Annotated in this window: 46 protein-coding genes (2 of these 46 running past the window's edge); 12 read left to right on the forward strand and 34 right to left on the reverse strand. The window is 40.8% G+C overall.

The window, feature by feature from the left end:
* From LMH66_RS05645 to LMH66_RS05740, 20 genes are all read right to left on the reverse strand, one after another.
* Positions 1-754, reverse strand: partial view of a BamA/TamA family outer membrane protein gene (locus LMH66_RS05645; protein ID WP_229368865.1) — the 5' portion only. The gene continues 431 nt to the left of window position 1, outside the view; only the first 754 of its 1185 coding nucleotides appear in the window; it begins with the start codon at positions 752-754; its stop codon lies beyond the left edge, outside the window.
* Positions 751-2070 (reverse strand): DUF4056 domain-containing protein, encoded by a 1320-nt coding sequence (locus tag LMH66_RS05650; protein WP_229368866.1) that lies wholly within the window; start codon positions 2068-2070, stop codon positions 751-753. Before LMH66_RS05650 ends, LMH66_RS05645 begins: the two co-directional genes overlap by 4 nt.
* The gene (locus tag LMH66_RS05655; protein ID WP_229368867.1) at positions 2067-2984 is read right to left on the reverse strand and encodes an alpha/beta fold hydrolase; all 918 of its coding nucleotides are present in this window, start codon (positions 2982-2984) and stop codon (positions 2067-2069) included. The genes LMH66_RS05650 and LMH66_RS05655 overlap by 4 nt, the downstream gene beginning before the upstream one ends.
* A gap of 2 nt (positions 2985-2986) precedes the next feature.
* A complete protein-coding gene (locus LMH66_RS05660; protein WP_229368868.1) occupies positions 2987-3850 on the reverse strand; it encodes a virulence protein in 864 nt (287 codons plus the stop codon).
* A gap of 524 nt (positions 3851-4374) precedes the next feature.
* Positions 4375-4773 carry a hypothetical protein gene (locus LMH66_RS05665; RefSeq protein ID WP_229368869.1) on the reverse strand — a complete coding sequence of 133 codons (399 nt, stop codon included), beginning with the start codon at positions 4771-4773 and terminating at the stop codon, positions 4375-4377.
* Entirely contained in the window at positions 4773-5549 is a 777-nt protein-coding gene (locus LMH66_RS05670) for a class I SAM-dependent methyltransferase (RefSeq protein ID WP_229368870.1), read from the reverse strand. Before LMH66_RS05670 ends, LMH66_RS05665 begins: the two co-directional genes overlap by 1 nt.
* A 261-nt stretch (positions 5550-5810) precedes the next feature.
* Positions 5811-7805, reverse strand: coding sequence for a methyl-accepting chemotaxis protein (locus LMH66_RS05675; RefSeq protein ID WP_229368871.1), 1995 nt, complete (start codon positions 7803-7805; stop codon positions 5811-5813).
* A gap of 190 nt (positions 7806-7995) precedes the next feature.
* Complete coding sequence (locus LMH66_RS05680) at positions 7996-9591, reverse strand: ABC-F family ATPase (protein ID WP_229368872.1); 1596 nt, start codon at positions 9589-9591, stop codon at positions 7996-7998.
* A 329-nt stretch (positions 9592-9920) separates the two neighbouring features.
* Positions 9921-10133, reverse strand: a complete 213-nt coding sequence (locus LMH66_RS05685; protein WP_229368873.1) for a hypothetical protein — start codon at positions 10131-10133, stop codon at positions 9921-9923.
* A gap of 228 nt (positions 10134-10361) precedes the next feature.
* Positions 10362-11120, reverse strand: coding sequence for an SDR family oxidoreductase (locus LMH66_RS05690; protein WP_102526311.1), 759 nt, complete (start codon positions 11118-11120; stop codon positions 10362-10364).
* A 66-nt stretch (positions 11121-11186) separates the two neighbouring features.
* Positions 11187-12092 carry a 3-hydroxyisobutyrate dehydrogenase gene (gene mmsB, locus LMH66_RS05695; RefSeq protein ID WP_229368874.1) on the reverse strand — a complete coding sequence of 302 codons (906 nt, stop codon included), beginning with the start codon at positions 12090-12092 and terminating at the stop codon, positions 11187-11189.
* Between the two features lie 12 nt (positions 12093-12104).
* Positions 12105-13220: an enoyl-CoA hydratase/isomerase family protein gene (locus LMH66_RS05700; RefSeq protein ID WP_229368875.1), complete on the reverse strand. Its 1116-nt coding sequence runs from the start codon at positions 13218-13220 to the stop codon at positions 12105-12107.
* A complete protein-coding gene (locus LMH66_RS05705) occupies positions 13220-13993 on the reverse strand; it encodes an enoyl-CoA hydratase (protein WP_229368876.1) in 774 nt (257 codons plus the stop codon). Before LMH66_RS05705 ends, LMH66_RS05700 begins: the two co-directional genes overlap by 1 nt.
* A gap of 21 nt (positions 13994-14014) precedes the next feature.
* Positions 14015-15172: an acyl-CoA dehydrogenase family protein gene (locus LMH66_RS05710; RefSeq protein ID WP_102526308.1), complete on the reverse strand. Its 1158-nt coding sequence runs from the start codon at positions 15170-15172 to the stop codon at positions 14015-14017.
* A gap of 253 nt (positions 15173-15425) precedes the next feature.
* Positions 15426-16919 carry a CoA-acylating methylmalonate-semialdehyde dehydrogenase gene (locus tag LMH66_RS05715; protein WP_229368877.1) on the reverse strand — a complete coding sequence of 498 codons (1494 nt, stop codon included), beginning with the start codon at positions 16917-16919 and terminating at the stop codon, positions 15426-15428.
* 162 nt (positions 16920-17081) lie between these two features.
* The gene (locus LMH66_RS05720; RefSeq protein ID WP_229368878.1) at positions 17082-18275 is read right to left on the reverse strand and encodes a thiolase family protein; all 1194 of its coding nucleotides are present in this window, start codon (positions 18273-18275) and stop codon (positions 17082-17084) included.
* Positions 18276-18572: 297 nt separating this feature from the next.
* Entirely contained in the window at positions 18573-20543 is a 1971-nt protein-coding gene (locus LMH66_RS20460; protein WP_229368879.1) for a diguanylate cyclase, read from the reverse strand.
* Between the two features lie 373 nt (positions 20544-20916).
* Positions 20917-23244, reverse strand: coding sequence for an immune inhibitor A domain-containing protein (locus tag LMH66_RS05730; RefSeq protein ID WP_229368880.1), 2328 nt, complete (start codon positions 23242-23244; stop codon positions 20917-20919).
* Between the two features lie 287 nt (positions 23245-23531).
* Positions 23532-24476, reverse strand: a complete 945-nt coding sequence (metA, locus tag LMH66_RS05735) for a homoserine O-acetyltransferase MetA (RefSeq protein ID WP_229368881.1) — start codon at positions 24474-24476, stop codon at positions 23532-23534.
* Between the two features lie 95 nt (positions 24477-24571).
* Positions 24572-24985 carry a YbaY family lipoprotein gene (locus LMH66_RS05740; RefSeq protein WP_229368882.1) on the reverse strand — a complete coding sequence of 138 codons (414 nt, stop codon included), beginning with the start codon at positions 24983-24985 and terminating at the stop codon, positions 24572-24574.
* Between the two features lie 126 nt (positions 24986-25111).
* On the opposite strand from LMH66_RS05740, the gene LMH66_RS05745 reads away from it, so the two are divergent.
* Positions 25112-25852 (forward strand): SDR family NAD(P)-dependent oxidoreductase, encoded by a 741-nt coding sequence (locus tag LMH66_RS05745; protein ID WP_102526372.1) that lies wholly within the window; start codon positions 25112-25114, stop codon positions 25850-25852.
* 99 nt (positions 25853-25951) lie between these two features.
* Here the strand turns inward: LMH66_RS05745 and ompW are convergent, their stop codons facing one another.
* Entirely contained in the window at positions 25952-26626 is a 675-nt protein-coding gene (gene ompW / locus LMH66_RS05750; protein WP_229368883.1) for an outer membrane protein OmpW, read from the reverse strand.
* Between the two features lie 425 nt (positions 26627-27051).
* Here ompW and LMH66_RS05755 point away from each other — a divergent pair, with 425 nt between their 5' ends.
* Positions 27052-28194: a hypothetical protein gene (locus LMH66_RS05755; protein WP_229368884.1), complete on the forward strand. Its 1143-nt coding sequence runs from the start codon at positions 27052-27054 to the stop codon at positions 28192-28194.
* Between the two features lie 23 nt (positions 28195-28217).
* On the opposite strand, the gene LMH66_RS05760 is transcribed toward LMH66_RS05755, so the two are convergent.
* From LMH66_RS05760 to phhA, 6 genes are all read right to left on the reverse strand, one after another.
* Complete coding sequence (locus tag LMH66_RS05760; protein ID WP_229368885.1) at positions 28218-28769, reverse strand: nucleotidyltransferase family protein; 552 nt, start codon at positions 28767-28769, stop codon at positions 28218-28220.
* 219 nt (positions 28770-28988) lie between these two features.
* Entirely contained in the window at positions 28989-29639 is a 651-nt protein-coding gene (gene maiA, locus LMH66_RS05765; protein ID WP_229368886.1) for a maleylacetoacetate isomerase, read from the reverse strand.
* A 103-nt stretch (positions 29640-29742) separates the two neighbouring features.
* Positions 29743-30729: a fumarylacetoacetate hydrolase family protein gene (locus LMH66_RS05770; RefSeq protein WP_229368887.1), complete on the reverse strand. Its 987-nt coding sequence runs from the start codon at positions 30727-30729 to the stop codon at positions 29743-29745.
* 371 nt (positions 30730-31100) lie between these two features.
* Positions 31101-32642 (reverse strand): transcriptional regulator TyrR, encoded by a 1542-nt coding sequence (tyrR, locus tag LMH66_RS05775; RefSeq protein WP_102526297.1) that lies wholly within the window; start codon positions 32640-32642, stop codon positions 31101-31103.
* Between the two features lie 219 nt (positions 32643-32861).
* On the reverse strand, positions 32862-33200 hold the full coding sequence (locus LMH66_RS05780; protein WP_229368888.1) for a 4a-hydroxytetrahydrobiopterin dehydratase: 339 nt from the start codon (positions 33198-33200) through the stop codon (positions 32862-32864).
* Positions 33201-33250: 50 nt separating this feature from the next.
* Complete coding sequence (gene phhA, locus LMH66_RS05785; protein ID WP_229368889.1) at positions 33251-34048, reverse strand: phenylalanine 4-monooxygenase; 798 nt, start codon at positions 34046-34048, stop codon at positions 33251-33253.
* A gap of 361 nt (positions 34049-34409) precedes the next feature.
* Between phhA and galE the strand changes: the two genes are divergently transcribed.
* From galE to LMH66_RS05800, 3 genes are all read left to right on the forward strand, one after another.
* Positions 34410-35423: a UDP-glucose 4-epimerase GalE gene (gene galE / locus LMH66_RS05790; RefSeq protein ID WP_229368890.1), complete on the forward strand. Its 1014-nt coding sequence runs from the start codon at positions 34410-34412 to the stop codon at positions 35421-35423.
* A gap of 35 nt (positions 35424-35458) precedes the next feature.
* A complete protein-coding gene (napF, locus tag LMH66_RS05795; protein WP_229368891.1) occupies positions 35459-35953 on the forward strand; it encodes a ferredoxin-type protein NapF in 495 nt (164 codons plus the stop codon).
* A 159-nt stretch (positions 35954-36112) separates the two neighbouring features.
* On the forward strand, positions 36113-36544 hold the full coding sequence (locus LMH66_RS05800) for a bactofilin family protein (RefSeq protein ID WP_229368892.1): 432 nt from the start codon (positions 36113-36115) through the stop codon (positions 36542-36544).
* Between the two features lie 22 nt (positions 36545-36566).
* Here LMH66_RS05800 and LMH66_RS05805 read toward each other — a convergent pair whose 3' ends face one another.
* From LMH66_RS05805 to LMH66_RS05835, 7 genes are all read right to left on the reverse strand, one after another.
* Positions 36567-37268 carry a DUF2982 domain-containing protein gene (locus LMH66_RS05805; RefSeq protein WP_229368893.1) on the reverse strand — a complete coding sequence of 234 codons (702 nt, stop codon included), beginning with the start codon at positions 37266-37268 and terminating at the stop codon, positions 36567-36569.
* A complete protein-coding gene (locus LMH66_RS05810) occupies positions 37261-38037 on the reverse strand; it encodes an ElyC/SanA/YdcF family protein (RefSeq protein WP_229368894.1) in 777 nt (258 codons plus the stop codon). Before LMH66_RS05810 ends, LMH66_RS05805 begins: the two co-directional genes overlap by 8 nt.
* Before the next feature lie 206 nt (positions 38038-38243).
* Complete coding sequence (mak, locus tag LMH66_RS05815; RefSeq protein WP_229368895.1) at positions 38244-39143, reverse strand: fructokinase; 900 nt, start codon at positions 39141-39143, stop codon at positions 38244-38246.
* Between the two features lie 147 nt (positions 39144-39290).
* Positions 39291-40109 (reverse strand): 3'(2'),5'-bisphosphate nucleotidase CysQ, encoded by an 819-nt coding sequence (cysQ, locus tag LMH66_RS05820; RefSeq protein ID WP_229368896.1) that lies wholly within the window; start codon positions 40107-40109, stop codon positions 39291-39293.
* Positions 40110-40418: 309 nt separating this feature from the next.
* Positions 40419-42485, reverse strand: a complete 2067-nt coding sequence (locus LMH66_RS05825) for a glycoside hydrolase family 16 protein (protein WP_229368897.1) — start codon at positions 42483-42485, stop codon at positions 40419-40421.
* A gap of 133 nt (positions 42486-42618) precedes the next feature.
* Positions 42619-45249, reverse strand: a complete 2631-nt coding sequence (locus LMH66_RS05830) for a glycoside hydrolase family 3 protein (protein ID WP_420709405.1) — start codon at positions 45247-45249, stop codon at positions 42619-42621.
* A 79-nt stretch (positions 45250-45328) separates the two neighbouring features.
* Positions 45329-46621, reverse strand: coding sequence for a sugar MFS transporter (locus LMH66_RS05835; protein ID WP_229368898.1), 1293 nt, complete (start codon positions 46619-46621; stop codon positions 45329-45331).
* Positions 46622-46919: 298 nt separating this feature from the next.
* Here LMH66_RS05835 and LMH66_RS05840 point away from each other — a divergent pair, with 298 nt between their 5' ends.
* From LMH66_RS05840 to LMH66_RS05870, 7 genes are all read left to right on the forward strand, one after another.
* On the forward strand, positions 46920-48254 hold the full coding sequence (locus LMH66_RS05840; protein WP_229368899.1) for a GH1 family beta-glucosidase: 1335 nt from the start codon (positions 46920-46922) through the stop codon (positions 48252-48254).
* Between the two features lie 64 nt (positions 48255-48318).
* Positions 48319-49638: a glycoside-pentoside-hexuronide (GPH):cation symporter gene (locus LMH66_RS05845; RefSeq protein WP_229368900.1), complete on the forward strand. Its 1320-nt coding sequence runs from the start codon at positions 48319-48321 to the stop codon at positions 49636-49638.
* 230 nt (positions 49639-49868) lie between these two features.
* Complete coding sequence (locus tag LMH66_RS05850) at positions 49869-50891, forward strand: LacI family DNA-binding transcriptional regulator (protein WP_102526283.1); 1023 nt, start codon at positions 49869-49871, stop codon at positions 50889-50891.
* Positions 50892-51681: 790 nt separating this feature from the next.
* On the forward strand, positions 51682-54681 hold the full coding sequence (locus LMH66_RS05855; protein WP_102526282.1) for a TonB-dependent receptor: 3000 nt from the start codon (positions 51682-51684) through the stop codon (positions 54679-54681).
* A 275-nt stretch (positions 54682-54956) separates the two neighbouring features.
* Positions 54957-56540 carry a tryptophan halogenase family protein gene (locus tag LMH66_RS05860; protein ID WP_229368901.1) on the forward strand — a complete coding sequence of 528 codons (1584 nt, stop codon included), beginning with the start codon at positions 54957-54959 and terminating at the stop codon, positions 56538-56540.
* Between the two features lie 100 nt (positions 56541-56640).
* Positions 56641-57369 (forward strand): SapC family protein, encoded by a 729-nt coding sequence (locus LMH66_RS05865; RefSeq protein WP_102526280.1) that lies wholly within the window; start codon positions 56641-56643, stop codon positions 57367-57369.
* Positions 57370-57403: 34 nt separating this feature from the next.
* A protein-coding gene (locus LMH66_RS05870) for a cupin-like domain-containing protein (RefSeq protein WP_229368902.1) crosses the window boundary here: on the forward strand, positions 57404-57671 show its 5' portion. 746 nt of this gene lie beyond the right edge of the window; only the first 268 of its 1014 coding nucleotides appear in the window; it begins with the start codon at positions 57404-57406; its stop codon lies off the right edge, out of view.

The raw sequence follows: 57671 nt of genomic DNA on the forward strand, positions 1-57671 counted from the left end.
ATTCTTTGCGATATATCCCCGTATCAATTTGGGCAATTCTCCCTTGTTCAGGATTAAGTACATTATCTCGACTATCGTAGTTGATTAAAAAATTCACCCCGACACTGCGTGATGTCTCTAGCAAAGGGTTGATCTCGACATCTGAATCTAGCTTATCGATACTGCTGGCTTTAGCGTAATTAAAATCAAAGCCTGCACCAATAAAAACGTTGGATGATAATCGGTTCAAGAACATTGGGTTTACACGGACAGTTCGACCATTAAAATCAACTCGGTTATCGTCTTGGTGGTTTTCATCATAGCCAACGCCATAGAACACATCAGGAATATCAAACATCTCTGCAGTTAGATAAAAACGCTGTTGATCTTCATTTAGGAAGGTTTTATTTTCAAGTGAAACACCTAACGCGCCATTAATGGAAGCTAAACCGTTAATCACTAATGACGATAATTGACTGACTTCATCAGTAGGATCCACTTGATATAAACCTACGGCTGAAATGCCTACACCTAAGTCCATTTCGGGATTATAAAAAGGCCCAGGAAGAAAACTAAAATCAATCAATTTATCAGCGTCAAACTCGCCATCTGCACCAAGCTTTTGTAAAAAGCTTTCCATCCAGTTCAACTCTTCATCAGAAGCTAGCGTTTCAGTTGTTTGCTCAACACTCGCTTTTTCTGAAGCAAATGACGCTGCACAAGCCAATAACCCTATCGAGAAAAAGCCGATTCTCATGCCGTTAAATAAGCTCATTTCAACTCACCTTGTGATGTTTGTTCTATCGCTAACGGTAAGTGAGAATGTTGAGATAAATGCTCACTCAATAATGTCTCATCCAATTTTTCGTTATATCGAGTTAACGTTAAAAATGATTGCTGAGTAAAACCATCACGCCATAAAGACTCAGGTACATGTTCAAAATGCGATTCAAATTTTGCATCTACATGTAACCATTGCTTAGCGACATTATCGATAGTAATTCCGTGGACGTGATTGGCTAAACTTAAGTCGTGAGCGACGTTAGGTGTTTCATAAACACTTACAACATCGGACCAAGTATCACTGTTTTTCGCCATATCCATTGGCACTAAATAAGGTGATTGATGTTCGCCCAGATCGTAATGGCGTTTAAGTAACATAAATTTGTTAGGCATAGGTTCATTTGAGTCCCACCAATAGCCATCAATCACATCAAAAAGTGCATCCGTTTCTGCTGCAGTGACAGGCTCTAACCAATCTAATGTTGCGGCAATCCATGACGTCATATGATAATTATATTGCTGTCGAGTCATGGCCAAATTATTGGTCAGTACTGCAAGCGCAATTTTTGCACCTAGCATATTGGAGTAAAGATCTTCTGGTGAGTATGCCGAAACATCTTCGGTCCACGGTCCAAAGCTACGATAACCGTGGTACTGAGCAATTTCATGAGCTTCAGCCATCGAATAGGCAAGGCGCACAGCCATTGCCGCTGCCAACTCCCAACGTTGAGTTGCGGTTAAAAGCTTTACTTCAAAACGATCTATTTCAATCGTTCGAGGACCAATTTCAAATGGCAATGCAATGGATTGCTTTTCACCAAGGTTTGGGTGGATTTGGTAAAACAGCGCCACCGCGTTGTCTGCAGTGTCTCTTACATGAGCTAAATCTATAAAGCCGCCCTTTCTGGTATAAATAATACCGTTGTTCTCGCCACTTCGGCCTTCATCAGGTGCCGACTTTTGATGACTAAAACTGCCTGCTTCATAAGCATGAGCACCTAAATCTTCTAATGAGATAGTATTGGCATGACGATAAAAAGGGATGGTCATAGCACCAAGTTTTACCTTCTGACCATTACCAAATGCACAACATGGTCGAACACTGGTCGGTAAAGTCATAGCCGCTTGTTGAGGTAATGCAATATCACGTAAAAGTGCAGGATCGGGTTGATTATCTAACGCCGCAGATACAGCGGAGTCAGATGGGGTTGCACTCACCTGCCATTCGCTACTTGAGCATGCTGACACTAGCGAAACCATTAAACCTACACTCAATAAGATGACGCGTTTTTGAGAATGAAACATCATTGAATAAAGTCTCTTATCATTTGGCTAATTGAATCAGGAAAATCATTACTTAGGCCATGGGATGCATCAGGGATAACTATGATTGGAGCATTTAAAAACTCAGAAAATTCAATGCCTTTTTCAAGTGGGAACACACTGTCATTTTCGCCCCAAATTAATAATGAAGGCGGAAGCTTACCTTTAAATTCTGCAGGGTTAAGTTGATCTCGATATGCAGGTAAAGTGGTAATCAATGATTTTTTCTGTGCATGAAAATCTGCAAAGTAGCTTTGATAGATTTGCTCATCGATAAAACTTGGGTACCAAGGGTGATCAACAAACGTATGCTCAAGTAAATGTCTTACACCTTGTTTATTCTCAGGCACAAACACAGCTTCTGGCACACTTTGTCCAAAACGTTGACTCATGGCATCCATGTCTTCATCGCCAAACACAATACCTGGGCTTGCCAACATAATAGCTTTATTGACGGTAGGTTCTTTGATCATTAGGTCAAACGTAATAAACCCGCCAAACGAAATACCCACCACATTGACACTTTCAAGTGCGAGCTCTTCAATCAAGTGTTGAATAGCTTGGGTTTCGCTACTGATAGTTGCTGGAGCGTTACTGAAAGATGCACCAAACCAAAGTAAATCAGGTACGATAACGTGATAATCAGACGCAAGCTGTTGCATAATCTCATACCAGCTAGTTAAGCCCGTACCGCCAAAACCATGAAGCAAGATAACAGTGGGAGCACTCGTATCTCCACCTTGCCAGTAGTGCAATTCGCCTTGACTCTCTAGCGACAACTGTTGCCGCTCAAAACCCGCTTTCATTAATTGGTTTTGCTGATAATTATCCACCATAGAAACTGCTGAGCAGCCACCTAGGAAGAAAATAAATACACTAACAATCATTAGTCGCATCATGGTTAGAACCTATAGCCAATGCCAGCCATAAAGCTTGTGCGTGTGCCAAAACCACCTTCAAGTAACAAGTCAAACCCCTTACCTAAGTTGATTTGACCACCAATCAAGCTATTCCACTTATCTTCGAGGTGTTGGGTAACTTCAAATTTACCATTACCTAAAGGAATGCCGATATCTTTAAGGTAGCCACTAAAAGTTTGCTCAACATTTTGATACATAGCACCGACCCAGAACTGGCTTTCATGGCCATAAACAGTGGTGCGGTAACCTACACGCGGTGAAACAACAATTGAACTGATCTCACCATCAAGAATATCAAGATCAGTATTAGTGTAATTAACATCTAATAAAGCAAACCAATTGCCTATGCCACCCACGATTGTGCCGCCCGCACCGTATGTAGTACCTTTAAAATTCAGCTCAAAATCAAATGGGTCAGAAACCATTGGCGGCAAAGGCCATGGCATTTCTACCTCAACTTGAACATTGGCGACACTACTGCCTTTTGTTTGGCCAATCACGCCATAAAGGTTTAGAAATGGTAGTACCCACATATCAGCTCTTAAAGTAATGGTTTCTGAATCTTGCATTGCTTCACTACCATTAATACTCACTCTGTCATCAATAATATCGCCAAGACCTGAAAAGGTGACACCATCAACCACTAACGGTTGTTCCATCGACATATAGTTAACAGTAAGACCATATGGCTTAGGTAATTCATGGCCTAAATCCATCGCTTCTTGTGCCCAAATAGGAAATGCGCGTTGATATTTTTGCGATACTTCTATGGCTTCATCAGCCACTACAAACTGACTGTATAGAGTGAAAATAGATAACAGAATAACGGAGGAATTTCTTAGCATTCGAACAGGTAATCCTTATACAACTCAACAATAAGCTTTAAGTTGCTCTCAATATTAATTGCTCCGCATGTCATCAACTCTGAGGCAGTTCCTGTAACAAGGTTGTAGATAATTTAAACAGCGGAAATCTGGGAGGAAGGATAATAGAGATAGAATATTAATTTAAACTTAAAATAATTGAATATGAATTATTTCTAATGAGGCCCATGTGTTATCTGGTTAACCCGATAACAGTCGTGGTTAAAGACTTAACACTCAACACGTGCGCTCACCTACGAGTAACAGCTGTATCCAAAGTGATACATAAAGTTGATAAAGCTACGAGCAGTTGAATAAACCACTGCACTGTAATAATAAAGGTTTTTACTCTAGCACTTAAACTTTACCAGATTTGATTAGCCAAACATTTCAGTCAAAGTTGTAATCAAGGTGCCAAGATGCAGTGTATTGTATTGGCTTAGCTTTATGATTTAATGACAAGCCAAAAACACCACGCTATTATGATTTAAAGGATAAAGCGAAGATTAAAATTGACAGCTAATTTCACCAATATCATTCAAAACAAGCACTACCCGCTTATTAATTTCAAAATTAGTGATATAACCACAAGTTCCTTCGAGTAAGTCGCCACTATCAAGCAGCAAATGGTACTCATATTGTCCATCTAGCTGAGCTAAATCATAATAAATGGTATTGTCTTGTGATGTATGAATCTCGCCAAAATCAAGTCGACTCAAAGGCAAATTTATAATCGCTGACTCAATAACAAACTCTGAACGATTTTCAACCGTGACACTTGGACTCGCATAAAAATAACTTAAATACATCAACACTATGACTGCTGAGATACCTGCAGCGACTTTGATAAAAATGCTGCCCCAACGATTGGTCACATCCAGTTTTTGTTGTGATTCAAATAGCATTAACACTTAGTTCCTTTGATGGAAAAAACCAACGGAATGGGTTGACCCTTCACAATGGATTGAAATTGTTTAGGCTGTTTTTCTATTAGGTTTTCAAAGCAATTGTAAGGGCTGAATGGAAATTCGTTAACCGCATCAATTCGAATCCCCGCTTGAATTAACGCATTAATCACTTCGCTTAATGAATGCGCCCACGTCACCATAGTCTGCTCATGGTCTGAATTATTACCCGCTTGTGTATAACTCCCCTCAACGACCACATCAGGCTCAGCTTGATGAAAGTATGGGTAACCATCTAGGACGTCCTGAACTGGATGAAACTCAGCCATATAAAATGTACCGCCTTGGTTCAAGCTGTCACTAATGACCTGCGCCCACTTAGTTAAACAAGGTAACCAACAAATTGCGCCAAAAGACGTGAACACAATGTCGAAACTTTTCGAGCGCTTATTTGCAAATTCATAGACATCAGCACAAACGAACTCAGCCTCGATATTACACTGAGTCGCAAGTTCACGTGCCTTATCAATCGCTTCATCAGATAAATCAACACCAGTGACACTCGCGCCCAGCCTTGCCCATGACAAAGTATCTAAACCAAAGTGGCATTGAAGGTGCAGCAAAGACTTACCCGCTACATCGGTGAGTTCCGCGGTTTCAATTTCTGTTAATGAAGAATTACCTGCAAGAAAGCTCGGCACATCATAAAAAGATGAATCAAAATGTACTATTGCTCGTTCATTCCAAGCTTGTTTATTGATGTTGAGGTAATCCATTACTCGTCCTTTATTTATCGGCAATTGTCTATCGGCAATTGTCTATCGGCAATAGTTTATCGACAATTGTGTATCGACAATAGTTAATCGGTTTCTAATTTAGGCGTCATGTTAGCAAAGTATAATTAAGATTCACATTTTGTCGCATAAGTTTACTTTTTCTTGTCCATAAAAAAACCGACGTAAATCACGTCGGCTTTAAAATACTGATTAAAAATACTGATTAAAAATCAATTATTTCTATTTCATTTTTCTCATTGGTTAACGATTGCTCAATGTAAACTTCTGCACTTGCTCAGACATTGCTGCGGCATCTTCTAGTAAGCTGTCATTTAGTAGGCTCAGCGATTCTGCAATTCTTTGAGTTTGGCTATATATTTCACTGATCCTCATCGCGTTTTGATTCACTTCTTCCGCGACTGCAGCTTGCTCATGAGTTGCAGAAGCAATTTGCTGATTCATGTTGTCAATAATATCGACATCGGCAACAATCTGTTGTAACTCTTTACCAGCATGCTCTACTTCATTGACACTTTCTTCAGCACTGACCATGCCTCGTTGCATGGTTTTAACCGCCAACTGCGCACCTGACTTTAATTTCTCGGTCATGCGCTTAATATCATCTGTTGAAGACTGAGTGCGTTGGGCAAGCGTTCTGACTTCATCGGCGACCACAGCAAAGCCTCTACCTTGCTCGCCTGCCCTTGCTGCCTCAATGGCTGCATTTAATGCCAGCAAATTGGTTTGCTCTGAAATGGCACTAATCACATCCAAAATGGTGACAATAGAATGTACGTCTTGATCTAACGTTTCTATGGCATTTGACGCTTCATTAATTTCTGATGCAAGATGCTTGATTGATACGGTGGTTTTTGACACTTCTGTATTACCAATATGCGCTTCTTTATTGGCTGAAGTAGAAGCGTCAGAAGCTTGTACTGCATTGGCTGCAATTTGCGTCACTGTCGCGCTCATTTCTGTCATTGCTGATGCAACTTGCTCAGCTTCAAGGTAACCGGTTTCAACATCTTTTTGCATAGTATGAGCATGACCATTTACTTCTTCTACGACCTTGACCACCTGCGTTGCACTTTGACGAACCTGCAAGATAATGGTTTCAAAGTCATTCATCATGGCATTAAATGCATCAGAAAGTTGCCCAAATTCATCTGCTGATTGATGTTCAATCCGGGTGCTTAAATCAAAGTTATTTCCCGCATGAGTGACCTTACTGAATAAATGACTCAGACTGCGATTAAGGTATTTCGATACAGATAAGCTTAACCAACCTAATAATACAATTGATATGGTTAAGGTTAGCAAAGATAACCACATATGTTGGTTAGCTGAATTTAAACGTGTTTTGGTCAATAGAATTAAATCATCCACAAGAAAGTGCTCGAAATCTGTGAGTACGTTAATTCTCGCAGTCGAAGTTTTAAACCACTCTTCTGGGTTTTGCGCACTGATGTCACTGGCAACTTGCGCTAAAGCTATTTGACGCATCTGCTCTACTTCACTCACTTCCCGTGAGCGAGCCACTTGTGAAAATCGAGACAACCAGTCTGCTGTCGCTAAGGCATTAAAGCGCTCCGCATAGGTATTTTGCTCTGACATTAACGTAACAAAGCGCGCATACACGCCATCTTTAAAGCCTTCTTGTCCAAAGGTGGTACTTAACACTGCTCGCTCAATGCCTGCACGCTCTTTTAACTGTAAAAATGCGCCAAAGGATGCAAGCTTTAAAGATAATTCGCTATCAGGGCTTTGCATGGCTGCTTCATCAACCACAGACAATAAAGCCGTATTCAACCCCGTGTAATACTTCACTTCTTCAGCCACAGAGATGGTTAAGTTATCGACAGAACGTCTAATGGATTGTAATTGCTGTAACTGATTGTGAATTTGCTGCAAGGTTGAGCTGATTTGTACTGGGAAAGCATTGATATCAGGAATATTGTTAAACTGGCTGATTTGTCTATCGGCTGCAACTCTCTGATTAGGTAGCAAACTTGCAAACGATTTACCTTGTGAACCAATAAAGCCTGCACTCATACCACGCTCAATTTGTAATTCATGCACCAAGGCACTATTGATTACGGCCAGCTCGCTTAATGAAAGTACTGTGGTCAATTCCGATTTGGTTTCATATTTATTATGAACAAACATGCCACCATATATGAGGCAAATAACCAAGGGTGGAATAATCAGTAAAAGAAGTTTATGTAGCGTTTTAAGATCGGTAATCCATTTCATTATATCTTTACCCTTAGAGTAAGTGCTCCATGCAATTTTGCGATAAATTGCATGCTTTGATGCAAATAAGGCGACTTAATTCTAGATCAAAAAAAGTTGCTGAGTATCGTTCGTGCAAAAAAAAACCTGTATCAGCTAAATAACTAGCCTTACAGGTTTCTTATCGGCGATTAAAGTAAAAGCTTTAAGCTTATCCTTCAACACCTTTGCTTGCTAAGAACTCATCATAAGTTCCTTTGAAATCGTTAATGCCGTTTGGCGTCACTTCTAAAATACGTGTAGCAAGTGATGATACAAACGCACGGTCGTGAGAAACGAATAACAAAGTACCTTCATACATTTCTAAGGCATTGTTCAATGATTCAATTGATTCCATATCCATGTGGTTTGTTGGTTCATCAAGAAGTAGGATATTTGGCTTTTGCATAATCAGCTTACCAAAGTACATACGACCTTTTTCACCACCAGAAAGGACTTTGACAGATTTTTTAATATCGTCAGAACCGAATAGCATACGCCCTAAAATACCACGAACAGATTGATCATCATCTTCTGGTTTGCGCCACTGGCTCATCCAATCAAATAACGTCATGTCATTAGCAAAATCTGCTTCATGATCCTGAGCATAGTAACCAATGTTTGAATTTTCAGACCATTGGATAGTACCAGCATCTTGAGGCAAGTCATGTACTAAGGTACGTAATAGTGTCGTTTTACCCACACCGTTTTCACCTAAGATAGCAATACGCTCGCCTACTTCAGCCATCATATCGAAGTTACTGAATAATGGTTTTTCATCAAAGCCTTTAGCGAGTTGCTCAACCACTAATGCGTTACGGAACAATTTCTTTTCTTGTTCAAAACGAATGAATGGGTTAACACGGCTAGATGCTTTGATTTCTTCAATTTTAATCTTATCGATTTGCTTAGCACGTGACGTTGCTTGCTTTGCTTTAGACGCGTTAGCAGAGAAACGAGCCACGAAGCCTTGAAGTTCAGCAATTTGTGCTTTCTTCTTAGCATTGTCAGACTGCAGACGCTCACGAGACTGCTGCGCAGCCATCATGTATTCATCGTAGTTACCTGGGTAAACACGTAATTCAGCGTAATCGATATCAGCCATGTGCGTACAAACAGAGTTTAGGAAATATCTATCGTGCGAGATAATAACCATGGTGCTGTTACGCTGGTTCAACATTTCTTGTAACCAACGAATAGTGTCGATGTCCAAGTTGTTGGTTGGTTCATCAAGTAACAAAACATCTGGGTCCGAGAACAATGCTTGTGCAAGTAGTACACGTAACTTGAAACCTGGTGCGATTTCGCTCATCAGACCGAAGTGTTGGTCTACACCAATCCCGACGCCCATCAGTAAGTCACCTGCACGAGATTCGGCAGTGTAACCGTCCATTTCAGCAAATTCCATTTCAAGCTCAGAAACTTTGATACCGTCTTCTTCACTCATTTCTGATAAAGAATAAATACGGTCACGTTCCTGCTTCACTTCCCATAGCTCTTTGTGACCCATGATCACAGTGTCTACGACAGAGAAGGCTTCATAAGCGAACTGATCTTGATTCAGCTTACCCATGCGCTCACCTGGATCAATCGACACATTACCGCTTGTCGGTTCAAGGTCGCCAGTTAAGATTTTCATGAAAGTGGATTTACCACAGCCATTGGCTCCGATAAGACCGTAGCGATTACCGCCACCGAATTTAACTGAGATATTTTCAAACAGTGGCTTTGAACCAAACTGCATGGTGATGTTAGCTGTAGTAATCAAAATGAGATTCCAAAATTCAAGTTATGACAAAAACAAAAAACCAGCGCTGACTTTATTAGCTGCTTTGTTAAACAAGTCAGTATTCATTGACGAGTATAGCGGCTGTACGTAAATAGCACTGGTTTTAAACCACCCTTAAAACAATAAGCATGGTCACAATAATTAGGCGGCGTACTATAGCATTTCAGCTTATTTTTTCAACTTAACTTATCAGAAGTAGAGGAAAATTCGAGGGAGATTTGATGAATTTAATGTGTCTGTTAACACCAAAGACAAAATAGCCAACACACTCGGCCATTTTTACAACAATGAACGGTAAGTACGGGGGGTTACTTTTTAGCTGTGAACTTTTTGAAGGAAAACTTTTTCGTGAACCACGCAAGCGTGTCGATTTGCTGTTGTTGGTTCAAGCCAAAATAAACACAAATCCAAGGTGACAGCAAAAAGTACCAAGGCATAGTCATCCCCAGTTGGTCATTGAATTGCAGATAGAAAAAACCAAAATAGATCACTGCGATGCCTGCAATTCCTACAGTCATCATCGTCATCCTCATTGCCTTTTCTAGCCTATCCATCTGTTATTCCTGTTTATCATGTCTTTTTATTAGTTTTATTGTGACGACTTTTACGAAAATATGCATCTTGGTTAATGCTGCCAAGATGGTAGCAATAAATCCACCAATAAAAAAGCCAACCTTTAACAGGTTGGCTTTCATTTAATAACAGAGAACTGACACTAGCATCAATCCACCATTATCATCGCCAGCAGATTACATGCTTAAGCCGCCATCAATTTCAAATACACGGCCATTAACGTAATCGTTTTCAACGATAAATTTAACTGTCGCAGCCACTTCTTGCGCTTCACCCAAACGGCCTACTGGCACCATTTTTTCTAGACGCTCTAGCGCTTCTGGTTTCATGCCTGCTGTCATTTCAGTAGCAATCACACCTGGCGCTACTGCTGCACTGCGAATATTGTAACGTGCAAGCTCTTTTGCCCAACCCACACTCATTGCTGCGACGCCTGCTTTAGATGCAGAATAATTAGACTGCCCCATGTTACCGGCTTTAGCGATACTAGAGATATTGATAATCACACCCGCTTGTTGTGAGTGGATCATCGCTGCAGCGGCTTCACGACCACAAAGGAATGTGCCGGTTAAGTTAACATTTATCACTGATTGGAATTGGTCATAAGACATGCGGTCAGTGACCTTGCCTTCTTTCGCTTTAACCATTAAACCGTCACGTAAAATACCAGCGTTGTTAATTAGCACGTTAACTTGACCAAAGTCTTCCAAAATGTAGTTAAAGCCAGCAACCACATCTTCTTCGTCAGTAATATCCAGTGCATAGCCTTGTACTTCCGTTGAAGCGCCAAGATCTGCACAAGCACGTTCTAATTTTTCTTGGTCTACATCGATAAGCGCCAAACGAGCACCTTGGGCCGCAAAGTCTTGCGCCATCGCTAAACCTAACCCACCAGCACCGCCAGTAATGACCACAACCTTATCTTTAATTTCCATTAACTGGATCCTTAATACGCTAAATTAACCTGAGGTTTCTTAATCAAACCTCAGTATTCAAATTCTCTATTTTTTATCAGCAGGTGTAAATTGCTCAAATATGCTTGAGAAATCACGGCGACCACTGCCTTGACGAGCATGGTTTACATACATGCTGCGTGCTAACGACCCCATAGGTGTACTTGAATTCGATGCCACTGATGTTTGCTGTGATAATCCTAAATCTTTCACCATCAAGTCAACCATAAAGCCGCCTTGATAATCATTTGAAGAAGGCACATTTTCCATCACATCAGGACAGGGATTATATTTCTCTAAGGTCCAATTGCCGCCACTGCTGACTTTCATGATATCAGATAACACTTTAGGGTCTAAACCATTATCAATACCTAATTGTAATGACTCACTGGTGCCGACCATTAATACTGATAACAGCATATTATTACAAATTTTAGCGATTTGACCTGCACCAGTGGCGCCAGCATGAAAAATATTGGCTCCCATGACAGTTAACACGGTTTGGGCTTTTTGGTACGCCTTATCACTGCCACCACAAATAAAGGTCAATGTACCTGCTGTTGCGCCAGCTGTGCCACCTGATACAGGTGCATCCATAAACTCGATGCCTTTCGCTTGTGCATGCTTACCAACCACTTGTGCAGATTCAGCATCAATGGTGGAGCAATCAATTAACACAGCTTCTTTTGATACAACATCCAACAGGCCTTTTGTATCGTCGTCACCCAAATATAAATGACGTACATGTTTACCTGCAGGCAGCATGGTTATGACAAAATCAGCTGAGGCGGCTGCGCCACAAGCGGTTTTAGCACTCAACGCACCTTGAGCTGTTAACGCTTCAACCGCCGCAGGTAATAGATCAAAAACGGTGACTGTCATTCCCGCTTTAATCAAGTTAGCTGCCATCGGGCCGCCCATATTACCTAAACCAATAAATGCTACTGTGGCCATAATAAATTCCTTTTAGATGTCTTTTAAAGGGTGCTTATCAGCATCCCAAGGTGATGTCAGTAATTGGGTAACGGCTTGTGCAGTGACGTCACTTGCATGACTAAAATGCCATTGAGGCTGACGGTCTTTATCAATTAATAGTGCACGAACACCTTCACAAAAATCACCATGAGAACAACAATTAACGCTTACACCTAATTCCCATTTAAAAGATTCTGCCAGTGTTTTAGTCGTACCAAGATTGGCTTGAGCAAATATCAGGAACCAACTTAATGGACTGCCAGCCAGAGCTGTTTTTTGCGCGCGTTTAAGCCAATCAAGCTCTGTTTCTAAACTGGTAATTTGATGATGAACTTCTTCAATTTCACCTGTCATCAATTGATCAATTTGCGGCTGAAAATCAGACAATGGACTTTGACCTATTTCAGCGTTCGAGCTGGTTTGCATTTTATTAAGCAATAAACTCAATTGCTGATGATTTAATGCAGCGTCGTCACTCCAGCTCACTTCAGCAATGGCATCAAATAATGGTTCTTTATCATCACTTGCCATGAAATGATTACCGACATTGACAAACAATGCATCGGCCGCATTCATGTTATATGCAGTTAGCCCTAAAAATAAGCCGATTTTACCAGGCATTCGATTCAGGAAATAACTGCCACCCACATCAGGATATAACCCAATGGTGATTTCAGGCATAGCAATGCGGCTTCGCTCAGTTAATACCCGGTGACTGCCTCCAGCCATTAAACCTAAACCTCCGCCCATCACGATACCGTCGCCCCAGACTAAGACAGGTTTTTCGTATTGATGCAGCAAATAATCTAATTGATATTCTTGACTGAAAAAGTCGCACGCTTCTGCGGTCATGGTATTAGGGTTAGCAATTGAAGCATGATAAATTGCCCGAACATCGCCACCGGCGCAAAATGCTTTATCACCAGCGCCATCAAGCACCACAAAGGCAATATCATTATCGTCTTTCCAAGCCTGTAATTGCTTGGTCATGGCTTGCACCATATCAAGGTTTAATGCATTTAAGGCTTTTTCAATATTGAGCGTAACCACACCAATTGATTTGCCAGATAATGTCCCTAAGGTTTGAAATATTACATCTTGAGTCATTAGCAATTCTTCCATTTAGCTGCACGTTTATCTAAAAAGGCATTAACCCCTTCAGCTTGATCTTCAGTATCAAATAAGCCGACAAATAATTCACGCTCTAAAGGTAACGCTTGCGTGCGTGGTTGGCTACGGCCTGCTTGAATTAAGGTTTTGCACACACTCACACTGCTTGGAGATTGACGAGCCACTTTCTCAGCTAGCGCCATTGCAGTGACTAATCCTTGACCTTGTTCGACAACTTCTTCGACTAAGCCTATTTGCAGCGCTTTATCAGCTTTGATTCTTTCGCCACACAAAATCATCCGTTTTGCCCAACCTTCGCCAACCAATGCTGTTAAGTTTTGAGTACCACCCGCACAAGGGAGTAGACCAACAGTGGCTTCAGGTAATGCCATTTGAGCATGGGATTCTGCAATGCGTAAGTCACATGCCAGAGCCACTTCTAGCCCGCCCCCCATGGCATAACCGTTAATCGCTGCTATCGACACACCACGAAAAGCACTTAGGGCCTCAAACGCTTCACCAAAATGTTGTGCCATTAATGCTGCATTTTGTTTGTCACCATCAGCAAAAATATTTAAATCCGCGCCCGCTGAAAAAAACTTCTCGCCCGATCCGGTAATCACTAAAGCATAAATGTCTTTATTGTCATTTAGGCGCAGCACTATGCTTTTTAATAATGAAAGGCTTTCTGCCGTCCATGTATGAGCAGGTGGGTTATTGAGGGTTAATACTGCAGTGTTACCCTCAATGGTTTCAATGATAGCTGTCATAATTTTCCCTTTATGAAGTCGTTAAAGAATCGCGTGAGCATTTTCATCTAATAAGCGACGGGCAATAATTAAACGCATGATTTCATTGGTGCCTTCAAGAATTTGATGCACTCTTACATCTCTGAAATGACGCTCAAGTGGGTATTCACGAATATAACCATAGCCACCATGGATTTGCAGCGCGCTATCACACACTTGAAAGCCAATATCTGTGGCAAATCGTTTCGCCATTGCGCAATATGCGGTAGCTTCAGGGTCGTTCTGGTCAAGTTTAAATGCCGCTAAACGCACCATTTGACGGGCAGCGACTAACTCAGTTGCCATATCGGCTAACTTGAACTGTAATCCTTGAAAAGCAGCAATAGGTTTGCCAAATTGCTTACGTTCATTCATGTATTCGGTTGCACGCTCTAAGGCTGCTTGAGCAGTGCCCACTGAACAAGTCGCAATATTGATTCGGCCGCCATCTAGTCCTTTCATAGCAAAAGTAAAGCCTTGGCCTTCTTCACCAAGTAAATTTGCTTGCGGTATACGGACATTTTCAAAACTAATTAAACGGGTCGGCTGCGCGTTCCAGCCCATCTTGTCTTCAGCTTTGCCGTAAGTCACCCCAGCAGCATCGGCAGGAATCGCAATAGCTGAAATACCTTTAGCCCCTGCTTCGCCTGTGCGGCACATTACGACTAGTAACTCAGTTTCACCCGCACCTGAAATAAACATTTTTGAACCATTAATGATGTAATCATCACCATCTTTAACGGCTTTGGTTTGTAATGATGCCGCATCACTGCCCGCTCCTGGCTCGGTTAAACAGTAAGATGCCAATAATTGACCAGTAGTTAACCCCTCAGACCATTGCTGGCGTAAGGTTTCGGTGCCCCATGTTGTGACCATCCATGTGGCCATATTATGAATCGTTAACATCGCAGTTGTAGCCGTACAACCATGAGATAACTCTTCAAAAATGATTGATGCATCAAGGCGAGATAAGCCCATGCCACCTTCAGATTCTGGTGAGTACAATGAGCAGAAACCAAGCTCGCCTGCTTTTTTTAATACGTCTTTTGGAAAATGATGTTCTTCATCCCATTGAGCGGCAAAAGGCGCTAGCTCTTCTGCTGCAAATTGACGAGCAAGATCGGCGAATTGGCGTTGGTCTTCGTTGAAATTAAAATCCATGGTCTGAATCCTTTTTTACTATGACTCTTAGGTCATTTGGTGCGCTTAACATCCCGCGAAATTATTAGGTGGAGCTATACTGCTCGATGTGCGGTGATGCTATACGTGAATGGTTGTTGTCGCAGCGTCTTGCTGACTTGTTATTTACGTTGTAAAAGGCCTTCTCCCAAAAGAAGGCCTTGGTGAAACGATTTACGCTAAGCATGTTAAATCATGACTTAAGCATGATTTAGACATGATTACTTAAGCATGACTATTTAAGATCGATACTCATATTCGGGCCACTGACCACTTCGTCTGCAAACCAGCGTGAAGTAATGGTTTTTGTTTCAGTGTAAAAACGCACAGCTTGCTTACCATAAGCATGCTGATCGCCATAGAAACTGCCTTTCCAGCCAGTGAAAGAGAAAAATGGCAGTGGTACAGGAATAGGTACGTTAATCCCTACTTGCCCTACTTCGATATGATGTTGATACTTACGCGCCGCGCCGCCAGATGCAGTAAAGATTGACGTGCCATTGCCATAAGGGCTGTTATTAACCAGTTCAATTGCTTCATCTAAATCGTCAGCTTCCATACAACACAGTACTGGGCCAAAAATCTCTTCTTTGTAAATCGCCATATCAGTAGTGACATTACTGAACATTGTTGGTCCAATCCAATTACCCGACTCGTAACCTTCAACAGTAAAATCGCTGCCATCAAGTAAGCACTCAGCGCCTTCTTCTTTACCTTGAGCAATCAACTTAAGGACTCGATCTTTAGCTGCAGGGCTTATTACCGGGCCATAAGCTGCATTTTTATCATCCCATAAACCTGGACGTACTTTGGCTAATGCTTCTTTAAGCTCTGGGATCCATTCTTTTGCAGCGCCTACAAATACCGCCACAGAAATAGCCATACAACGTTGACCTGCAGCGCCAACCGATGCACCAACCATGTTGTTGATCACTTGCTGTTTATTGGCATCAGGCATAATCACGCAGTGGTTTTTCGCACCTGCAAAGGCTTGAACGCGTTTTAGGTTATCTGTACCTGTTTTGTAAATGTATTGCCCTACACCGACAGAACCCACGAATGAAATAGCTTTGATGGCAGAATCATTTAATAAAATATCTACCGCAGCTTTGTCACCGTGAACAAGCTGCAACACACCTTTTGGCGCGCCAGCTTCAACAAACAACTCAACTAAGCGTTGCGGAGTCATTGGATCTTGTTCTGACGGCTTGAGAATAAAGGTATTACCGCAAGCAATGGCGAGTGGGAACATCCATAAAGGGATCATTGCAGGGAAGTTAAATGGTGTAATACCCGCACAGACACCTAGTGGTTGAGTGTAGCTGTAGGTATCGATATTACGAGCAACATTTTCAACGGTTTCGCCCATCATCATAGAGGCGATATTACATGCATGCTCAGCCACTTCAATTCCGCGCCAAACATCACCTTTGGCATCTTCAAAGGTTTTACCTGTTTCTTGCGCTAGAATCGTAGCCAGCTCATCATGGTGTTCTTTTAAAAGGTGCTGGTAGCGAAGCATCACGCGCGCACGTTCAGAAACAGGCACTTCTTTCCATGTTGTAAATGCTTCTTTGGCACTATGAATTGCTTGATTCACTTCGTCAGCAGTGGCTGCATTGATGTTAGCAATGACCTGGTTATCTGCTGGATTAGTAACTGATATAACCTGTGAACCTACGCCTTCGGTAAATTCGCCATTAATATAATGTTTAACTTGAACCGTCATGTTGCTTCCTAAATCCCTGTTGAGCCCCAAAGCTCATTTAAAGTTAAGTACTGGCTGCTGTTTTATTGTGGCTATATAAATTGCCAAGCTAGTCCAGTACTTACGTCTTGTTGAATTTCTAATCTTTTACCACTGTACTTTTTGTCATTAAAAACTTTATGGCTAGACTTCAATCGCCATCGCAGTGGCTTCGCCGCCACCGATACATAATGACGCCACACCTTTGGTTAATCCTTTCGCTTTAAGCGCATGGATTAACGTCACTAATACACGTGCACCAGAACAACCAATTGGATGACCTAAAGCGCAGGCACCACCATTAATATTTACTTTTGATTCATCAAGTTGTAGCTCACTGATTGCAAGCATTGTCACCATTGCGAACGCTTCGTTGATTTCAAATAAATCAACGTCAGCCTTAGACCAGTTCACTTTGTCGAATAATTTATTCATTGCGCCTACAGGCGCGGTGGTAAACATTGATGGTTCTTGCGAATGAGTTGTGTGGCCTTTAATTGTGGCCATCACATCAAGCCCTAACAACTCCGCTTTTTCGCGGCTCATTAACATAAGTGCAGCTGCACCATCTGAAATTGAGCTAGAGTTTGCCGCTGTAATCGTGCCGTCTTTAGCAAATGCAGGTCGCAGAGTTGGAATTTTTTCAGGACGGGCGTTACCCGGTTGCTCATCAGTATCGATAGTGATATCACCACGGCGACTTGAAATGGTCACAGGCACAACTTCTTGCTTAAACGCGCCTGAATTAATCGCAGCGTTGGCTTTTTCAAGTGAGTTTAGGGCGAATTGATCCATACCTTCGCGGGTTAAACCAAAGTCATCTGCCGTTTTTTGCGCGAAAGTGCCCATTGCCCCGCCAGTGTAAGCATCTTCGAGTCCATCAAGGAACATATGGTCTAACACTTTGCCGTGCCCCATACGCATACCGCCACGCGCTTTATCAAGTAAGTATGGTGCTTGTGTCATGCTTTCCATGCCACCAGCAATAACCACTTCGCTTGAACCCGCTTTAATTAAATCATGCGCCATCATGACGGTTTTCATACCTGAGCCGCAGACTTTATTGACTGTGGTAGCACCAACACTTAATGGTAAATCAGCCCCTAAGGTTGCTTGACGTGCAGGCGCTTGTCCTAAACCTGCTGGTAACACACAGCCCATTAACACTTCATCAATTTGTTGAGTATCGATATTAGTTTGCGCCACTAAGCCTTTGATTGCTGTCGCGGCTAATGTAGGAGATGTAACGGCTGACAATGCGCCTTGAAAACCACCCATTGGGGTACGTTTTGCTGCAACGATAACGATATCTTGTGGTGATGAAAGTGTTGTACTCATAACTTCTCCGCTGTAAACCGGCTTAACATGGCCGAGATTAATACACAGTAAAATGTGATCTAGTTCAATAATCACACTCTGACGTTTACGCTAACGTAAAGCAAGAGAAATCAGTTAAATAAACATTAAGAATTTTAAATCGCTGTCATTGAAAATTTACAAACAGGATAAGCAATTGAAAAAATTACATTTTAAAGGAGGAGGAATGGCTTAGATCTCGTTTATCAATCTGACTACCAGGTCGTATGACTGCCAGCATTGTAGTTATTTGATCTTTATTTTTGTTTGGTTAGCTCATCATGCAGAAAACACCTGATTACGACCGCTGTTTTTCGCTTTATATAAGCCAGCATCGGCCGCTTTAATCATTTGAGCTAAGTTGTCAGAATCATCATGCTTAATACTCACCCCTAAGCTTATTGTAAACTCAAGGGTAATATCATTAAATTTGAATTGATGTTGTTCAATGCTGATACGTAATCGTTCAGCAACCTCAACGGCTTGGTCTAAGTCAGTGTTAGGCAAAATGAGTAAAAACTCTTCGCCACCGATACGACCCAGAATATCCGATTTTTTAAACCAGTGTCTTGCTTTACTCGCGGTCGCTTTAATGGCTAAATCACCCACTGCATGCCCATACGTGTCATTAATAATTTTGAACTTATCAATATCAAAAATGATAACAGCGAGTGGTTCATTGCGCTTTTTAGCCAGTGAAAATAATTTATTGCCTTGTTCCATGGTATAGCGGCGATTGGAAATACCAGTCATATAATCAGTTTGAGAACGGCGTTTAAAAAAGCGTCGTGACTGCACTAAAAATGCCATCATCACCAATAAAACGGCAATGATTAACGCTGTTACCGTTAAGCTCAACTTAGAGATTTGCTGTTTATCTATTTCAGATTTTAATTTCAACAGATTAATCGACAGCTGGTTCTCGAGAATTTTAACCTCATACTCCGCAACTTTAGCACTGTGCTCTAACGAAGAATAAATCACATCTTTGTCCATAATCGACGCATAAGTTTTGCGTTCATTACCTAAGCTAGTGAGTAAAATATTAAAACTGTTTTGATAATCTTTTTGCGCAAATTTATCTAAAGCTAGGACCGATGTTTGCAAAAATTTGGGGCTTGATTGATAGCTATTGGAATGAATAAATTGTGACGCCATTTCAAATGCTTTATCCACTTCGTTTTGCTGCATATAACTTAAGGAAAGATAGCCGATGGTAATATCGATAAAAAATGTTTCATTGGTCTGCGCTTTAAGCTGCAAAGCACTGTGTAAATGCTCCACTGCTCGTTGAAAATCTTGCTTAAAAAAATAGCTACGCCCCGCGTTATGATGAGCAAAAAACATAAAGTCATCGAATTCAGGGTGCTGCCTCGCCAAATCAAATAATCCAGCAACGGCTATTTCAGCCTGTTCCCAGTCAGACACTTTTATCGATTCACCCACCATATTGTGGAGCATATTAAACACATCTTGGTGATCGTCGACTGAGCGCCATAAATTATATGCTTCACGAAAGTATTCGTAAGCGTATTTATGTAATCCGTTTGCGCGATAAATCGCTCCCGTGGAGTTATAAATCATTGCCTGTCGGTTAGCTGTAAATTGATGCTTCTTGGCTAACATCAAAGCTTCATCTAACCTTGATAAGCCTTCTTCAAAAATATCCACATCGGCATAGCAAAATGCGCTTTGGGTTAACGCTTTTACCAGAGTATCAGGTGAGTTTAATTGGCGAGCAAGCCCCAGCGCATGCTCTCTATCAGGGCAATAATCGGCTCTCACATTTGTTTGTAAATATTTGATAAAAGAACGCTCAATATACGCAATTACCAATAAGTCAGAAATGGGCTCTCTTTCTAGCATACTAACAATATGACTATAGCTATCGTAAGCACTATCAAGTTGACCAACAGCCTCTTGCGCTATTGCTAATAACACATAAAATTCAGCTTGTTGATGGACGTCCCAATAGGCTATTTCGCTCTTTTTCTCCATAAGAAAAGCTAACTTTTCATCAGCCAGCTCAATAGAGGATAAGGTTAATTTTAGTTGGCTAATATCAGTGGCGGATAGCTCAGTAGGTTTAGGTTTTGATATTTCTTTTTTAGAAACTGGACTAGCGACTGGATTATTAGCTTCATTGGCTAATATAGGAAAACTGGATGACATGATGCATAGCAACATGCTCAAGATGACGATAGGTTTATTGCTCGCGTTTAATTTATTCATGAAGGAATGAATTAGCACCGAATTTCCTTTTTATCTGCGACAACCATATGTAACCTACGACAATCATATTTAATCTACGACAACTATTTTTAACCTGCTATAACCATATCAGTATAACAATTTAGCGGCATAATAAGTTAACACTATACCAACATGGCTAGAATGTAATAAATACAACGATAAAACATATAGGTGTATACGCCAGTCTCAGCACCACTATTGAGTCGATAGAACTAAATCGAGGATAGTTAACGTTTGAATTAACTAAAAAGAGTCAATTTTCTGCAGGTATCACCCAAATTGCTGTTTAAATAATTTTCTAAATTAAAATGTAAAAAAGCGCTGAAATCAGCGCTTTTGTTTAATTTAATCCAATTCAATTTGAGTAAATCTACTTGGTAATCATTACTGCACCAACACTTCTGTCTTCACTTTGGTTTATTAACCGAATAGTTAAACCATACTCAGGAATATTACGCCCAGCATCTAACAAGTCACCGCCGGTATAATCTCTTGAGTCTCTGAAGGTACGTTGAGCACGAGTGCGGTTGTCATACATAGTAATGCCGTATTGCTCAGACAAATCGATAAACATTTTCTCTGGTCTATCTATTCTGAACGTTGCGTCGTGAATTTGATAACGAGTCGTCGCAATATTGCCATTACTCCAAGACAAGGTATTTTGATCTGCATCGACCACACCTAAGAAACCATCGCCAGGATGCACTCCAACCCAGTTGTCAGAATATTGATTATCAACATACCAAATCAACATACCTTTCTCATAGGTCATTGGCTGTCCGGCAACATTAATATGCTCTAAGCCGCTATCAACGCCATGATGTGTACGCCACTCAACCAGATAGTAATGCTCTGTTTCCGATGAACCTGAAGACACCTCAAAACCATTTAACATCATCACTTCTGGTGATGAATCTGCATTCGCAGTAAAGGTCTCAACGTCATCAACGACTAGATTAATATCATCAACATACATACCTGGGTTCGTTACCGCGCCATCAGTTTGATACATCACGTAAAGATTAAATGCATTGCCTGCAAGTGAGGTTAAATCAAACTCTGCATTAATCCATCCAGCTGAAACTCCGGTAATACCGTTACCTAGGTTGGTATCATTTGGATTGGTTGTAGAGGTAATATTGCCCTCTAGCATCACTTGTCCAAACTCGCCTACAGCCATGACATAGGCGTAATCCCAGTCTGTTTCGATGTCGTACCAAGCTTGAAATTGCAGTGAAGCCGTCGTTGCATCGCTAAGATCAACAGCAACGCCCATTAGATTTTCCAAGTTATCGCCTGAACCACTGAAGTAAGCATATTCGCCACTCGTAGGCTCGGTAATCACTTGAACTTTATTAGGAAGAGTAATCTTAATGACATCATGATTTGTTCCTTTACTAGATGCTTGATCAAGTAAACCCACCACTCCACGACGAGGAATATCATCGAAATTAACGATTGCACCGTGCTGCCAATTTCCGCCTAAAGTGGCTTGAAGATGCTCTTTAGCAAAGGGACTAAAGCCAACAGGCTCAGTACCACCTAACTCACCAGCCCAGCTTCCTGAAGACATGACTGACCACATGGACACTGGCTCGCCTTCACCAGTGTATTGGGTATCATATTCATCAGGTAATCCTAAATCATGACCGTACTCATGGCTTATCACACCCACTGCACTATCGATGGGTGCAATGGTGTAATCAAATGCTCCCATTAAACCGCCCCAATATGGTACATCAGTATTTGAGTCTGGAATGCCGTATACGCCACCGAGGTTCCAGCGATGTGACCAAATAGCATCTTCGCCTACTTGACCGCCACCAGCCTCTTCACCCACGGCAGAATGGAACACCATTACGTGATCCACTAATCCATCTGGCTCCCAATAATTACCATCACCATCAAGATCATAGCGATCTTCTATATCAAATTGGCTTAAATCTAAACTCGGATCTAATGAGGCTGCTGTCAGTGCTTCTCGAATTAGACTGCGGGCATCACCGTCAACATTGTTGCCGTAAAATGCTGCCGGCATCGTTGCCATGTACCAACCTGCAACATCACCAGTTACTGTATAGCTGTCACCAGATTGTTTTTCATAGAATTGTCTAAATGAATTGGCATGATGACCATTCGGAGCAACCCAACCATCGTCACCAAAGAGAATTTGTCGGTAGTGGTCTTGATTGTAATCCTCATAATACATGCCTGACTCTTCTGGCAAAATTGAGTTATGAACAAAGTCTGGAAACTCCATTAAAATAGCCAAAACCCGTGCTTCTCGAGTTGGTCCATCATATAGCTCTTCTTCTACATTATCTGGACTATTTCGAATAGAGCGCCCTGTTAAACTGCCTTTCGACGCTTCATGGCGGCGTTCCATTTTAGTTTTACTTTTAATTTCACTGGTCATTGAATAATGACTGGTGATATTTGCATCTTGAGCTGCAGCATTCACTATCGCTTCAGCTTGACGCTTTTTTAGATAGGTTTTTAATGCAGACTCCGCTTCTTTCAAGCTAGCTGATTGTGAAATTTTGCCTGACTTTTTAAGCATTTGAATCAGTTTTTGCTCATCAGCAATCACCATATCAAATGCGCCAGTTTGTGGTATGGGAGCATGCTCTGCGGCTTGCAAGCTTCCTGAGAGCCCAGCAATAGCTATGGCTAGTGGGATTAATTTGTTGTTATTCAATTGAATACCCTCATGTAAAATTCAGTTCCGTTTGAAATTTCTACTCAGAAAGACTCAGCTTCGCTAACTAAGTATTCAAAAACCCTAACTGAAGAACTGCTGAGGTGAAATAGACACAAGGACATTTCATTCCCAAGTATGAACCCAAGTTTAATACCTCATTCTTATGGGTATTTTATTAGTTTCAACATATACAAAAAGAGCCATCTAGTAAGACTAAATGGCTCAAATATTAAAGACTGTTTGTATATGATTTTGATTAGGCTACAAGTTAAACCATAACGAAGTTAACTTTTTGACTCCCAAGGCGTTCGGCCACTCATATCTGAAAGGTCATAAGGGGTAAGCTGATATACATAGTAGTTTAACCAGTTACTCACCAACAAACTGCCATGACTATGCCACCTCGCAATGGCCTCTTGACTGGGATCATCATTTCTAAAGTAATGAGTCGGCACTGATGGTTCAAGCCCTTGTTCAAGGTCACGTAGATATTCATCTTGCAAGGTCGATTTTTGATACTCAGGATGCCCCATCACAAACAAATTGCGACTATTACGGCTCAGTACAATGTAAGCGCCCGCTTGTTCTGATTCTGCAAGTACCTCAAGATCTGGATGTTGCTTAATGTCTGCTACATTCATTTCAGCAAAACGAGAATGTGGCGCAAAGAACTCATCATCGAAACCACGTAGCAGCGGGTGTGGCTTTGCGCTGCGGCGGTGACAAAAAACCCCAGAGCGTTTTTCATCTAACAATTTTCGATGTAAATCATAAAGATGAAATAAACCAGCATGTGCAGCCCAACAAAGAAAGAGTACCGAAGTGACATGTTGCTGTGACCAATCAATAATTTCTTTAATGTGCTCCCAGTAAACTACATCTTCAAAATCTAACTGACCGAGCGGTGCCCCTGTAATAATTAAGCCATCGTAGTTTTTACTTTTAACCGCTTCAAAATCACGATAAAAAGTATTCATATGGTCAATAGAGGTGTGTTTAGAAGCTTTATCATGAATGCGCAATAAGTCTACATCCACTTGCAATGGCGTATTTCCTAGTAAGCGAAGTAACTGAGTTTCGGTTTCAATCTTATTAGGCATAAGATTTAAGACAAGTACACGCATAGGACGAATATCTTGATTAGCTGCCCGGGTTTCGGACATCACAAAGATATTCTCTGATTCTAAAATTTCTGCAGCAGGTAAATTATCTGGAATTCTAACCGGCATTAAAAGCACCTTTATTTACTGAATATTCGGTGCCATTAGCCTGACTGCAAATAATCACAAGTATTGGTAATAACCTGTGATTTTTGAAGTTACGCTTATCCACCGACCTTATTAACAACAACATTAACGGGTTGCACCTCGTCAATATTGACAATGTAAGACTGAGTATTGATAAACCACAGCTCGCCATTGACTTCTATTCTTGCGCCGATCGCATAGGTGTGACCCTGCTGAAACTGATCTCTGGCAATTTGGAACTCAAATGAATATGGCGTCATTGCGTTCTCAGACATCATTTCAGCCAACACAATGGCTTTAGTATCTTGTAAAGACACATCTTTAAGCTGCACTTTAATGACAGCATCTGCTGGTAAAGCTATACGTTCTCGGTAAGTGACATCACCAGAAACCGTCACTAAGTCATTACTAGAAGCACAAGCTCCAAGACCGACAATGATAGCTACCGATATCAACATTTTGCTTAAAATTCGCTTCACTGCATTACTCATGTCACTCTCCTTTATCATACATTAAGACTTCTGGAAGTCTATACGTCTCACGTTGAATAATATTCTTGCTTGTTATCGAAAGCAGTTGTTTTTATCATAGGTCATCATTTCGAAGCCATAAAGCGTATGACACAAGCAAACGCAATAATAGTGGGCGCTAGCTCACACCTTAGTAAAGAAATCGCCACTCGATTAGCGCAACAAAACGTTTCATTGGTGTTGTTTGTTCAAAACCCTGAAGATATGCAAGAGTTTGCAGATCAATTACCCACTAAAGTTGAAGTTTTACCTTTAGATATTGAGAACCCAAGCGCAATTATTAGCCAATTAGAAAAGGTTTGGTTAAGCATAGATGGCGCACATTTGGTTTTAGTCAATACTGGGCTTAATGGTTATCATGAATCGCTACCTTGGCAATTAGAGCAAGATATCATTGATGTCAACGTCAGTGGTTTTACTGCGATTTGCAATACCACTTTCCGTTTAATGCGTGAACAAGGTTATGGCCAAATTGCTGCGATCAATTCAATCGCTGGATTACGTGGTGGCCCTAGTGTGGCTTACCATGCATCAAAAGCCTATGCACAAAGCTACCTCGAAGGTTTGAGCATGCATGCGCAGCGATTAAAGCTTCCTATTACCATTACCGATATTCAATTAGGTTTATTGGATAAAGCAGCGATGCAGCAAAGTAAACTGTGGTTACCGCCTTTGCCTAAAGTGGCGGCGCAAATTATCAAAGCTATGCAAAAAGGTAAGCGAAAAGTATATGTCACTAAGCGCTGGCGCCTAATTGCTTGGATGACAATGTGTTTACCAGAATTTATTTACAATACTCGCCATTGGAAAACAAAAAAGAAGAAATAAGTTGATATCTGGCATATACGCTAATGCCCCATCATCTAAAACAAAAAACAGGAGCTTAGGCTCCTGTTTTAATGGTGTCAGCTATCTCATTTAAGATAATTAGAACTTATAACCCACACTCACCATATAAACCCATGGATCGATATCAGTTTCAATCGTCACTGGGACAGAAACATCACCGCCTTCTGGAGCATAATTAAAGCTAGCATCGGTTGAGATCTGTGCGTACCAAACTGACGCATTCACCAACCAGTTATCATTAATGTTGTAATCTAATCCGACTTGAGCAGCCAATCCCCAAGAGTTAGACAAACTTAAATCAGACAAACGATCACCAACGCTATCGGTAATTTCATTATCAAAGAAATTGGTAAAGTTAACACCCACTCCCACATAAGGACGTAATTTAGATTGAGCATTTCCAAAATAGTATTGAGCGACTAAGGTTGGTGGTAAGTGTTTGGTTTCAGCCACTTTCATACCAGCAATTGAGATATCATGAGTAAATGGTGTTGCCGCTAGTAATTCAAGCCCCCAGTTATCAGTCAACATATAGCCAAAATTCAAACCAACTTGCGTATTATCATCAACAGAGAATTGTCCCAAATCACCTAAATCTGGAGTGACAATATTTTCGCTAGAATCGTTTGGTGCAACAGCGACTGCGCCCACTCGAAAGATGAAATCACCTGCTTGATGAGCAAAAGCTGAAGAAGAAATCCCAGCAGATAGTAAGCTAGCGGTAACAAGGCTAAGGGCTAATTTTTTATTCATTATGACGACTCCATGTATGCAACATAATTAGTGCTTTTACGTAAACACATTTAACAATTGGCGCTACACTGCCAGAAATTTCCCGTAACAATATTGATGCAGATCAATAAAAAGCCTTACAACTAAATAGGTAGTCATCAGCGTTGACCAAGATCACAAAAACCAAGCTTACTTTGATAAAGATGCTTTATATTTAGATGTTTAAAGTGATTATTCAGAGGTTTGATCTGCAAATTTCATTGATTATGCTTTTTGTATGTAATGCTTAAAGCCCGCTTAAAAATCACAATTTGTTAACACCAATCCCTGTAATTAATCATACAAACACTTTATTTACAGGAGCAATTGTTACTCTTAATCGATAGAGAAATGATACGATTGCGATACAAATGGAATTTACAGTAATAAGGCAGTGATCATTTTCAATGACATTACGATTGAACAGCCATTTATGGAAGATAATTTGCTCACTAGTGTTAACTGCTAGTCAAGCCGTTTCAGCAGCGCATACAGACCTCAGCCAATCAACAACCCTTGACCAAGCGTTGACAACAAGTACTGATAATAAAGTCAGCACAATTGCACGTGCTACAGATGAAACAGCTCTTGAGGTCAATGAATCTGATGACATTCACACTAATGACATTAGCTCTGATGACATTAGCTCTGATGACATTCACACTAGTGATAATGTGCTTGTTGAGACAGAGCACTCCCCCTGCTACGATCATGCGCAATCAGACACTCGATTAGACAAGACCTTCGCCTACTTAAATACCAAGTTCTGCGAACCCGCCATTTGGTTTGATAGTTTTTTTGTTGACGAGCGAATAACAGATGATGCAAGAGCTGGCACTATTGTTCGTTGGTATAATGACTTTTCCTATTTTGAAAAAGAAGGTTTCAAATACCGCTCTAACGTTAAAGCGCATTTAAACCTGCCAGGTATGAGTAAAAAGCTTAAATTAATACTTGATTCAACAGGTGAGGACGATCCCTTTTCATTCATTAAAAGTCCTGATGATGACAATGAACGTGAAGTCGGTTTACGTTATGATTGGTATGCCAAAGAGCGAACCAGCTTTAATATTAAGGCAAGCTTTAAACCTAAAATTGAAGCGCGTTATCGTTATACCTACCCTATTTCTCAAAATACATTATGGCGATTTACACAAACGCTATATCAAGAAAAAAAAGTGACTGGCGAAACCTCAGAATTTGATTTCGAACATGCTTTTAATGAGTCATTTCTATTGCGATGGAATAGTGCTGCTCAATATGAGAACAAAAATAATGGTTGGGAATTAGGTACAGGATTGCAACTTTATCAATATCTTAGCGATACTAAAGCAATCAGTTATCAAGCGAGGATCAATGGTGTAACTGAGCCTTACCATTATATTGAAACCGCCAGTATCGGCCTAACATATCGTCAAAACTACGCTAGAAAATGGTTATTTTTCGCAGTAACACCTGAATATACATGGACTAAAGAAGACGATACCGCTGAGCGGTTAAACCAAATGGTCATTACATTCACCATAGAAATCCTGTTTCAGAATGTCTAAGATTAATCAATTGAGGCCGGCACCTACAACTCTAACGATAATCTCGGGTAATGATTAAACCAAGGTTTGCTGGCTACACGCTTCATGAATGCTGACTCATCCGCTTTGGGGTTATAGTTAACCGTCAAGTTAAATACGGTTTCTAAACCAAATACAGACTCTACACATAGCTCACCCTCTTCATCTAATTTAACGGCTATAGCGGTTTGCTTTTCAGGCCAATATGACATGGCGTTCATGCAAGATGTATAAGCTGGGTGGTTATTTTTCTTATGCATTCTCGCCTGATTTTTGACAGACCAAGGTAAATTCATTTGCTCTGTTAATGCCAACTCAATCAGTTTGTCTCTATAAATACTGGTTTCTTCATGGCACCAATAAATAACGTCAATATCGTTCAATTTAGACGCAGGAGCATCGTGTAATTTGTCCCAGACTAAATTACGAACAAAGCCTGCGGCAATGAACCAATCTTCTACTTCATTTTCAGCAAAAAACTGCGCAGTTAACTTAAGCGCAGACATTCTCATTGCATCACTTAACAACCAATCTTTCAATTGTGCTTCATAGTCCATAATCAGTACCGACATTATCAAATGAGCAAAATTACCTAAAGTTAATAAAAGATAGTCTTATCAAGACATAGATAATACTCACTGAAAACCTAGATTTAGTCGGTAAAGCTAGCACATTATTTTTGATGGTTCACTGATTTAAATGTAAATATTAACGATTGCTAATGCAAATAATTCAAACTGATTAATAATTACACCTGTGCTCATTATACTTTTAAGTTAACTGACATCATGTTGTTGCTCAGGTGCGGCCTGTGCAAACGCTGGTAACTGATTACATTCGTTCCATATTCTAACAATGTTCGGATATTGTGATAAATCCACATTAAAGCGATAGGCATTATAAACCTGCGGTATTAAGCAAATGTCAGCCATTGTCGGGCTGTCACCAAAACAATATTTTCCTGCCGTTTTAGACAATTGAATTTCGAGCGCTTTAAAACCAAGATGGATCCAATGGTGGTACCATTTCATTTTATCTTCTTCATTTACGCCCATTTCTTTCACTAAAAATTGTAATACTCGCAAATTATCCAAAGGATGAATTTCACATGCAATGGATTGCGACATAGCACGAACAAAGGCTCTGTCTTTAGCTGTGCTAGGCAAAATGGCAGCCTGAGGGTATTGCTCCTCAAGGTATTCAATAATGGCCATTGATTGGGTTAGTGAAAACTCGCCTTGTTCATCTTCATCGATAAAGGCCGGTACTAGGTGCTGCGAGTTAAGCTGACTGAACATCTCACTGTATTGTTCACCACCATTTTTAACTAAATGAACAGATATTTGCTCAGCATTTAGTTGTTTTAAATTAAGCGCTATACGCACTCTATAGGCCGCACTTGAGCGCCAGTAACCGTGTAATTTCATGGTATGTCCCTATGTATTCTTTTTGAGCTTAATAGATATAAAAAAAGCAACAACGCTAAGCGTTATTGCTTTTATTGATTACAACACCCATCTTTATCGGCGTTTAACCTATATATTCAACAACTTTCTGATCAATCGAACCGAATATACTGCTGTCATTGTCATCGAACATTTCGATGCGCACTGTATCACCAAAACGCATAAATGGTGTGCTAGGTTTGCCATCGGCAATGATTTCTAACATGCGCTTTTCAGCTAAACAGCTTGAACCTGCACTGCGGTCATAGTTCGAAATTGTGCCTGAACCAATCACAGCGCCAGCACATAGTGGGCGAGTCTTAGCAACATGAGCCACTAATTGACTGAAATCAAATGTCATATCAACACCAGCATTTGGACGACCAAACAGCTCACCATTTAGATGGGTAACGAGTGGTAAATGGACTTTACTGTCTTGCCATTTTTCACCTAATTCATCAGGGGTAATCGCCACTGGCGAAAATGCGCTTGATGGCTTAGATTGGAAAAAGCCAAACCCTTTAGCAAGTTCACCTGGAATAAGGTTACGCAGTGAAACGTCATTAACCAGCATCAATAATTTTATGTGTTGCTGTGCATTTTCAGCGCCAACGCCCATTTTTACATCATCAGTGATCACTGCTATTTCAGATTCAAAATCAATACCGTATTCTTCACTGGCCATTTCAATATCAGCTTTAGGGCCAATAAAGCAATCAGAACCACCTTGATAAACCAGTGGGTCAGTCCAGAATGTTTCTGGCATTTCAGCGCCACGGGCTTTACGCACTAATTCCACATGGTTTACATAAGCACTGCCATCAGCCCATTGGTATGCGCGTGGTAAAGGCGATAAACAACGTGCTTCGTCAAAATCCACTGCATTATCCATTTGACCCGCATTCAACGCTTCATACAGCTCTTGTAGCTGAGGATTCAGTAAATCCCATGCATCAAGTAATTGTTGCATTGTTTTCGCAATAGCAGGTACTGCAACGGTTTTAGTTAAATCTTTGCTAACCAACATCAGCTGGCCATCGCGGCGACCGTTGTTATAACTTGCAAGTTTCATTCTGACTCCTAAATAGGTACAAATAAGGTTGATATCAAATAAATAAAATTGTCATCACTGCTGAGTGTGTAGCTCAATAAAACATAGCTTATGTTCCACTTTTAACCGATACACATCGCAGGTTAATACCAACAAAAATAGCCTTCTTAAGGCTAGAAATACCTTAAGCTTAGCCAAATTAATATAGCGTGAGGCAAATCACATTTTTGCAAGGTAGCCTAGGTTTTGTAAACCTTTTGATACATTGCTCAAGATAATGCCAATTAAAGCAATAAACGTCTAGAAAACACGACAATGCCAGCGTATTGCTGGCATTAAATCGTTACACAAGATTTGAGTCTCAGTTTCTACACATTGACCTTTACCGCTAATTATCGTTTTTTGGTAATTTTGTAATCTCGTAATTTATTAGCAATTGCGGTGTGGGAAACCCCCAGTTTTTTCGCCAACTGACGCGTACTTGGGTAAGCAGGATATAAGCGCCTTAGTAAGCTTGCTTCATATTCTTTCATGGCTTGATCTAAACTGCCTTCGAACTCTTCGTCAAAGTAACCAAAACCTTCTGCATAAGATGGCAGTTTTAATTGTTCAACGGTTAACTCCGCAGAGCCATCCCACATTGAAACAGCTCTAAATATCGCATTTTTTAATTGGCGTACATTGCCAGGCCAAGCGTAAGTGAACAGATAATCACGACAACTGGCAGAAATACGTCGAAGCGGACTAGAGAGTTGCTGGCTGTAATGCTCTAAGAACATCTCCGTTAACGGTATAACATCGACTTTACGCTCACGCAATGATGGCATGTGATAGCTCAAGACGTGAATGCGATAATATAAATCTTCTCTAAACTCACCTGATTGACATAACTCAGCTAAATTCTTCTGGGTTGAACAAATAATACGTACATCAGCACGCACTTCTTCATCACCGCCAATACGTCTAAATGTACCGTCTTGCAACAGACGCAGTAATTTAACTTGCGCCGCTTTCGACATTTCTGCGATTTCATCTAAAAATACCGTACCGCCCTTTGCTTCTTCAAACAAACCGCGTTTAACAACTTGGCCTTCATTAGAAACAAAGCCAAATAACTCTTCTTCGGCAACACTGTCTGGGAGCGCGGCGCAATTTATTGGGATAAAGGGGTGTTCACGTCGCATGCTGGCATCATGGCTGGCTTTCGCCATTAACTCTTTACCAGTGCCTGTTTCACCGGTGATGAGTAACGGTGCATCAAGTTGCGCCATTCGCTTAGCTTGCTTAAGCACATCTTTCATTTTATCGCTAACAGCCAATACATTATCAAAACCAGTGGTTTGATTCTGTAATGCATTGAATTGCTTACCGACTCTTGCTGGAGATTTAAGTGACACCACTGCGCCCGCAAGAATGCTGGCATTATTTTCATCGGGTAGATAAATCGGCAGCATTTCGGCTAAGTATTCATTGGTACCAATTTGAACCCGTGTAGCTTGTGCAAGCACTGGGGCTTCGGTTAACCAACGCGAAAAGTTAAATCCTTGCACCCAATGATTTAACGACTCATCAATCACTTCATGTTCTTGCATATTTAACGTCAATAAAGCCGACTCGTTTACAATACGAATACGTCCTTTAGCGTTGATGGAGAACACAGAATCAGGTAAGGTTTTTAATAAGGTTTTTAACGCATAATGTTCTTGCTCTGAGGGCATAAACGAGACAGTACGAACATCATGTACGCTTTCTACTTTACGAATAAGAGGCATTAATTCGCTTAAGGTTTCGAAACCGATTTCAGCAAATTGTAAGTATAGAAATCCCCGGTTACTGGCATCAATTGCGATTAAGTTAATGCCATAATTTTCTAGCACTTCGAGAATATCTTTCGCAAGGCCGATGCGATCTAAACAGCTCACTTCCAAACGCATATACAACTATTCCCTATCAGTCATTTTTTCTGGAATATACGAGGATTAATGAAAATCTCATTTAAAAATAATGAGAAATACCATCCTTCTTTATTTGTGAGCGATACGTTAAAAGGTTATGAGGCGTGTGGCAAGTGTTGTTTACAGTGGAATTGTAACAGGGGAAGTATTATAGCAGATTACGTTAACGTAACCTGCTGAAATTCATGATGAAGATAATTAACCAATTAACTGGTCTGTTTTCGCCGCCATGATGAAATCATTCTTATGTAAGCCTTTTATTGAATGTGACCACCACGTTACCGTGACTTTTCCCCATTCAGTTAAAATTCCTGGGTGATGAAATTCTGCTTCAGCAAGCTCGGCTAATTGATTAGTAAATACCATCGCAAGTTTGAAGTTTTTAAACTTATACACGCGTTCTAGTTGATTAATACCATCGCGATTTTCAACACGCCATTCAGGTACCGTTTTACTGAACTCAACCATTTCTTGCTCAGTTACTTTTGGGGCATCAATTTGGCAAGCTTCACATTTCAACTCTGATAAATCAGACATAACAACTCCTGGGTAAAGTAATTTATTCTTATTAAATTTAATTCTGTCGCTTAACTGGCAATGGTTTTGGGTGTAAATTTGGGTTCAAGCAGTCCCAACTTACGTGCTTCAGTCACGGCTGCCATAATATCCATCTTGGCAATTTCATCAAGATAATCAACACTGTCGATAACGTAATAAACAGGCTGCATGATATCGATGCGATATGGCGTTCTTAGCACTTCAATCAGATCAAATGGCTTACGCTCAGGTTCATCGCTTAATGCATATAAGGTCTCACCGGGAGAGCTTAAAATACCGCCGCCATAAATATTCAATTCGCCATCAGCACCTTTTACTAAGCCAAACTCTACAGTGAACCAATAAAGTCTCGCTAAAAAGACTCTCTCTTCTTTTGTCGCAGCTAACCCTAATTGACCATAAATATGCGAAAAACGCGCAAATGAAGGGTTGGTTAATAATGGGCAATGACCAAAGATTTCATGAAAAATATCAGGCTCTTGTAAGTAATCAAACTCTTCCTTAGTGCGAATGAATGTCGCCACTGGGAATTGTTTATTTGCCAGCAGCTCAAAGAACTTTCCGAATGAAATAAGTGCAGGCACGCCAGCCGTTGTCCAGCCAGTTGCCTCAAGTAGCACCTTATCGATTTCTTTTAATTGTGGCACTCGGTTGCTTGGCATAGCCAAAGCATCCAATCCTTGCATGTAGGCATCACAAGCGCGTCCAGGCATATTGATGGCTTGTCGCTGATATAGTTGATGCCATACATCATGTTCTTCATCTGTGTATTGAATATAGCCCTGATTGTCAGGGATCTTAGCGGTATAGTTTGTTGCTTTGCTCATAAGTGTCACTTTACGTAAACTGCTCTCCCTTCATAGTGTGCTAAGGTTTCAAATTTGTTAACAACCTCAGGGTTTATTCTTGGTCCATGTGGTAGCAACAAACGTAAACTATTCACTACAAGTTACCATAATTATAAAATTACTCTTTTAAAATCAATAAACTAAAATGTAGTTAATGTTTGACAAACGAGACACCAACTTCAAAATCACCTTGTTGGCATTTTGCTTTAGCTTCTAGCTGAGACGCTAAAATAGATAAAAGACAACAAATGTTATATTCAGCTCGATAACTTCAGTACAATAAGTTTAATTGTATAATTCAATCGAATAGTTTGTCGTACGACAGCGTTAAGGAAAGACCATGGCAATTTTAGTTACAGGCGGTGCTGGGTACATAGGAAGCCATACTGTTGTTGAACTTTTGAATGCCGATCAGCAAGTCATTATCGTAGATAATCTATCGAACGCCAACGTTAACGCCCTTGAGCGTATCGAAACCATAACTGGTAAATCCTGTGTTTTTTACCAAGGCAGTGTGCTTAATAAAGCCCTACTACATAAGATTTTTACCGATCACCCTATTGAATCAGTGATTCATTTTGCAGGTCTTAAAGCTGTAGGTGAGTCTGTTATTAAGCCTCTGCAGTATTACGAAACCAATGTCACTGGCACCATTATTTTATGCCAAGTGATGGCTGAGCATAACGTAAAACAGCTGGTGTTCAGTTCGTCCGCGACAGTTTATGGCATCCCTGAAGGTTTACCTATTCGTGAAGACTTCAGCACAGGTGCAACCAATCCTTATGGGCAGTCAAAATTAATGGTTGAACAACTGTTACGAGACTTACAGGTGGCCGATAATCAGTGGAATATTGCCGTACTAAGATACTTTAACCCGGTTGGCGCCCATCAAAGTGGTTTAATTGGTGAAGATCCAGCTGATATACCCAATAATTTAATGCCATTTATCTGCCAAGTTGCTGTGGGGAATATCCCTGAGCTAAAAATATTCGGTAATGATTATCTAACCCCAGATGGCACCGGAATTCGCGATTACATTCATGTCGTTGATTTAGCTCAAGGTCATTTAAAAGCGTTACAAAAGTTATCAGACCAACCTGGCATAGTGACCTATAACTTAGGTACAGGAAGGGGCTACAGTGTTATCGAAATCATTAAAGCGTTTGAACTGGTCAGCGGTAAACAGATCCCCTATCGTTTTGCCCCACGTCGTGATGGCGATCTTGCTGCATATTTTGCCGATGCAAGCCTTGCTTATGAAGAATTAGACTGGCAACCATTGCATACGCTTGAATCAATGGTTGAAAGCAGTTGGTTGTGGCAATCTAAGAACCCTAATGGTTATAACGATTAGCCTAACTTAATCTATTTTGTGTTACCGGAAGAAATATGAGCCAATCAATTAATCACAGTCGCAGAAACTTGTTTCGTCGTAAAAAGTTTGATGCGCAAAGACCACCTTGGGTAAAGTCTGATATTGAATTTACCGATGAGTGCACCCGCTGTAATGCCTGCATCGACGCATGCGAGACCAAAGTATTAATTAAAGGCGACGGCGGTTTTCCGGAAATCAAATTTACTGAAGATGAATGCACCTTTTGTCAGCAGTGTGCCACTGTGTGTAAAGAGCCCATTTTTGACCTAGCTCAAGAGCAACCATGGACGATTAAAGCGGCTATTAATGACTCTTGTTTGACCTATAAAGGGGTTTGGTGTCAAAGCTGTAAAGATGCATGCGACCCAGGAGCGATTAGTTTTAAGATGGCGGTTGGCCAGGTACCAAAACCAATTATTGATACTGAAGCTTGTACTGGATGCGGCGCTTGTGTTTCGCCTTGTCCATCAGTGTCAATTAGTATCAATGAGTCAAAAATCGGCGATTAATGGTGATTTCTACTGAGCAGCGTCAGAAAAAGTCAGTGTCGTCAAAATATAATGGTTTTTTTTGATTTTATTTGCCGTTATATTAATGTTAATTTTTATAAAAAAGCCATTTCGGTCGCTTATGTATAGTGGACTAATTTGCGAAAAAAGAGAGCCTCCATGTTTAGTAAAAAAAACCCTACCAGTAACTTAAGTTTCATCGCTAATGATTGTGAATTAACGGGTAATATTAAAGTCGCTGGAGATGTACTCATCGCGGGTAAAATCAATGGTGAAATTCGTGCATCAGGCAATGTAACTGTAGAACCTTCTGGCGTGATTACAGGCGGTGTTGTCTGTGTTGAAGCCACCGTTTCAGGCTTAATAAATGGCAATATTACTTGTGAGAAGCTTTCGATTACTAACACGGGAACCTTTGACGGTGAAGTGTACAGTAAACGTATGGAAATATTAGATAATGGGCAGTTTATTGGCTACCGTAAAGCCTATGACGAAAGCCTAGAACACAAGAGCTTGCTTAATGAAAAGGTGGTTAGCCCAGAAGCTGATAAATCAACTGATAACCCTCAGCTGTCAGCAGTTAACGCGTAACTGACAGTTAAAAACTAATAATTTAGTTATCGTTTGTATTGATAAAATGCACTTGCTGCCACTCGCGAAGTAGCTCAACGAACTCTGCGGGTGGTCTATCAAGACTATCAATCGAAATATACAGATGAAACCCCAAATGACTTTCTAGGGTTTGACAACGATGCCCGAACATCGCTAATACACCTCGATAGCGATCCCCGTTCACCACTAATGGGGTAAATTCAGCCCCAAGATACGTTTCTAGACTCTGTAAATCTTCATCTTGTGTCGCAGCTGTCATTAATAACGGACGTTGTTCCCCTAATAACCCGGTTGCCAACCTCGGTGAAATACAATCTAAAATCGGATTAATTTGCTTTAATTTAAAACCAATATAAGGCAGTTCGATTAACTCAAGGTTTTGTGTCACTCTAGATACATCAACACGTTGAATATTGTCCCAACTAATGTGCACTGTGCCACGTTGATGAAAGTAATCTAGTCCCGTCTCGGTCAGTTTAAAGCTTGCCTTAGGCTGATTAACTTTGGCTATCCCTAATATTAAACTCACACTGCCAAAACCAAATAACACAATGCCGATACCAAAAAGATGTTGGGCATTGATAAACAATACTAGGCTGATAATCAGCGCTATTGCGCCAAAAACACTCAATGTGATGCCATTTCGCTTGCCAAATGGGCTGATTAATAATGTTTTATCATCTAGGTTTGTTTCATTAGACATTGGTGACTAACCCTTTAACTTTTATCCATAGCATGCCGATATACTCGTGAATGGAGCGTTGTGAAATAAATAGGTTTTCAGCACTAAAACGCCACCAGTAACCTGGAGAGCTTAAAAAATTAGTTGGTGCAGCAACCGGTGAGAGCTCATTAGCAGTGAAAATCATCATCGAGCGAGGCATATGGGTCGCTGATGTCACTAAAATAAATGGTTTTTTACCAACAATGCTTTTCATTGAACGTGCTTCTTCGATGGTATCAAGTGCATCAGGGAAAGTGACGATGCTATCTTCGCTAACGCCTAGCTCAATTGCCGCTTGTTTCATGATGATGGCATGTGGTGTTGGGGTTAAGCCGCCACTCCAGCCACTCACCACTAAAGTACACTGTGTATCTGAAAGCGACAGTTGCCTAATGCCTTCAGAAAGTCTTGATAAAGCGGTAGCCGATAATTGCTGAACTGCACTGATAGCGTTATTTTCTCGATGGCCAGATCCCAGTACCATCACAAAACAAGCATCATGATTAATTTGTGTCAACGGTAACTCGTTAACTGGATATCTTGACTCTAAACTGTTCGCGAGGTTGGCAGAAATAAAAGAATTACTTAATAGCATTAAGCTCGATATGCCAACCAATAAACATAACTGGCCGAATGACTTGAATTTTTTAGCCTGAAAACGCCAAATAAAAAGTGCGAACAATAAACAAATTAAAATAAACGGCACCGGCATTACAAATTGCGACAGGCCTTTTTTAAACCAAAACATCAATTTCATCTGCTGTTTATCTGCTCAATTAGAAGGGGCTAAAGTAAATTAGCTGTATTGTATCTTTTGCGACAGCAGATTGCGAAAATTACCGATATTCAATTATATTCTGCAAATAAACCCAATAAAAAAGGTGCTCACGGAGCACCTTAATATTAGCTATTTAAACTGGCAAAGCTTATTAATTGATGAGGACCAATTAAGCGTTACTCTTTGCCCCACAACCATGCAGCGCCACGTACACCTGATGAAGCGCCAAATTCATTCTTAACCACAATTGTGTTGCACTCACGGCCGACTACGTATTTAGGTAACACTTTTGGTAGCTCAGTATAGATTGCATCAATATTTGACACCCCACCGCCTAATACAATCACATCAGGGTCTAACATATTAATCAGATGCGCTAATGAACGTGCTAAACGGTCGATATAGCGAACAAATGCTTGGGTCGCTAACGGATCACCTTCTGCCATCATTTGTGAAATTTGAATACCACTGTCTGCCACGCCGCCTGCTCGGCGAAAATCTCGCACCCACCCCGTGCCCGATATAAAGGTTTCAATACAATCTTTATTGCCACAAAAACATGAAGTGGAGTTGAATTCATCAGATGTCATCCAAGGCAGTGGATTATGTCCCCACTCACCTGCAATACCATTGCCGCCAGCATGCACTCGACCATTTATCGATAAACCGCCGCCACAACCAGTGCCAATAATAACCCCAAAGACCACACCTTTACCTGCAGCTGCGCCATCAACGGCTTCAGATACAGCAAAACAGTTTGCATCATTTGCAATGCGCACTTCTCTATCAAGACGTGCACTTAAATCTTTATCTAATGGATGGCCATTAATCCAAGTAGAATTTGAGTTTTTAACTAACCCTGTAAAGGGTGAAACCACTCCAGGGATCCCAACGCCAACCGAGCCTTTTTGTTGAGTATCAGCTTCAGCCTCATCTACTAAACCAATAATGGCATCTAAGGTATCAGGATAATTTCTCGGGGTAGGAACACGTTTACGAAACAATTCGCTACCATCTTCAGCTAATGCCACTAATTCAATTTTTGTCCCGCCAAGATCAACACCCATGCGCATCATAGCTTTACTCTCCATTTAATTATAATCTGTCATTCGATACGCATTTGATGCTGCAACCCTGATGGCTCATAGGATGTTTAATGACTTAATCTCTGTGTGCTACCACTTTAATACACACAAATATGTTAGCCAATAAACAATACTAAGCTATGTACGCTCAAACCATTTTGGTGATGCTGCTATAAAATACGGATTTAAAATATTTTCTTTTTGGTTGTACTCAAGCGGTGTGAGTTCAGGGTAAATAAGCACCTGACCACCCGCACTTTCTAATACCGCTTGCGCCGCACCGGTATCCCACTCGCTAGTTAAGCCTAAACGTGGATATACATCAGCATTGCCTTCAGCAACTAAGCAAAACTTCAGCGAACTCCCCACACTTTGCATTTGATGGTCGCCGATATTAGCAACGTATTCAGCAAGGCCAGGGCTAATATGTGAACGGCTACCGACCACAATAGGCTTATCATTAATCTGTTGCTGACTGATATCCAACACTTGCTGCTTTGCGTTGCTTTCTAACCATGCACCCTCGCCTAAGAGGCCTGAGTAGCATTTATTTAATACAGGGGCGTACACGACACCCGCCACGGCTTTGCCGTTATGGATAAGCGCAATGTTGACCGTAAACTCGCCATTGCGTTTAATAAATTCTTTGGTGCCATCTAATGGATCAATTAACCAATAGGTTGACCAGTTTCTTCTTACATTCCAATCAATATCAGCAGCTTCTTCACTCATTACTGGTATATCAACAAAATGTTTTTCAAGTTCAGCGACAATCACATTATGGCTGGCGATATCGGCTGCCGTAACTGGGCTGTCATCTTGCTTTTGCTCAATTTGCAAGTCAGGCTTTGAATACACTTGCATAATCGCATCACCTGCCTGCTTGGCAATGGTAATGACGGTATCGAGCTGTGCTTTAGTTAAGCTTGTATGTTGTACTAATTTTTTATTACTCAAAGGGAATTCCTTAGAAAATACCGACATTTAAGCCAGAAAATTATCAACATACATTATGCCACCTTGCTTATTAAAGATTTATAACTATTTTGTTTGTCTTAGACATTTAACATGATTGAAATTAATGCCATTAAATGGCTTGTACCACGGGTTTTCTTTATTCACTCACACTAGATTTCTAACGTGATGTAATCTGATTTCATTCAAGGCTAAAACTTTATTGTTACTTATTTGTAACGCCAGCTTGATAGTAAGCCAAGAGCGATGAGCTTAAAACCCTCATCGCCTTGACTGCATTCGTATTCAAACTTATTTAGTCAACATCACATTATCAACTTGCATCACGACACCACTTTGATTACCCCATGCAGGAAAGATAACTAAAGGTGTATCCACTTGAGTTAAATCTAAACTAGAACCTGTATTGGCTACCACATCAGAAAGCGCTATTTTGTAGTGAGTCCAAACACCAATTTCAGGCGCATCAATCGCAAAGTCGCCTGAACTGCATGGATGACCACAGTCGACTTTAATATTAAATTCTTTTACTTCACGTGGGTCGCTGGTGACATTCAAATCAAACTCGACAAAGTTAAAGCTACTGACGTCTTGCTGAAAATTTGCACTTTGAAAATACACCACGGCTTCATTAGTATTAAAGCTAAATTGGCTCACAAGATTATTGTCACCACCAACATCAACCTGTTCAATTGCAACACTCCCTGTTGCCGCATAATGACCAATTTCAAAAGGCGCTTTAACTGCATCATCATAAACAATTAATTCATCAGATTGAGACACTTCATATTCATAGCGCACATTATCAATTTGCACGCTCATATTGCCTAAAGGCTCTATCACAAAAGGGTTGGCTACCGAGGCTAAATCAACAAAGCTTCCCGGTGAAAATCGATTACCACTGGCAACAAGGTCGGCAATAGGTAAGCGAATTTCACTCCAAGTATTTAACCCGGGTAAAACCACGCTGGTGTCGCTAACATTGGGCCAGCCACTGTCTATTTTAACCAATAGTTCCACGTCATTATCGGTGCTAATGACATTCAAATCGAAAACTAACACGCCATTCGTCGCCCAATGGGATAAATCAGCCGTGGGAGGGTATGCAAAATAAGCGTTCCCCGTTGCGCCAACCTTGTCTAACTGAAGCACTTCGCCGCGCCCTTCAACCTCAACAGCAGCAAGCGTGACAGAACCATCAGGGTTATAGCTGTCTAAGCTTAGCCCTTCGCTGAGCTCGTCATCATATAAAATGAATTCTGGCCCAGCTCCAATATCAGTCGATGGCGTGGTGATTTCAGGTGCTGTATGGCCTTCGACCATTTCAGCACTTTCACTAATAGACGCACAGCCTTGTCCTGTTTCTGGCGAAACACTGCATTCATACACTCGTACATAATCCACTTCTAACGTCTGTGGGAATACGCTTTCATCCACCCCAGTATTATTGACATTCGCCGCCCACGTGCCGCCAACTGCTAGGTTTAAAATCATATGAAATGGCTGATTGTAAGGCGCATCTTCTGGAGCACTTTGAAGGTTCCCATCTGTATCCGTGTATTGGCTATACCAGCCTGCTGAAGTTTGAGTGGCAAAATGAACCTCATCAACGTACCAACGGATCTCATCTTTTTCCCATTCCACTGCGTACACATGAAAATCGTCAGCAGGGTTTGCTCCTTCTGGCAGTGAATATTCTGCGCCAGAATAAACATTTCCAGGCCATGCTTTACCATAATGCAAAGTACCGTGAATACGAGACTCTGGCTCAGAACCTTCGGTAACTACTTTTAAATTCACCGCTTCCATGATGTCGATTTCGCCCGACCCCGCCCAAGGGCCATACACCCAATCCGTCGGTAACATCCAGATTGCAGGCCACGTTCCTTGGCCTTGAGGCATTTTGGCGCGGATCTCAAAACGGCCGTATTTCCAATCCCCTTTATGGGTGGAATCTAATCTTGCCGAGGTATAAGGTTGCTGCTTAGATGTATCGGTTGCATCGTAATTAGGATCGCCTAAAGCCACGGCTGGACCGCTAAAATCTTCTCGCTCAGCCGTTATCACTAACATGCCATCAGCTACTTTGCTGTTTTCATCACGCTGGGTATAACACTGATGTTCTTCATTGCCCCCGCCATAACAGTTATGGGCAAGATTCCATTTTTCTAGATCAATCGCAGTTCCGTCAAACTCATCACTCCAAACTAATGTCCACAGGCTTTCTTGTGGCTGTTCGACGGTGTTATCAACCGGTGTAATATCATTTTCTGTTGAGCTATCTGAACCACAACCAACTAGCAATGCTGCGGCGATACTCATACTGGTGAAGGTTAAAGTTGATGTTAATTTTTTCATTTTCCCCCCAAGGAAATAGTGAAATGACTTGAAAAAAATCCAACAAAATCCCTTACAAAGTTAATTGCAAGTTCACAACAGTGCAGGAGTTATTGCCAGTTGATTGTCTTAACAATCAACTGACAAAGATTAATTAAGGCGCTGGACAGGTAATCGTGGCGTCATTAGCCGCATTAGGCACAATCAGTAAATCACTGAAATTAATTTCGGCTTTACCTTCTGTCGCAATATAGAAAGGTGTATTGATATTGCCAAACTCAACTTGCTGATTTGCAAAACACTTCAAATCAACACTAATAGTTTGCCAAGTTCCAACTGACTCATTTAAGGCTCCTGCAATATCAACATCTGCGCGGCAATCTCTATCGCACGCCACACCTAACATGACCGGTTTTTCAACCTTGTTGGTGGTTTTAATTAATACAGATAAAGCGGAATTACTGTTTGAATAAGCACGTAAGTCACGTGGGAAGTTACTGATTAACCCAACAAAGCCCATGCCTGTTCCGTTAAAGTTCACTAACCTTGCGTCTTCTTGCACTGCTTTATCAAAGGTTCTTAAGGTCAATGCATCATTTTTTTGAATACTGCTACTTACTGTCTCCATTGAGGTTTCTGTACCAATAATCAGTTTCCAAGGTGCTTTTACAGCTCGCTCAAATAAGGCTAACGTTTCAAGCTTAGCGTCAGATGCAAAGTTATCTTCTGAAAGCGTATCTGACACCTGGCTTTTTTCACCGTATTTAAGACCATAACCATAGGCAAATAAGGGTTGGTAGTCTTCATCATTCACATTAACCGACGTTTGCTGTGGCGTTGTTGGCCATGAGAAAGATAGCTTACCGACAAAGTCAGCATTGACTTTTCCATCTATCTCAGTGAAAAGTACTTGAGCTACGCCATCACCTTCTGTGCCAGGTAACCAAGCAGCGACAAAGGCGTCTGATGCGTTTAATTCAGGGTTAACCCACATAGGACGGCCACTGATAAATACTGAAACCACAGGAATACCCTGAGATTTTAATGATTGCAGTAAAGCTAAATCACGCTTATCTCCACGTTGGTATTCAAGGTTATCAATGTCGCCATTACCTTCTGCATACGGCTCTTCACCAAATACCACAATTGCCACATCAGGTTTGTTTGTTGCGTCAAATTGACCATCAACACTTAACCAAGCTTGACCACCCGCAGCATCCACAGTTTGCTCAATACCCGCAAAAATCGAAGTTGCACCTGGGAAATCTTCATTTAAGTTATCTGTACCCTGCCAAGTAATACTCCAACCACCAGATTGCTTACCGATATTATCGGCTGCATCACCCGCCACTAAAACTTTGGAATTTGGCGCTAATGGTAAAATGTTAGCGTTATTTTTAAGCAGTACTAGTGATTCACGCACCGCTTGTCTTGCTACATCTCGATGCGCTTTAGCACCAATTAATTCTGTTTTGCCTGAAATAGCGCGATTAGCAGGACTTGGCTTTTCAAATAATCCTGCGCGAAATTTAACTCTAAGAATACGACGTACTGCATCATCAACACGTGCTTGACTAATTTCGCCATCTTTAACTTGGGCAATAGTGTTTTCGTAAAGAGGTTTCCAAGCACTGGTTGGCACCATGAATACATCTAAGCCTGCATTGGCAGCTTGAGCACATGATTCATTAGTACAGCCGTCAACTTGACCATGACCGTTCCAGTCACCTACCACAAAGCCATCAAAACCCATTTTGTCTTTTAATACATCATTAAGTAGGTATTTTTCGCCGTGGATTTTTTTACCTTGCCAGCTATTAAATGACGCCATGACGGTTTGCGCGCCAGCAGTTAAACCGCCAACATAACCCTGAGCATGGATATCAAATAAGTCTTGCTCTGAGTCTAGGTTTTGCCCCTGATCAATACCCTTTTCTGTTCCACCATCACCCAAGAAATGTTTTACCGTTGAAATGACATGTTGGTCAGATAAAAAGTCATCACCGACTTTTCCTTGCAAACCTTCAACAATCGAGTGCGAGTAAGCTTTAACAATGCGTGGGTCTTCTGAGTAACCTTCATAGGTTCTTCCCCAGCGATCATCCCTTACAACCGCAACCGTTGGAGCAAACACCCAATCAATACCTGTTACCATTACTTCTTTGGCTGTAATGGCTGCAATATCACGGATCAAATCTGGATTATTCGCCGCACCCAAACCAATGTTATGGGGAAACAAGGTAGCACCAATGACATTGTTATGACCATGAACCGCATCGGTTCCCCACATTGTTGGAATAGCGATACCATCAACGCTGTCGTCCATAGATGCTTGGTACATATCTTCAGCTAACTTAATCCAGTCCGCAGGTGTTGCGTGTTTATCATCATTTGGATAAGCTCCGCCGCCATTCAAATAAGAACCAAATCCATACTTACGCATATCTTCAACGGTGATATCACGGATTTCAGGTTGGATCATCTGAGCAATTTTTTGCTCTAAGGTCATCTTTTCCATTAACGATGAAATGCGCTGTTCAAGTTCAGCATCTTTCGCTAATGGAATCGCAAGCTTTGGCCAAATATCAATATTATTTACTGTCGCTACGTCAGTGGTTTTGGCTGCAACTTCTACTTCAACCACAGGCTGTTTATCTGCTTTAACCGGTGCCATTGGCATATCCTTGTTTTCACCTGAACAAGCCGATAGCCCCATCAATACGGTTAATACTTGCAGTGGCAATGCTAATTGCTTCCTTGCGATAACCTTATTTGCCTTTTTCATAAAATTTGCCTTATGTATTCTTGTCATAAATTCTATATTTGTTTTTAAATGTTTCATCATTAAGCGTTTAAGTCGAATATTACGCAGCTTCTGGGCGTTTAGCTTTACTGCCCACTAAACCGTAATAAGCAATAAAGGCGTAACACACTAGCGGTAAAACAAACGCCAATTGAATGCCAAAGGTATCAGCTAGCATGCCTTGCAATAGTGGGACAATCGCACCACCAACAATCGCTAAACACAAGACACCAGAACCTTGACTGGTATGCTGCTTTAAATCTGTTAACGCTAAGCTAAAGATCGTTGGGAACATAATAGAATTGCATAGTCCAACCAATAGCAATGCCCACATTGCTGTTGTGCCTTCAGATAACATCGCTACTGCCACTAATAAAACTGCGCAGGTAGCGTTAAATGCTAGCACTTTGCCTGCAGCAATTTTTTGCATCACCAAAGCACCAATAAAGCGACCAACCATTGCACCACCAAAATAATAAGCAATGTACTTAGCAGCTTGCGATTCAGTAAATCCACCAATGTCAGGCTGAGTCAAAAAGTTAATTAAAAAACTACCTATGCCAACTTCGGCGCCAACATAAACAAAGATACCTACAGCGCCTAATACCAAATGTGGATATTTCCACGCACTACCTGTGCCCTTTTGTTGTTTGGTTTTTTGCTCGCTAATACCAAGAACGGGTAACTTTAAAATGAAGAAAATAATCGCTAGCACACACAAGGCGCCAGCTAACATTAAATAAGGAACTTGCACTGTACTGGCTTGATGTACAGCTGCAATAGATGACTCTGCCGCACTAGAAGCTGCTTCATGGGGTTGATTACTTAAAATCAAGTAACTGCCAAAAAATGGCGCGACTGTGGTACCAAGCGCATTAAATGCTTGAGTCATGGTTAATCTTGAAGACGCGGTTTCTGCAGGGCCTAATGCACTCACATAAGGATTAGCGGCAACTTGTAATATGGTGATACCCGATGCTAATACAAAAAAAGCACTTAAGAACATCCAATAAGAGGCATAGCTCGCTGACGGATAAAAGAGTAAGCAACCTGCGCAGGCAATAGCCAGTCCGGTAACAATCCCTTTTTGATATCCAATTTTACCGACTAAAGAGCCCGCAGGAATTGAGACAATAAAATAGGCACCAAAGAAACAAAACTGAACTAACATGGCTTGGGTATAGCTTAATTCAAACATATTTTTTAAATATGGAATTAAGATGTCATTTAAACAGGTTAAAAAACCCCACATGAAAAATAGTGAGGTTAATGCCATCAAAGCAAACCGAAAACTCCCAGTTTGATGAACACTCCCCATTTCAGCAGCATCTGCATTTAACGGTGCGTTAGCCATGACATTTCCTCTTTAATTATTATGTATTTATGGTTTAAGTCTATCTAAGCACCCTTGTTCTACATCTTTGGTAGTACATGGATAGGCCGTTTCGAGAATTATCTAAATCAATTATTGACGTTTGGTTAATTAATCACTAACCTCGATGTAAGCGCTTTCATTTTTAACATACCGATAACGAAAGTCAACGATTTTTATTAGTAAAAATTGTAACAGCACCTCAGTAACCGCCTGTGTTTAGGCCTTTGAAGCGCTGTAGGCAGAATTACATCAGAAACATATTAAGTGAATAATAAATATGAAAATATCATTACCATCAGATTCTAAAATGCACTCAAAAGAATTTACTTTTGGTGTTGCAACCGCCTCTTTTCAAATTGAAGGAGCGGCTGATTCTCGCTTACCTTGTATCTGGGATACCTTCTGTGCAACACCAGACAAAATCCGTGACGGTTCTGACGGCAAACAAGCTTGCGAGCATGTGGCATTATGGAAAGATGATGTTGAGTTGATTGAATCATTAGGAGTTGATGCTTATCGATTATCTATTTCTTGGGGGCGTGTGATTAATCAAGATGGTAGCCTCAATCAAGAAGGTGTGAGCTTTTATACTAACTTGATGGATAGTCTTATCGCCCGAGGGATAAAGGTATATGCCACGCTTTATCATTGGGATCTACCACAACATATTGAAGATCAAGGTGGTTGGTTAAATAGAAAGACTGCCTACCTCTTCCAAGACTACACCGATAAAATCACTCAAGCACTTGGTGATCGCGTACATTCTTACGCCACATTAAATGAACCTTTTTGTAGCTCTTATTTAGGCTATGAGATTGGTATTCATGCACCAGGCCTTGCAACAAAAGCCTATGGTCGTAAATCTGCGCACCACTTATTGCTTGCTCACGGTCTTGCCATGCAAGTGATTCAAAAGAACTGCTCAAACGCATTAAACGGTATCGTGCTTAACTTCACTCCTTGTTACCCTTATTCTGACAAGCCAGCTGATATCAAAGCCAGCCAAATTGCTGATGACTACTTTAATCAGTGGTATATCAAACCAATAATGGATGGTAAATATCCTGAAATAATTCATGATTTTGATGACGGTGACAAACCAGATATTGAACCTGGGGACATGGACATTATTAGTCAACCAATCGACTTTTTAGGAATTAACTTTTATACCCGAGCCGTGTATCAAGCTTGCAGTGAAAACCAGTTTGAACAAATTGATATGAAAGATACCCCTAAAACTGATATCGGTTGGGAAATTTACCCTGCTGCCTTCACCGACTTATTAACTAGCTTACATAACACCTATACATTACCGCCAATTTACATTACTGAAAATGGCGCAGCTATGGATGATAAAATTGTTGATGACGCGGTAAATGATTTAGACAGACTTGAATATTACCAAGCGCATTTAAATGCGGTTAATGATGCTATTGAGCAAGGCGTTAAAATCGATGGTTATTTTGCATGGAGCTTAATGGATAATTTTGAATGGGCAGAGGGCTATTTAAAACGCTTTGGGATAGTGTATGTTGATTACCAAACACAAAAACGAACAATAAAACACAGTGGTCTTGCCTACCGTGATTTTATTAGCCAAAGAGCTGAATAATAGCAAAATAAAAATAATGCCCAACACCCTACATTAGAAAAATAATAACCCGAAAGAGGTTTGCATGATTAGCGTTAAAGAGAAGATAGCCTATGGATTAGGTGATACAGCCAGTAATATCGTTTTCCAAACGGTGATGTTATTTCTTACGTTTTTTTATACTGACATATTTGGTATTTCACCTGCATTTGTCGGCACAATGTTTTTGGCTGTTCGATTTATTGATGCTATAACCGACCCTCTGATGGGTGCACTCACTGATAGAACAGAAACCAAATGGGGTAAATTCCGTCCTTACCTTATGTGGTTTGCCCTGCCTTTTGGCTTGATTAGTGTTTTAGCATTTACGACACCTGACTTAGCTGAAGAAGGCAAAATGATTTACGCCTTTGTCACCTATACTGCATTAATGATGGTCTATACCGCGATCAACATTCCTTATTGTGCATTAGGTGGTGTATTAACAGCCGATCCCAAAGAACGAGTTTCAGTACAGTCTTACCGCTTTGTGTTTGCCATGATTGGCGGTTTAATGGTGTCAGGATTAACATTACCTTTAGTTGAATATTTCGGCCAAGGCGATCAAGCTAAAGGTTATCAACTGACCATTGCAGCAATGAGCGCATTGGGCGTGGTTATGTTTATTCTGTGTTTTCTTGGCACAAAAGAGCGCTTACACCCGCCGAAAGATCAAAACTTAAGCTTTAAAAGAGATTTCAAGTTACTGTGGCAAAACGATCAGTGGCGTATTCTATCTATAGCCGCTATATGGTTGTTATCTGGCATGGTGCTTAAAACCAGCTTAGCAATCTATTACGTTAAGTATTATTTGCATATGCCAGACTCAATCACTTTATTCATTACTCTTGGTATGATTGGTAATATATTTGGCTGTATTTTAGCTGAGCCTTTAGCTAAACGAGTCTGTAAGGTCAAAGCTTATATTACGATTCAATTCATTGCTGCTGCTCTGTGTATTGCGGCCTATTTTGTCTCAGGCGATCAAGTTGAACTCGCATTTGCACTATTTATAGTGTGGGGCTTTACGTTTAATATGGGTACCCCTCTACTATGGGCGAAAATGGCAGACGTAGTTGACTACGGTCAGTTTAAGACTGGCGTAAGAATTACCGGAATGATTTATTCTTCAGTTATTTTCTTTATCAAGTTAGGTGTTGCGATTGGTGGTGCAGCCGCTGGTTGGTTGCTGGCATTATATGGTTACCAAGCTGATGTTGAACAAACCCAAGCAACTCAACAAGGGATTTTGATTTCATTTACTATCTACCCTGCTGTGGGATCAATTATCGTCGCTATCGTCATGAAATGGTACAAGTTAGACAATGAGCAAGTTGAGAAAGTGCACGCTGCGATTACGCAATAAATATGCTCAACATTCACTAATGAATAAATATTCACAAATTGTAGAAACTTATTAATTACAGAGCTTGATACAATTGATACGCACAACAGATAATACTGTTTATTTGGCGAACTGATTTATTAATGTTCGTCAAATAAAATCGTTTTTTAATGAATGTGCTAAATAGTTCATGCTAGTCTAACCGACGTTTTGACTCTCATCATTAGCTAGACAGTATTAAATAGGGATATATGGCGACAATATATGACGTATCAGTTTTAGCAGGCGTTTCACTCGCGACAGTGTCCCGAGTGATGAATAACAACACTAAAGTCAGCGAAAAAACGAAACAGAAAGTATTAAGTGCAATGGATCAATTGGGATATCGTCCAAATACCATTGCGCAGTCCCTTGCGTCAAACCGTTCAAATAGTGTCGGTGTGTTAGTGTCTCAATTAGACGGCCCCTATTACGGCCCAATGATGACTGAGATTGAAACTGCACTTCGAGCGGGCAATAAACACGTTATCATTGCAGCAGGACACAGTGATGAGTCCCAAGAAAAAGACGGTGTTGAGTTTTTAATGAGTCGAGGCTGTGATGCGTTAATTCTTGACGTAGAAGCTGTTGATGATGAATATCTGATTAAGCTGCACCAGGGTGATACTCCCATCGTGCTGATTAACCGCTACATCGAAGAAATCAGTGATGCTTGTGTTTATTTAGATAATGATCTTGGTGGTTACCTAGCCACCAAACACATTCTCAGTCATGGACATAAAGACATTGCGTATATCTCAGGCCCCAAATTTAAACTCGATGCTCAAGACCGATTACATGGTCATCAACGGGCATTAACTGAATTTGGTGTCGAATTTGATGAGCAACTGTGCTTTGAGGGAGACTTTAAAGAGCACAGCGGCTGTTTAGCAATGGAGCACTTACTTAGCGTCAAAAAGACTTTTACCGCAGTAGTTTGTGCTAACGATCAAATGGCCTCTGGTGCCATTGCAGTATGCCTTGAAAAAGGCATGAAAATCCCACAAGAGTTGTCATTTGTGGGGTACGATAACATCCCTTTCCCACAATATATCTCCCCTAAACTCACGACAGTGAATAACCCGATCCATGAAATGGGCAAAATGGCTGCATTTTGGGTATTAAAGCATGTTTATAATGACCCTAAAGCTGAAGTTGAAAATACCTTTACACCACAGTTAATAGTTAGAGATTCGGCAACTAAGCCTTCTGACAACCACAACAAACAATTATAAGCGCAACAAACAATTATAAGTGCAAAGCACCAATCCCTAGATGATTGCCTGTCAGACCCAATTTAGCCGCGACTTATGCGGCTTTTAATTAGCAGCATTCAAGCTTGCTACATCAAAAATCAATTCTCATACCTCACTTCTCATTTCTCAAGTTATTGCACAACTAGTGTTATTTCAATATGGGGATCTGCCATCAGTTTCAGGCCTGCTTTTCTGCTTTTGTGCTTACTGCTTACTGCTTACTGCTTACTGCTTACTGCTTTGCGTATTTTCTAAAATAGTATCTAAATTCATGGCCATTTTTGACTCCGAAATTGACCTAATACTCATTTAAAAACATTATTCATTTGTCATACAATATGTGTAAAAACAAGCATGTAACTGCACTAAACTGTCTTTATATTGAAATTAGCTTCCATAATCTGCAACAACCACCTTCCCTAGCGTATTTATTTCAAAAGAAATGTAAGCGCTATCACAAAATTATTTCTTTTTTTATTTTAGATAAAACTGCTAAATAGTAAATTATTAATGTTTTTATTCAGCAACTTAAGATTTCTTGTTTTGTTTTGCCACAAAAACAAAGTTAACAACTTGTGATTTTTTGTAGCAATTATTGTTGACGCTGTTAACAAATTAATCTAGTTTTATGTAAGCGCTTACATTAACTTTTACATAAAGGCTTTTCAAAGCGTTTACAAATGATGAATAAAACATATTACGTGAATGCGTAATCCGAATAAAAAAATCAGAGAGTAGTAGCCTGAGATCTAGTCGAGGGGAGACTTAGATGAAATTTAGAACATTTAAAAAGACCAGAATTGCCACTAGTTTGTCGGTAGTACTGAGTGCAAGTACCATGATGCCAGCATTCGCAGCTGATGAAGCGGCTGCAGATGAAAACATTGAAGTACTTCAAGTCACGGGTATTCGCGGAAGCTTAATTAAATCAATGGATTTAAAACGTAGCTCTAACGGTATCGTTGATGCAATTAACGCTGAAGACATTGGTAAGTTCCCAGACAGTAACTTAGCTGAGTCTTTGCAACGTATTACGGGTGTATCAATCGACAGACAAAATGGTGAAGGTAGCCGTGTTTCTGTTCGTGGTTTCGGTGCAGACCAAAACTTGGTTATGCTCAATAACCGTCAAATGCCAGTAACAACCGGTTCTCGCTCTTTTGACTTCGCTAACATTGCATCAGAAGCAATTAGTGCTGTTGAAGTTGAGAAAACAAGCCAAGCGAAAAACTCAACTGGTGGTATTGGCGCAACAATTAATGTTCTAACTCATCGCCCACTAAGCTCTCCAGGCCTTAAAGCGACTTTCGGTGTTAAAGCTGTTGATGATCAATCAACTGATGAAGGCTCTGTTACACCAGAACTATCAGGTTTATATTCAAACACTTTTGCTGATGGCAAATTTGGTATTTCGATTTCAGCGAGTTACCAAGAACGTGAAAGCGGTAACCAACAAGCTCAAGTCGGCACAGGCTGGCGTAGCTTCCCAGGTATTGTTGACCAAGACTGGGGCGGCGATAATGCAGAATGGGGCGGCGTACCAAAAGATGACAATCAAATTAACCGTCCAGGTGAAGATGATGTTTACGCAGTGCCACAAACAACGGTTTACCGTTTTGAAGAGCAGCAACGTACCCGTACTAATGGTCAGTTAGTTTTACAATACGAGCCAATTGACTCGTTACGTGCAACTCTAGATTACACTTACATGCAAAATGATGTTGATACCCAATCACATGATGTATCTGCATGGTTTAACTTTGTTCCTACTCAAGAAAGCACTTGGTCAGATGGCCCAGTATCATCTCCATTGGTTTACTCTGAAACTTACCCTGATGGCGGCGCTGATTTATCAATGGCCGCGGGTGATTACGGAACACGTGATGAAAGTGGCTCTTTAGGCTTTAATTTAGAGTGGGATGCAACTGATAACTTATTCTTATCATTGGATTACCATACTTCAGAAGCAGAGCGTTCACCTAATAGCCCTAACGGTAGTAACAGTAACTTAAGTACTGCAGCATTTATTCGTACAAGCGCTGCAACTGATTTCACCGGTGACGTACCAGTACTCGCTGTTGGTGGTGGTAATGCTGTTCGTCCTGAAGATATGCGTGTTACTGGTTCAGTATTTGGTAATGCTCGTAATAAATCAGAAGTTGAACAACTACAAATCAATGGTACTTACGTCTTTGAAGAGGCTGGTAGCATCGACTTTGGTATCGCAGCAACTGACGTAAATAATCACTCTCAATCAGTAAACGTACAACGTAATGACTGGGGTGGTGTTGGCGCTGAAGGCGATTTTGACCCTTCATGGTTCCCAGCGGGTAGCGTTCAAGATAAATTTGACGGTTCACAAGGTGACTTCTCAGATTATGAAGGCTCAGCCTCTATTGACCCACAAGATGTGATTTTCCTTTGGGATTTTGAAGCGGTTCGCGCTCGCGCTGCTGAACTATACGGCTCTACAGCTGTTGGTGATTGTGGTAACGGTTTCTGTCCATCTACTGATTATGCAAGTGATACCGACCGTTTCACTCAAGAAGAGTCACAATCAGCATATGTCCAATATAACTACGAAGGCGAATGGGGCGATATGCCATTTGATGTTCACTTCGGCGTACGTTATGAAAAAACAGATGTTGAATCTAAGTCAGCGGTTTCATCTTATGACCAAGCAACTTGGATAGCAGAAACAGAAATTGCACTTCAAAGCACTACATCTGATAACCGTGTATTTGGTACTCAAACAGGTTCGTATGATTACTTTTTACCAAGTTTCAACTTCAATATTGAAGTCGTAGAAGATATTTATTTACGTGCTGCATACAGTGAAACAATTGGTCGACCAGACTACACCTCTATTCAAGGTGGTACGACAGTTGGAACACTAGCTAACCGTGGTGGTGGTAGTGGTGAATCAGGTAACCCAAGCTTATTACCACTTGAATCAACTAACTATGATTTCTCTGGTGAGTGGTACTACGCAGATGCGAGTTATGTCTCTGTCGGTTACTTCCGTAAAGACGTAACAAACTTTATTGATAGTAACCCTGTAAATTCTACTATTTATGAAATTGCAGATCCATCAAATGGTGTTTACGTTGCAGAAGCTATTGCCGCTGGAAATGTAACAGCCATTGATCAGCGACAGTGGATTTACGACACTTATGGTGCAACCGATCCAAATGTCACTCTAAACCCAGATAACGGCAATATTGAAATCACTGGTAACCCTGGTGACCCAAGCCTTAACTTTGTACTAACAACGCCTTCAAACAGTAGCGACAGTTCTGTGATTGATGGTTGGGAATTTGCAGTACAACACTTCTTTGGCGAGTCAGGTTTCGGCATGCAAGCTAACTACACGTTAGTAAATGCAGGCGACTCTTATGACAATTACAACCTAAACCGACCTGGTGATGATCCGCAAAATGTACTAACCAACATCAGTGATACAGCTAACGTTGTTGCCATCTATGAAAACTATGGTTTCTCTGCTCGTTTAGCATGGAACTGGCGTGATGAGTTCTTGAACTCAACAGGTGACGGCACCGGTGCTAACCCATCATATACTGAAGAATATTCGCAAGTTGATTTCAATATTGGTTATGACATCGCTGCAGTTGAAGGCCTAACAGTATTCTTCGAAGGGTTAAACATCACTGAAGAAAATACGCGAACTCATGGTCGTTCAACTACTCAAGTATTGAACTACACCCAAACAGGAGCTCGATACAGTCTAGGTGCACGTTATACATTCTAACTTGAACACGTTTTAAAAATGTAAACTAAGGTCGTTTGAGGTGACTATCATGGTCACCTCTTTTTTTAAGTTACATCCGTTAGCAACATGGACGTTGCACCTTTTTTATGAATTTACAATTCTCTCTCATTATTACAAATTATTACTTACAAACACTTGTAAGCGATTGAAAAATATTCAATGCTAGTCAAGCACTAGCCGAAAAAATGACTCTATCGATACGAATTAAAGTTATTAAAACTGGCCTTAACTACAAAATATAAAATAGGCATTTTATGGCACAAGCGATTCAAAACATTATTATTGTTGGCGGCGGCACTGCAGGTTGGTTAACAGCAGGAATACTGGCTGCTGAGCACAACGCTGATAATGGCAAGCTATCGCCCTCTCCTAAGCTCAATATCACTTTAATAGAATCTCCAGATGTGCCGACCATTGGCGTAGGTGAAGGTACTTGGCCTTCAATGCGCAGCACACTCAAAAATATCGGCATCAGTGAAACTGAGTTTTTAATCCATTGCGACGCAAGTTTTAAGCAAGGTTCGCGTTTTTTCAACTGGACTCACTCAGCTGATACACACAATCGCTCCGGCGAGCAATATCTTCATCCTTTCAGTTTACCTATAGGAACAAACGAATTAGATCTTTGTCCTTACTGGATGCCACACAGAGAGCAAGTCAGCTTTGCAGATGCTGTTGGTCAGCAAAATCAATTAAGCCAATTATTTTTAGCGCCTAAACAAATCACTACTGGTGAGTATCAATTTCAAAATAATTACGGCTATCACCTTAACGCCGGTAAGTTTAGCCAGCTATTGCAAAAGCACTGCACCGAAAAACTTGGCGTGACTCATATTCAAGACCATGTCACCAGTATTCACAAAAACGACAATGGGGATATTAGCCACTTAGCAACCAAGCAATCAGGCATCCTCAAGGCTGACTTTTTTGTGGATTGTACTGGAGTCAAATCTTTACTGCTTGGTGAGCAGTTAAGCGTTCCATTTATATGCCAAAAGTCTGTGTTATTTAATGATTCCGCTTTAGCGGTACAAGTTCCCTACCTAAGCCCTGACTCAGAGATTGCTTCATGCACTCATTCTACTGCGCAAACAAATGGTTGGATTTGGGATATTGGTTTACCGACAAGGCGAGGCGTCGGTCATGTCTATTCATCGAGTCATACCGATCAAGACCAAGCAGAAAAGCAGCTTATCGATTACCTTAGACCCACAGTCAATATTGATGTAGATAAACTAGAGTTCAAAAAACTTTCTATTGCACCGGGGCATCGACAAGTCTGCTGGAAAAACAATTGTATGGCTATCGGTATGGCTGCAGGCTTTATCGAGCCTTTAGAAGCATCAGCGCTAGCATTAGTTGAATGGAGTGCCAATACCCTTGCTAAGCAATTACCTTCGAATAGACAAGTAATGGATATTGTTGCCTCTCGAGTCAATCAACGTTTTAGCCAACATTGGCAGCAAATTATCGAATTTTTAAAGCTGCATTATGTCCTGAGTAAAAGAAGCGACAGTGACTATTGGCATGACCATCGTGAGTCATCAACGATACCGGATTCTTTACAACAACAAATCGAGCTGTGGCGAACTCAAGCGCCGAATATACACGACATTCAACATACAGATGTATTATTTCCAGCTGCGAGTTTTCAATTCGTGCTTTATGGTATGGAATTTCAGACCATGGTGCCAACTCAACTAAAGCCGTCATTGCAACATAAAGCTCAACAACTTTTCAGTGAAAATATAAAACGTACACAAGGCTTAAAGCAAATATTGCCCACCAACCGAGAGTTGCTGGCAAAAATTGCACAATATGGATTACCTAAGATTTAGTCGCAATACAATAATAAACGACAAATTACACTCGCTATTACAAGACCAATTACACATAACAATAAACACAGCTAAGACTGTATTTGATTAGGATGTCAGCATGAATAAACCAGTATTACTCAATAGTGTCGATCATAAAGACTTAAAAATTATTACTGAACGCTCAGAAAAATTCGGTGATAACCTCTGGTACACAGTGACCTTTCCAGCCGAATTTAGAAGTGTACAGGCACATTATCCAATCTTTTTTCAAAAAGACAGTAATACCGGCCAATTCTATTCTGTTGCTATGTTTGGCTTCCAACATAAAGAAAACTTGTTTCTTCAAGATGGTAAATGGCAAGCGGCCTATATTCCATTAACTGTCCGCCGCCAACCTTTTTTAATCGGTCAGCAAACTGTACAGGAAGATGGTGTTGAGCAGGTTCAACGTGTGATTCATTTAGATCCAAACCATCCTAGAATCAATGAAGCCGAAGGTGAGCCGCTATTCTTCCCATACGGTGGTAACACCCCTTACCTTGATGAAGTCGGTGAAATGCTTGAAACCATTCACCATGGCTTAATCGATAGCAAAAACTTTATTGAAACCCTGATCAAACTTGAATTGCTTGAGTCATTTACTCTAGACATTGAGCTTGATAACGGTGAAAAGCACCAAATGATTGGTTTTTACACCATCAATGAACAAACCCTTGCCATGCTTCCCGCGGAAACACTCGCTGAACTGCATCAGCAAGGTTATCTCAGCGCTATTTATATGACGTTGGCATCACAATCAAATATAAGACAGCTTTTGAACTTCAAAAATGCTCAGACAAGTGCTTAACGCTGTATCAGGCACATCTATAAGGTTGTTGTAAATGGATACGAAACAGACAGTAAGAGTGATTGAAAACAGCTCAATGAGTGACATCATTGATGAGATTGAGTCAATCGATGAACCCGTTATTCTTAAAGGAGCTTGTGCCCACTGGCCTTTAGTGGAAGCAGGCCTTAAAAGTGCTGAAGATGCGGCTCAATACTTACTGTCTTTTTATCAGCAAACCCCAGTAACTGCCTATTACGTGGCACCAGAACATAAAGGCCGCGTATTTTATAACGATCAAGTTAACGGCTTTAATTATCAGG

Origin of the sequence: Shewanella sp. 10N.7, from assembly GCF_020806285.1 — a bacterium.
Lineage (GTDB): Bacteria > Pseudomonadota > Gammaproteobacteria > Enterobacterales > Shewanellaceae > Shewanella > Shewanella electrodiphila.

Excerpts from the sequence above, each read along its gene's own strand:
- LMH66_RS05705 (WP_229368876.1), bottom strand. The coding sequence starts at position 13,993 with ATGACAGCTATCATTGAAACCATTGAGGGTAACACTGCAGTATTAACC.
- LMH66_RS05850 (WP_102526283.1), top strand. The coding sequence starts at position 49,869 with ATGGCGACAATATATGACGTATCAGTTTTAGCAGGCGTTTCACTCGCG.
- galE (WP_229368890.1), top strand. The coding sequence starts at position 34,410 with ATGGCAATTTTAGTTACAGGCGGTGCTGGGTACATAGGAAGCCATACT.
- LMH66_RS05860 (WP_229368901.1), top strand. The coding sequence starts at position 54,957 with ATGGCACAAGCGATTCAAAACATTATTATTGTTGGCGGCGGCACTGCA.
- LMH66_RS05780 (WP_229368888.1), bottom strand. The coding sequence starts at position 33,200 with ATGTCTGATTTATCAGAGTTGAAATGTGAAGCTTGCCAAATTGATGCC.
- mmsB (WP_229368874.1), bottom strand. The coding sequence starts at position 12,092 with ATGGCCACAGTAGCATTTATTGGTTTAGGTAATATGGGCGGCCCGATG.
- LMH66_RS05835 (WP_229368898.1), bottom strand. The coding sequence starts at position 46,621 with ATGGCTAACGCACCGTTAAATGCAGATGCTGCTGAAATGGGGAGTGTT.
- tyrR (WP_102526297.1), bottom strand. The coding sequence starts at position 32,642 with ATGCGTTTGGAAGTGAGCTGTTTAGATCGCATCGGCCTTGCGAAAGAT.
- LMH66_RS05690 (WP_102526311.1), bottom strand. The coding sequence starts at position 11,120 with ATGGAAATTAAAGATAAGGTTGTGGTCATTACTGGCGGTGCTGGTGGG.
- LMH66_RS05710 (WP_102526308.1), bottom strand. The coding sequence starts at position 15,172 with ATGGATTTTAATTTCAACGAAGACCAACGCCAATTCGCCGATCTTGCT.
- mak (WP_229368895.1), bottom strand. The coding sequence starts at position 39,143 with ATGATGCGCATGGGTGTTGATCTTGGCGGGACAAAAATTGAATTAGTG.
- ompW (WP_229368883.1), bottom strand. The coding sequence starts at position 26,626 with ATGAATAAAAAATTAGCCCTTAGCCTTGTTACCGCTAGCTTACTATCT.
- LMH66_RS05650 (WP_229368866.1), bottom strand. The coding sequence starts at position 2,070 with ATGATGTTTCATTCTCAAAAACGCGTCATCTTATTGAGTGTAGGTTTA.
- LMH66_RS05745 (WP_102526372.1), top strand. The coding sequence starts at position 25,112 with ATGACACAAGCAAACGCAATAATAGTGGGCGCTAGCTCACACCTTAGT.
- LMH66_RS05865 (WP_102526280.1), top strand. The coding sequence starts at position 56,641 with ATGAATAAACCAGTATTACTCAATAGTGTCGATCATAAAGACTTAAAA.
- maiA (WP_229368886.1), bottom strand. The coding sequence starts at position 29,639 with ATGAAATTACACGGTTACTGGCGCTCAAGTGCGGCCTATAGAGTGCGT.
- LMH66_RS05675 (WP_229368871.1), bottom strand. The coding sequence starts at position 7,805 with ATGAAATGGATTACCGATCTTAAAACGCTACATAAACTTCTTTTACTG.
- LMH66_RS05825 (WP_229368897.1), bottom strand. The coding sequence starts at position 42,485 with ATGAAAAAATTAACATCAACTTTAACCTTCACCAGTATGAGTATCGCC.
- metA (WP_229368881.1), bottom strand. The coding sequence starts at position 24,476 with ATGCCGGTTAGAATTCCAGATAATTTACCTGCTGCAGAAATTTTAGAA.
- LMH66_RS05665 (WP_229368869.1), bottom strand. The coding sequence starts at position 4,773 with ATGCTATTTGAATCACAACAAAAACTGGATGTGACCAATCGTTGGGGC.
- LMH66_RS05840 (WP_229368899.1), top strand. The coding sequence starts at position 46,920 with ATGAAAATATCATTACCATCAGATTCTAAAATGCACTCAAAAGAATTT.
- LMH66_RS05715 (WP_229368877.1), bottom strand. The coding sequence starts at position 16,919 with ATGACGGTTCAAGTTAAACATTATATTAATGGCGAATTTACCGAAGGC.
- napF (WP_229368891.1), top strand. The coding sequence starts at position 35,459 with ATGAGCCAATCAATTAATCACAGTCGCAGAAACTTGTTTCGTCGTAAA.
- LMH66_RS05670 (WP_229368870.1), bottom strand. The coding sequence starts at position 5,549 with ATGGATTACCTCAACATCAATAAACAAGCTTGGAATGAACGAGCAATA.
- LMH66_RS05800 (WP_229368892.1), top strand. The coding sequence starts at position 36,113 with ATGTTTAGTAAAAAAAACCCTACCAGTAACTTAAGTTTCATCGCTAAT.
- LMH66_RS05720 (WP_229368878.1), bottom strand. The coding sequence starts at position 18,275 with ATGAGTACAACACTTTCATCACCACAAGATATCGTTATCGTTGCAGCA.
- phhA (WP_229368889.1), bottom strand. The coding sequence starts at position 34,048 with ATGAGCAAAGCAACAAACTATACCGCTAAGATCCCTGACAATCAGGGC.
- LMH66_RS05805 (WP_229368893.1), bottom strand. The coding sequence starts at position 37,268 with ATGTCTAATGAAACAAACCTAGATGATAAAACATTATTAATCAGCCCA.
- LMH66_RS05855 (WP_102526282.1), top strand. The coding sequence starts at position 51,682 with ATGAAATTTAGAACATTTAAAAAGACCAGAATTGCCACTAGTTTGTCG.
- LMH66_RS05655 (WP_229368867.1), bottom strand. The coding sequence starts at position 2,984 with ATGATGCGACTAATGATTGTTAGTGTATTTATTTTCTTCCTAGGTGGC.
- LMH66_RS05755 (WP_229368884.1), top strand. The coding sequence starts at position 27,052 with ATGACATTACGATTGAACAGCCATTTATGGAAGATAATTTGCTCACTA.
- LMH66_RS05740 (WP_229368882.1), bottom strand. The coding sequence starts at position 24,985 with ATGAGTAATGCAGTGAAGCGAATTTTAAGCAAAATGTTGATATCGGTA.
- LMH66_RS05845 (WP_229368900.1), top strand. The coding sequence starts at position 48,319 with ATGATTAGCGTTAAAGAGAAGATAGCCTATGGATTAGGTGATACAGCC.
- LMH66_RS05700 (WP_229368875.1), bottom strand. The coding sequence starts at position 13,220 with ATGACTCAAGATGTAATATTTCAAACCTTAGGGACATTATCTGGCAAA.
- LMH66_RS05830 (WP_420709405.1), bottom strand. The coding sequence starts at position 45,249 with ATGAAAAAGGCAAATAAGGTTATCGCAAGGAAGCAATTAGCATTGCCA.
- LMH66_RS05760 (WP_229368885.1), bottom strand. The coding sequence starts at position 28,769 with ATGGACTATGAAGCACAATTGAAAGATTGGTTGTTAAGTGATGCAATG.
- LMH66_RS05810 (WP_229368894.1), bottom strand. The coding sequence starts at position 38,037 with ATGTTTTGGTTTAAAAAAGGCCTGTCGCAATTTGTAATGCCGGTGCCG.
- LMH66_RS05770 (WP_229368887.1), bottom strand. The coding sequence starts at position 30,729 with ATGAAACTTGCAAGTTATAACAACGGTCGCCGCGATGGCCAGCTGATG.
- LMH66_RS05660 (WP_229368868.1), bottom strand. The coding sequence starts at position 3,850 with ATGCTAAGAAATTCCTCCGTTATTCTGTTATCTATTTTCACTCTATAC.
- LMH66_RS05685 (WP_229368873.1), bottom strand. The coding sequence starts at position 10,133 with ATGATGACTGTAGGAATTGCAGGCATCGCAGTGATCTATTTTGGTTTT.